This is a genomic window from Pseudomonas sp. zfem003 (assembly GCF_032621675.1).
Classification (GTDB): Bacteria; Pseudomonadota; Gammaproteobacteria; order Pseudomonadales; family Pseudomonadaceae; genus Metapseudomonas; species Metapseudomonas otitidis.
This window is the reverse complement of the sequence record NZ_JAVYJG010000009.1, coordinates 55868-111522: the sequence shown is the minus strand read 5'-3', so window position 1 is coordinate 111522 and position 55655 is coordinate 55868. Positions and strand designations below refer to the sequence as shown.

The window sequence follows — 55655 nt, the reverse complement described above, 5'->3', positions numbered from 1 at the left end:
GCCGCCGCCGTGGCCGAGCACCTGGACCGCGAGCTGCCGCCCTACGCCGCCCCGCTGTTCCTGCGGCTGCTGGACGAGATCGAGACCACCGGCACCTTCAAGTACAAGAAGACCGACCTGAAGAAGGCCGGCTTCGACCCCACCCAGGTCAACGAGCCGCTCTACGTGCGGCTACCCGGGGAACCCGCCTTCCGCCCCCTGGACACCGACCTGCATGCAGCGATCCAGAGCGGCGAGTACCGCTTCTGAGGCTGCTCCGCGGGGTGAGCCCGGCTCACCCCGTTGCCTCCTCGCCATGAGCGCCAGCCGGGCTACTGCTTGAACTCGATCTGCAGCTCGGCGCCCTCTACGGAGCGCAAGTAGTCCTCTTCCCGCTGGTTGGTGATGAGCTTGCCGTTGAGCTGGTAGGGGCTCTGCTCCGGCGGCTTCTCCACGAACATCGGCGGCAGCAGTGGCTGCTCGACGTGCTGCTCCTGCTTCACCCGCGGTTCCAGTTCGTCCACCAGGTGCTTGGGCAGGCTCAGGTCGAGCTTCGGCTCGCGCAGCTTGACCTGCTCCACCTTGGACGGCTTGGGCTTGGCGGGCGTGGGCTTCGGTTTTGGCTTGGGAGTGGCGGGTTTGGGTTTGGGCTTCGGCTTGGTGGCCTCGGCCTTGGTCGGTGCCGGCTTGGGTTTCGGCTTGGCTTGCGTAGAGGCCTCTGCGCAGGCGTTGCCGGGGCTCACGGCGGGCATGGCCACCAGGCCAGGCCAGGCGTCCGCACGGGGGGCCACCGGGGCCGGGCTGGCCAGGGTCGATGCGCAGAAGCCAAGGAACAGGGCAGGCAGCAGGATTCGGGTCATGGAGCGGCTACCGCAGGGTGAGATGTGCGCCATGCTGGCGCGCCAGGCGGACACTGGCAACCCTGCTTCATTCGCGGGCGGTTTCACGGCCGGTGAACACGGCCACCAGCAGCAGGCCGAAGCCCAGGGTATGGACCAGCCCGCCGATGGCGCTGATGCCGCTGAAGACCACGCTCACCCGCGCGGCCTCCATGTCCTCGGCCCACAGGTAGACGGTGAAGTAAAGCACCTGCTGCAGCAGGGTCCAGGCCAGCATCACACCCATGCTGGCCAGGCAGAAGCGGGCGGCCCGGGGGCGCTCGCGCCAGTAGCGGACGGACAGGGCGATGCCGGCCAGCCAGGCGATGATCAGCGGCACCAGGCCGATGTAACCGAGGACCTGCATGGTCAGGGCGTGGGAGAGGATGCTCTCGCTCATTGGGGTCTCCAGGGGTCGAGATGGGCGGTATCGAGGCGCCGCCACTGGGCAGCACGGGGGCGCTCGGAAGGTGGCAGCCAGAGGCCGTCCACGGCCTCCAGCGCCTCGGGGGCGACGCCCAGGAGGGCGTCGAGGGGCAGGTGTCGAGGCTCGCCGGCCTCTTCTGCGACGTCGTCGTGGTACGGGTGGTTCCGCCAATGCAACGCCCCACCGCTGAACCCTTCGAAGCGCGGCATCGGGCCGATGGGGTCGGGCCAGGGGTGGAGCCGGTGCGCGAAGGTATCCAGCACCAGCAGGTGCCACTCGCCGTCGTCATGGCGGGTCAGGGCCAGGTAGCGGCCGTCCGCCGACCAGGCCATGGCCGGCGCGAGATCGGCCAGGGCGCAACCGCAGGCGGTGAGCAGGTACCCACCCTGGCGCGGCAGGCGCTCATGCAGGTAGGCGCCGCCATAGGCGGTGCGGCTGCCGAACAGCCAGGCCGCATTGCCGCCGGCAGGCGCCGGCAGCACGAAGTCGCCGTAGGCGTTGGAAGCGGGCGGCTGGCTCAGCGGGCGCCAGTCGGGCAGCGGCTCGAGTGCCGCGCCCACACGCAGGCGGCGCAGGGCATAGCAGAGCTGGCTGCCCTCACGGCGCGTAAGGAAATCCGCAGCGCTCGCCACCGGGGGTGGTGGCTGGTCGATGGTCTGCAACGGGCTGGCCGTGCGCGTGTCGGCCAGGCGCCCGGTCACCACGGCCAGTTCGACGATGCCGTCCTGGAAATCCATCAGCCGTGCCAGGGGCAGGCCGAGGTCGATGCCCAGCAGGCGACGGGCCGGCACGTCCGCCACCACCAGGCGATGGGGCACGGCCGGGGCTTCGGCGAACGCCACCAGTGCGAGGTAGCGACCGCAGGCGGAAACACGGTGATCCAGGCACCACTCGCCCTCCAGCACCCACTCACCGATGCGGCAGCGGTAGGCGGCCCGCAGCCCGTCGGCGCTCTCCCGCTGCCACTCCAGCAACGGGCGGCGGCCATCGGCCAGCGGTGCCAGGCGCAGGTCGGCCCGCATCACCGGCGTGGCGCGGCCGAGGGGGTGCAGCAGCTCCAGCCGCGTGGCAGCACGCAAACCCGGCACGGCACGACCCCAGGCGTCGAAGCCGGCCAGGCGTTCGAGTTCCTCGTTGAAGATGTGGTGCACGGCGTTCCCATGCGCCATCTGGTCCAGTTCGGGGAGGTCGAAGCGGGCCTGCATGACCAGGTGGGTCGGCTCCAGTGCGAGCGGCGCTTCGAGCATCAGGCGCGGCTCATCTTCCCGGGGCTGCCAGTCGTCCAGGGTGCGCCAGCCCGGCCCGGCTTCCCAGACCCGTACGGGGCATGGCCAGGGGCGTTCCTGGGCGGTGTCGCGCAGGCGGCAGGCGAAGGCCAGGCCGTCGGCCCGCCACACGGGGCGCGCGTCGTCGGGCAGCAGCAAGCCGGTGGGCGCGTCGTCCAGCCACAGCTGGTAGCTGGGGTAGCGCAGCGGCAATAGCGGGTCGTCACGCTCGCGCAGTCGCTCCGGCAGCCAGGGTTCGCCGCGCAGGCGATGGGGGCCGGTGGGGAGCGAGAGGTCCAGCACGGCCTGCTGCTGCCTCTCGGCCCAACCGGGAGCGAGCCAGAGGTCGCCGATGGCGACGAAGTCCTCGCAGGTCGCCTCGCGCAGCACGGCTTCGAGGCTGAGGCGGTAGCCCTGGTCCGACACCAGCGGGCTGTGGCGACCGCGCAGCTCGCCGCCACTGAAGGCATCCAGCTCCCAGAAGGCGTCGTTGGCGCAGTGGTAGAGCCGGCGCAGCTGGCGATCAAACACCGCCAGCGACCAGGCGCCGCGCGAGGGGATCGGCGCGGCGAAGTAGCGGCCGTCGTCGGAGAAGCGGGCCGAGCTGCCCAGGCCCTCCAGCAACACGCCGTCAGGCATCAGGTAATCGGTGTACACCGGCCCGCCCATGGCGATCTCGCCCCAGCCCAGGGTGCGCACCGGCTCGCCTTCCGGCGTGAGCAGCTCACCGCCGCCCCAGGCGCTGGTGCCCCGGGCGCCCGTGGCCACCGGGCCGATGGGTTCGGCCGTGACCGGGGCGCTGGCCAGGCCCAGGCGACGCTCCAGGGTCGCCGCGCTGGCCAGGCCGATGAACACCCAGAGCACGCCGGCGCCGATGCCCCAGTAGCCGGGCAGCGTGGCTCCCAGGCTGAAGGCGGCGCCGATCACGGCGCTGGTGAGCAGGCTGCTGACGCCCTTGCCGATGCGCGGCCAGCGGGCGACGACGATCAGCACCAGGGCCAGCCCCACTACGCTTGCGGCCGCACCGGCCAAGGGCAGGCTGGCCACCAGCAGGATCGGAAGCACCAGCACCGCCAGTTGCCAGACGAGCCCCAGCAACAGGCGCGGCAGGCTCTCGGTCGGGGCGTCGGATTCGGGAACGGGGGGCATGTCAGGCTCCTGCGCGGGCGTCACAGGGTGACGGATCGACCGTCACCCTGGCGTGACACAGGCGGCAAGTCGCGACCATCAGGGCGCCGGGGAAGGCTCCAGGGCCTTCAGCAGGGCGTCCAGGTCCTGCCGGGGGTAGGCCTTGCGCAGGGCCTCCAGGCGCTCGTCGGCGGCCTTGGCCTGGCCTTGGCGTCGCAACTCCAGCACCTCGCGCAGGCCCTGCTGCAGGGCCGGTTCGAGGGGCGCAGCTACGGGCTTGGCCAGCTTGGCGGCGGGCGGGAAGGCCTCGTCGGCGGCCAGGCGGGCCTGCTCGGCGATCCGCGCATCGGCAGTGGCGCTGTCGGCCAGCGCGGCCACCGGGGCGGACTCGAACTGGGACGCGGCCTTTTTCATCTCCGCCGCCGGCGCGGGCGCGGAAAAGGCCTGCATCGGCGGCGCAGCCGGCTCGGCGCTGTAGCCCGCATCCGGGTCGGGAGCGCTGCGGGCCAGGGGCGCCGGGGCGGCTGGAGCCATGGCCGGTGCAGGGGCGACGGCGTACTCCGGCGGCTGCCGGTCGAGGTTCTGGAAGGTCAGGCTGACGCCCACGCCCAGGCAGGCCAGGCCGGCGAAGGCCACCGACCAGCGCTGGCGGCCACCGGGGCCGAACAGCCAGGCATGCAGGCGCTGGCCCAGGCTCGGCGCCGGCGGGCGTACGGCCTCGCGGGCGGCGGCGAGGATGCGTGCATCCAGCTCGGCGGAGGGCTCGCCCTCGCCGTGGGCACGGAAGTGGGCGAGCAATTGCCGCTCCAGCTCGTCCTCTCTGCGTGGGTCCTGGTTCATGCGGATATCTCCTCGGCGGCGGGGTCGGCCAGCAGCCGGCGCAGCTTCTGCAGGGCATAGCGCAGGCGACTCTTCACCGTCTCGGCGGGTGTGCGGGTCATCTCGGCGATCTCGTGCAGCTCGAGGTCGCCATGGGCGCGCAGCAGGAAGACTTCTCGCTGCTCGCCGGGCAGTTCGTCCAGGGCGGCCTGCAGGCGCTGGCGGTCGCGGCTGAGGCTCAGCTGGGCCTCGGGGTCGTCGGCCTCCTCGCTCGGCAGCAGGTCGGCATGGGCCTGCTCGTCGAAGGCCTCCACCTTGCCCTGCAACCGTCCGTGCTTGCGCCAATGGTCGATCAGGCGGTTGCGGGCGATCTGGTAGAGCCAGGTGCGGAAAGCCACGGCCTCGCGCTGCTCGCTGGCGCTGCGCACCAGGCTGAGCCAGGTCTCCTGGAAGATCTCTTCGGCCAGCGAGCTGTCGCCGCACAGGCCGCAGAGAAAACGGTAGAGGCCGAGGCGATGGCGTGCGTAGAGCACGCCGAAGGCCTCGGCATCGCCGCGTCGGTAACGCCGCAGCAGGGCGGCGTCGTCATCCGTGATGGTGTCGCTCAAGTCACTCGGTCCGTACCGGGTTGGAGGCCGGATTTTGCAGGCTTTGCGCGAGTTCCACCAGTTGCACGAACTCGTTGCGCAGGCCGTAGGGGTCATCGCCGCGCGCGCCGCGTGCCAGGGCCAGGGTGTCGGCGTAGCCGAACTGGCCGGTGTAGCGGGCGCCCTTGAGCTGCTGGGCGAAGGCGGCGACCGAGGCGGCGAAGCGCAGGTCGTCGCTGGCCTGGGCGATGGGACGGGCGTCGGCGGCGGCGATGGGTTGCTCCAGCAGGCGGCTGGTGTCGGTGCCCGGCGCCTTGTAGCGAATGCGCAGCCAGGCCAGCTCACCGGCCTTGCCGGCCGCCGGTGCGGCCGGCTGGTAACGCAGCGGCTCCAGCCAGCCCTTGCCGCCGGCCGGGACGATCTCGTACAGCGCGGTGACGGTATGGCCCGCGCCGATCTCGCCGGCATCGACCTTGTCGTTGCTGAAGTCTTCGCGCTTGAGGGCACGGTTCTCGTAGCCCAGCAGGCGGTATTCGCTGACCTGGGCGGGGTTGAATTCCACCTGCAGCTTCACGTCCTTGGCCACCACCTGGAGGGTGGAGCTGAGCTGGTCCACCAGCACCTTGCGGGCTTCGCGCAGGCTGTCGATGTAGGCGTAGTTGCCGTCGCCGGCATCGGCCAGCTGTTCCATCAGGTGTTCGTTGTAGTTGTCCACGCCAAAGCCGAGGGTGGTGAGGGAGATACCGGTGCGGCGCTTCTCCTCGGCCAGGGCCTTGAGGCTGTCGAAGTCGCTGATGCCGACGTTGAAGTCACCGTCGGTGGCCAGGAGGATGCGGTTGATGCCGTCCTTGATCAGGCCCTTGCGGGCCTGGGCATAGGCCAGCTGGATGCCGGACTCGCCGGCAGTGGAGCCCCCGGCGGCCAGCTGGTCGATGGCGGCGCGGATCTTCTCCTTCTCGTTGCCCGGGGTGGACTCCAGCACCACGCGGGCTTCGCCGGCGTAGGTGACGAGGGACACGCGGTCCTCGGGGCGCAGCTGGTCCACCAGCAGCTTCAGGGTGCCCTGCACCATGGGCAGGCCTTCGCGACGGTCCATGGAGCCGGAGACGTCCACCAGGAACACCAGGTTGGCCGGGGGAATGCGTGCGACCTGGGTGTCGGAGGCCTTGATGGCGATGCGCAGCAGGCGCGCCTCGGGGTTCCACGGCGAGCGGGCCAGTTCGGAGTCGATGCCGAACGGCACGTTGCCCTTGGGCAGCGGGTAGTTGTAGGGGAAGTAGTTGACCATCTCCTCGAGGCGCACCGCCTCCTTGGGCGGCAGGCTCCCACCGTTGAGGAAGCGCCGTACGTTGGCGTAGGCGCCGGTGTCGACGTCGATGCTGAAGGTGGAGACCGGCTCGGCGGCCACGGCGTGGACGCTGCTCTCTTCCACCTTGGCGTACTGCTCGCGGTAGCTGTCCTGGTAGCCGGGGAGGCTGTCGGTCAGCGGCGCGGGGGCCACCGGTGCCGGTGCCATCATCTTGCGCTCCATCACCGCGTAGCTGGCGCTGGGTTCGATGGCGACGGGCTTGGCGGCCAGGCTGTCTTTCTGCGACTCGTTGGCGGCGCCGCGGGTCTCCCCGCCATGCTGGGAGCAGGCGGCCAGGGCGAGCAGCAGGGTGGCGGCGAAACCGGCGGCGAGGGGGCGACGGGTCAGGGCTTGGAGCGGGTGCATGGCGGGTTCTCCTGGGGGGACCGGAATGTCCTTGTGCACCAGTAGACGGAGGGGGTTCGGCGAACGGGTTAAGGGGTGTGAAGTTTTTTTGCGGTTCGAGAATGCGCCCCCCTGGCGGCGGAAAAACGGCCGCCGCTTGCGGGTCGTCCGTAAAAAATCTCCCCACCCTAACCGCGACGCAGTAGCATCCCGCCTCGGACCTTCGGCCTCGCGCCGATCCCCCGGGGCGGCCGGCACGCCACGAAAGAGCCGCCTCCGACAACAACCAGGCCCCGTGGGCCACCGCCAGGGAATTCGGACATGAAGAAGTTGCTGGGCCTGCTGGCCCTGTTGATCCTCGCGCTCACCCTCTACCTTGCCTTCACCCCCTCCCCCATCGACCCGCTGGCCTGGGATGCGCCGCCGGCGCCGACCATGACCGGGGTGCTGGAACCCAACGACACGCTGATGAAGGCCGAGCTGCTGGCCAAGGGGCAGGTGCACGGGCCGGAAGACACCGCCGTGGATGCCCAGGGCCGCGTCTACGCCGGCCTGCATGACGGCCGCGTGGTGCGCATCGACACCGACGGGCGCCTGGAAACCTTCGCCGAGACCGGCGGCCGCCCGCTGGGCATGGACTTCGACGCCCAGGGCAACCTGATCGTCGGCGACGCCTACAAGGGGCTGCTGAGCATCGACCCGAAAGGCACCATCAAGGTGCTGGCCACCGAGGCCGAAGGCGGCCCGTTCCGCTTCACCGACGACCTGGACATCGCCAGCGACGGCCGCATCTATTTCACCGACGCCTCGGACAAGTTCCAGCAGCCGGACTACCTGCTGGACCTGCTGGAGGCCCGCCCCCACGGCCGCCTGATGCGCTACGACCCGGCCACCGGCAAGGTGGAGGTGCTGCTCAAGGACCTGTACTTCGCCAACGGCGTGGCGCTGTCGGCCAAGGAAGACTTCGTGCTGGTGAACGAGACCTACCGCTACCGCATCACCCGCTACTGGCTGAGCGGCGAGAAGGCCGGCACCCATGACGTGTTCATCGACAACCTGCCGGGCCTGCCGGACAACCTGCAGGGCGACCGCAAGGGCACCTTCTGGGTGGCCCTGCCCTCCCCGCGCAAGGCCGATGCGGACTTCCTCCACACCCAGCCCTGGCTGAAGGCACAGATCGCTAAGCTGCCCCGCGCGCTGTGGCCGAAGCCGGTGCCCTACGGGCTGGTGATCGCGCTGGACGAGAACGGGCAGATCATCCGCAGCCTGCACGACACCAGCGGCACGCACCTGCGCATGATCACGTCGGTGAAGCCGGTGGGCGACACGCTGTACTTCGGCAGCCTGGACAACGACCGCATCGGCAAGCTGAAGCTGCATTGAGGCAAAAGGGCTCTCCCGCCCGGGAGAGCCCTCCGGACGGGCGTTTTCAACGCCGTCGGTATTCCCGCAGCCTGCCAGGGGTCAGAGCAGGTTGGGTTCCATCTCCAGCTCGACCCCGAACCGGGCGGCGATGTCCGCCTGGATGCGCCCGGCCAGGGCGTGGATCTCCCCACCGGTGGCCTGGCCATGGTTCACCAGTACCAGCGCCTGCAGGCGATGGACGCCCGCATCCCCTTCGCGGAAACCCTTCCAGCCGGCCTTGTCGATCAGCCAGCCGGCGGCGAGCTTCGCCAGGCCTTCGCCCTGGGGATAGGCCACCAGGTCGGGGTACTGCTGGCGCAGCGCTTCGGCCTGGGCGGCCGGCACCACAGGGTTCTTGAAGAAGCTGCCGGCGTTGCCGAGCTGGGCCGGGTCCGGCAGCTTCTCGCTGCGGATGGCACAGATGGCGCGGCTGACATCACGCGGGGTGGGCGCGCTGATGCCTTCGGCTTCGAGGCGCTGGCGCAGCGGGCCGTAGTCCAGGTGCAAGGCGGCGGCGCGGCCCAGGGCGAAGCGCACGCGCAGGATCACCCAGCGGCCGGCCTCGCGCTTGAAGCGGCTCTCGCGGTAGCCGAAGGCGCAGTCGTCGAGGCCGAACTCGCGCAGCTCGCCGCTCTGGCGGTCCAGGGCAGTGAGGCCGACGAAGACGTCCTTGATTTCCACCCCGTAGGCACCGATGTTCTGCATCGGCGCGGCGCCGACCGTGCCCGGGATCAGGCTGAGGTTCTCCAGCCCGGCCAGGCCCTGGTCGAGGGTCCAGAGTACGAAGGGGTGCCAGGGTTCGCCGGCTTCGGCTTCGACGATGACGCGCCCATCGGCCTCGGCCAGCACGCGGATGCCACGGCTGGCCATGCGCAGCACCAGGGCGTCGAGGTCACGGGTCAGCAGCAGGTTGCTGCCGCCGCCGATCACCTGCAGCGGCAGGTCGCGCTCGGCGGCCAGGGCCAGCGCTTCGCGCACCTCGTCGTCGTTGCGGGCCTCGGCGAACAGGCGCGCCTGCACCGATACGCCGAAGGTGTTGTAGGGCTTGAGGGGCTGGTTGTCGTGCAGTTGCAGGCTCACAGGCGCTCCCGGATCTCGGCGATCAGGCCGTCGCAGGCCTGCTCCACCAGGTCGAGCACGGTCTCGAAGCCGTCTTCCCCGCCGTAGTAGGGATCGGGCACTTCCTCGGTGGCCAGGCCGTAGCGGCGCAGGAACAGGTCCGGGGCGTTGCCCCGGCCGGCGTGCAGGGCCTTGAGGTCGCGCAGGTTGGAGTGGTCCATGGCCAGGACCAGGTCGAAGCGCTGGAAGTCCTCGGCACTGACCTGCCGCGCACGCAGGGCGGAAAGGTCGTAGCCGCGCTTGGCGGCGGCCTGGCAGGTGCGCGGGTCCGGCGCCTTGCCGATGTGCCAGCCGGCGGTGCCGGCGGAATCCACTTCCACCCGCTCAGCCAGGCCGGCCTGTTCCAGCTTGCCGCGCAGGACGCCTTCGGCGGTGGGCGAGCGGCAGATGTTGCCGAGGCAGACGAAGAGAACGCGCATCAGGCCCCCAGCAGGCGGCGGACCCGCTCCAGGTCTTCGGCGGTGTCGACACCGGCAGCCGGGGCTTCCAGGGCATCGGCGACGTGGATGCGCACGCCGTGCCAGAGGGCTCGCAGCTGCTCCAGGCACTCGGTGTCTTCCAGCCAGCACGGGCCCCAGGCGACGAAGTCGTGCAGGAAGCCGGCGCGGTAGGCATAGATGCCGATGTGGCGGCGGTAGGGCACGCCAGCCGGCAGGCTGTCGCGGTCCCGGGCGAAGGCGTCCCGCGCCCAGGGCAGCGGTGCGCGGCTGAAGGTCAGGGCCAGGCCGTTGAGGTCGGTCACCACCTTCACCACGTTGGGGTTGAACAGGGCCTGCACCTCGCCGATGGGCTCGGCCAGGGTGGCGATGCCGGCTTCCGGGTGGGCGGCCAGGTTGGCGGCCACCTGGTCGACGATCGCCGGGGGGATCAGCGGCTCGTCGCCCTGGACGTTGACCACGATGGCGTCGCCGGCCAGGCCCAACTGGGTGGCCACTTCGGCCAGGCGGTCGGTGCCGGAGTTGTGGTCGACGCGGGTCAGCACCACCTCGGCGCCGAAGCCCTGGCAGGCCTCGACGATGCGCGCATCATCGGTGGCCACCACCACGCGCTCGGCGGCGCTGCGGCGGGCCTGCTCCCAGACGTGCTGGATCATCGGCTTGCCGCCGATGTCCTGCAGGGGCTTGCCGGGCAGGCGGGTGGAGGCGTAGCGGGCGGGGATGACGACGGTGAAGGCCTGGCCCATCACTTGTCCAGCCGTTCGTCGACGTTGAGGGTGCGGGCTTCACCTTCGAGCATCACCGGGATGCCTTCACGCACGGGGAAGGCCAGGGCGTCGTTCTTGCAGATCAGCTCGCTCTTGTCGTCGGCGAGCTTGAGCGGGCCCTTGCACAGCGGGCAGGCGAGGATGTCGAGCAGTTTCGGGTCCATGGGGGAATCCTTGGTGACCGCCTCGGGGGCGGGTTTCAGGGGCGGGCCGGCGCCAGTGCGGCGAGGCGCGCATCGAGCCAGCGGACGAAGCCGGCGGATGGTGCGGCGTCCACCGCCAGGTACCACCAGTCGGCGCCGGCGAAGGCCCGGCACTTGACCGCGTCCTTCTCCGTCATCACCAGGGGCAGCGGCGGGCTGAACTGCAGCTCGGCGGGCCCGAAGCGGGCGTGATCGGCGAAGGCATGCGGAATCGGGCGCCAGTTTAGCGCCTCGAGCGTGGTGAAGAAACGCTGCGGGTTGCCGATGCCGGCCACCGCGTGCAGGGCCTGGCCGGGCGGGAAATGTTCGAGCCCGACGCGCTCGCCGCTGCGCAGGTTGACCAGCGCCGAGGGGCGCAGGCGGAAGCCGTGGGCACCGTCTGGGCCCTCGTCTGCGCCGTTGTAGAGCACGGCATCGACGCTGGCCAGGCGCTCGGCGGGCTCGCGCAGGGGGCCGGCCGGCAGGCAGCGGCGATTGCCGAGGCCACGGGCGGCGTCGATCAGCACCAGTTCGATGTCCCGCGCCAGGCGGTAATGCTGCAGGCCGTCGTCGCTGAGGATGAGGTCGAAGGGCCCCTCCTCCAGCAGCGCGCGGACGGCGCGGGAGCGGTCGGGGTCGATCACCAGCGGCACGCCGCTGCGCTGGACGATCAGCAGGGGTTCATCACCGGCGACGGCGGCGCTCTGGTCGGCCTCGACCCGCCAGGGCAGGTGCGGCGGCTCGGCGCCGTAGCCCCGGCTGACCACCCCGACGCGCAGGCCGCGCTGCCGGCAGTGCTCGATCAGCCAGAGGATCATCGGGGTCTTGCCGGTGCCGCCGACGGTGATGTTGCCCACCACCATCACCGGGACCGGGGCGCGGTAGATCTCGCCCTCGCCGGCCAGGAAGGCGGCGCGGCGGCGGGCGGCGATGCGGCGGTAGAGGGCCTCGAGCGGGCGCAGCAGGCCCAGTGCGGGATGGCCCCGGTACCAGGCCTCCAGCAGGCGGTCGGAGAAGGCCATCAGGGCTTCTCCGGCTGGGCCTCGACGGTGGTGATGCGCAGCTTGCTGAAGCCCAGCTTGCCGGCGGCATCCATGGCGGTGATCACCGACTGGTGAGTGGTCTTGGCGTCGGCGCTGATGATCATCGGCAGGCTGTTGTCACCACCGGATTCCTTGCCCAGGGCGTTCATCAGGGTGGTGAGGTCGTTCTTCACCAGCACCTGGCCGTTGAGGGCGTACTGCCCGTCGGCGCTGATGCTCAGCTCCAGGGTCTTCTCGGTGGTGGCCTCGGTGGGCGTGCCGCTGACCGCCTCGGGCAGTTCGATCTTCATCTCGCTGGGGCGGCTGAAGGTGGTGGTGACCACGAAGAACAGCAGCAGCACGAAGATGACGTCGATGAACGAGGTCAGGTTGAGGAAGACTTCCTCGCGGGCCACGTTGCCCGCCCGACGGCGGAACTTCACGCTTTGCCTTCCTCTGCGAAGTCCACTTCACGGTCGCCCTGGGTCACTTCCACCAGCTTGATGGCGTCCTGCTCCATGGCCACCACCAGCTCGTCGACACGACGCAGCAGGAAGCGGTGGAAGAACACGGCGGGGATGGCGACCATCAGGCCGGCGGCGGTGGTGATCAGCGCCTTGCCGATACCGCCGGCCAGGGCCGGGGCGTTGGCCATGCCGTTGTCCATGAAGCCGCCGAAGATCTCGATCATGCCGAACACGGTGCCCAGCAGGCCGAGCAGCGGGCCCATGGCGGCGATGGTGCCGAGGGTGTTGAGGTAGCGCTCCAGCTCGTGGATGACGCGGGACGCGGCCTCCTCGATGCACTCCTTCATGATCTCGCGACCGTGCTTGGAGTTGGCCAGGCCTGCGGCGAGCACCTCACCCAGCGGCGAGGAGGCGCGCAGCTCCTTGAGCTTCTGGCTGTTGAGCTGCTTGTCCTTGACCATGCGCCAGACCTGACCCAGCAGTTGCGGCGGTGCGACACGGTTCTTGCGCAGCGTCCAGAGACGCTCGGCGATGATGGCGGTGGCGACCACGGAACTCAGAATGATCGGCAGCATCATCCAGCCGCCTGCTTTGACCAGCTCCCACACGGTGGTAAATCCCCTCGAAAAAAGTCGCGCAACTCTAGCACAGGGCACCCGGCCCGCCGACCGTCGCTGTTCTCATTTTTCCCGCCAGAAACGTGCCTGGCTCCGCAGTCCCGACACCTCGCCGTGGGTGCCCAGGCGAATCAGCAGCGCGCCGGACTCGGCGGTGTCGTAAAGAGCCGCCGGCAGCGCACGGTAACGCGCCAGCACCTGGGGATGGGGATGACCGAAGGCGTTGCGCGCGCCCCGGGAGATCAGCGCCCCGCGCGGCCGCACCGCCTGCAGCAGGCGCGCCGAGGAGGAGCTGCGGCTGCCATGGTGGGGCGCCAGCAGCCAGTCCGCAGCGAGGCGCTCGCCGCTCTCCGCCCAGGCGGCTTCGGCGGCCTGGCCGAGGTCGCCGGTCAGGTGCAGGCGCTCGCCGTTGGCCTCGAGGGTGAGCACGCAGGAGCGATCATTGCTGTCGCGGGCCTCGGGCCAGCGCCAGGTGCGCAGGTGCACGCCATCCCACTCCCACTGGCGGGCTTCGCAGGGCTGGGCGTTGAGGCCGGGCGACAGGCGCTCCACCTCGCCGCTGATCACCCGTGCCACGGACAGGGCACGCACCACCGCCTCGGCCCCGCCGGAATGATCGTTGTCGGCGTGGCTCAGCAGCAGTTCGTCCAGATGCCGTACACCCAGCCCGCGCAGGGCCGGCACCACCACCCGCTCGCCCAGGTCGAAGCCGCCCTGGCGCGGGCCGGCGTCATACAGCAAGGCGTGGTGCTCGGTGAGCACCAGCACCGCCAGGCCCTGCCCCACGTCCAGCACGCGGACATCCGCCGTACCGGGCGCGGGCCGCTGCAGGGGCGGCCAAACCAGCAGCACCAGCAACAGCAGGCCCGGCAGGCGAAACGGCAGCGCCGGCGGCAGGATCAGCAGCAGGCAGCCCAGCAGCACCAGGCCCCAGCTCCAGACCGCCAGTGCAGGCGCCTGCCAGGCCGGCATCGCCTCGGCGACCCAACCCAATAAAAGGAAGAGCCCCTCCAGGGAAAGCCCCGCCAGCCACAGCAGGCCCTCACCCAGGCCGGGCACGGCGTGCAGGGCCGTGCCGGCCAGGGACAGCGGCACCGAGACGAAGCTGACCCAGGGCACCGCCACCAGGTTGGCCACGGGGCCGCTGAGGCTGATGGGCAGGGCAAGGGCCATCAGCGCCGGGGTCAGCGCCAGGCTCAGGGCCCACTGTGCCCGCCACGCGCTGCGCCAGGCCGGCGGGCTGCCCAGGCGCCCGGCGAACACCAGCACCAGCAGCGCCACGGCCGCGAAGGAGAGCCAGAAGCCCGCCTGCAGGGAGGCCAGCGGGTCCACCAGCAGCACGGCGCAGAGCACCGCCAACAACGGCGTGACCACCCCGAGCCGGCGGAAACGCAGGCGCCAGAGCAGCACCAGGGCGGTCATCAGGCAGGCGCGCTGCACCGGTACGTCGAACCCGGCCAGCGCCCCATAGCCGAGGGCGCCGGCCAGAGCCAGCACGCAGGCACAGGGCAGCCAGGGCAGGCGCGTTGGCCAGAGCCCGAGCCGGGCCAGGGCGGCCACGACACCGTAGAGCAGCAGTGCCAGCAGGGAGATGTGCTGCCCGGAGATGACCATCAGGTGGACCGTGCCGGTGTCCTGCAGGTGCCGCCAGTCGCGGCTGCTGAGGCCGGAGCCGTCGCCCAGGACCAACGCGGCGATGGTGCCGTTGCGCCCCCGCGCCTCGGCCCGTTGGATGGCCTGGCGCAGGTCGTCACGCCAGGCACCGGGCCCTTCGGCCGCGTTGATCCGTTCGCCCGCCTTCACCGTGCCGGTGGCGCCGATATGCCGGGCCAGCAGCCAAGCCTCGTAGTCGAAGGTGTGGGGGTTCACCAGGCCACGCGGGCGGCGAAGGGTGACGGCCAGTCGCCAGGTCTCGCCGCTGCGCACCTCCGGCCCGCCGTACCAGGACACCCGCATCCGCCCGGGCAGGCGCAGCCCTTCGATGACGGCGGGCACCAGTTCGAAGCGCACCACGCCGCCCTCCTGCTGCGGCAGGCCGACCACCTGCCCCTGCAGCCAGCGGGTGGTGCCGTCCAGCGCCGGGTCGAGCCGGTCATCGAGGGCGACCTGGGCGCAGTGACAGGCCCAGGCGAAGCCGATCAGGGCAACGCCCAGCGCCCGCGTCCGCCAGGGCAGCAGCACCACGCCGATGCCCGCCAGCCCCAGCAGCAGCCAACCGGGCGGCAGCGCCGGCAGGAAGCGCAGCACCAGCAGCCCGCTGGCCAGGGCCAGCCAGAAACCTCGCATCCCCTGCCCTCCCTGGAGACGATGCGAACCCGAGGCCCGTGGTTGAGCGGGGGCCTCGGGTTCGTTCATTTATCGACACAAACTGTCCCGGCGGTGTCATGAATCGCTATGCATAATGACCGGCGCTTCCGCCCGCCGAGACCGCCGATGCCGCGCCACCTCTTCAAACGCTACATGCCCAACCCGGACACGATCAGGGAGCACAAATCCCTGCGTTTCCTCGGCACGCTGCTGCACGATCCCAACCTCTGGCACCTCAATCGCCATTCCGTCTCGCGGGCGATGGCCATGGGGCTGTTCGCGGCTTTCGTGCCGATCCCGATGCAGATGCTGCTGGCCGCCGGCCTGGCGGTAATGGTGCGGGCCAACATGCCCATCTCGGTGGGGCTGGTGTGGCTGACGAACCCTATCACCATGCCGCCGGTGTTCTATTGCACCTACAAGATGGGGGCCTGGCTGATGGGCGTGGCACCGCGCACGCTGCCGGACTCGCTCACCTGGGAGTGGATCACCCAGGAGCTGTCCACCCTGTGGCAACCCTTCCTGCTGGGCTCGCTGGTCTGCGGTGTGCTGGTGGGGGCGCTGGGCTACGTGCTCACCATGCTTTATTGGCGCTGGTGGGTCGCCCACAGCTGGCGCAAGCGGCAACGTCGCCGCCGCGAGCGCACGGGGGCCTGACACCGGGAAACGAAAACGCCGCATCACTGCGGCGTTTTTTCGTCTGCGGCATCCGGGCGGGGATCACTCGTAGCGCAGGGCCTCGGCCGGGTGGGTCTGGGCGGCACGCCAGGCCGGGTAGAGGGTGGCGAGGAAGCTCATCAGCAAGGCCGCACCACAGACCATCACCACATCGCCCACCTGCAGGTCGGACGGCAGGTAGGCCACGAAGTACACGTCGGAACTGAAGATGTGCAGGCCGGTGGCGCGCTCCAGGGCGGCGATCCAGGTGCTGACGTTGAGCGCCGTGACCACGCCGAGCAGGGTGCCGATCAGGGTGCCGACGCTGCCGATGACGCTGCCCTGGACCATGAACACGGCCATGATCTGCCGGGGCGTGGCGCCCAGGGTGCGGAGGATGGCAATGTCGGCGCGCTTGTCGGAGACCACCATGATCAGCGTGGCGATGATGTTGAAGGCGGCGACGGCGACGATCAGCATCAGCAGCAGGCCGATCATGGTCTTCTCCATCTTCATCGCGCTGAACAGGCTGCCCTGGGTGTGGGTCCAGTCGTCGGCCCGGTAGCCCGCGCCCAGTTGCCGGGCGATCTCGGCGGACACCTGGGGCGCCTGGTACAGGTCCTTGAGGGCGATGCGCACCCGCTGCACGGTGCCTTCCGGCAGGCGCAACACATCGGAGGCGTCGGCGACGTTGACCAGCGCCAGGGTGCTGTCCAGTTCGGCGCCGACCTTGAACACGCCCACCACGTTGAAGCGCTGCATGCGCGGGGTGATGCCGCCCGGGGCGCTGCTCAGCTCGGGGACGATCAGGGTCAGCTTGTCACCCACCGAGAGGCGGAAGCGCCGCGCGGTGATCTCGCCGATGACGATGCCGGACTCGCCGGGGCGCAGGTCCTGCAGCGAGCCCTGCACCATGTGCTGGCCGATGATAGAGACCTTGGGTTCTTCCGCCGGGTCGATGCCGTTGATCTGTACCGGCTGCATCAGCCCCTTGAAGGAGAGCATGCCCTCCAGCTCGGCGAACGGCGCCACGCCGGTGACGCTGCGGTTGCGCGAGGCGGCCTCGGCCACCTGGCGCCAGTCGGCCAGCGGCTCGGGCCCGGACAGGGTGGCGTGGGGCACCATGCCGAGGATGCGCGAGCTCATTTCCTTCTGGAACCCGTTCATCACCGAGAGCACCACGATCATCGCCAGCACGCCCAGCGCCAGCCCGATCATCGAGGTCAGGGAGATGAAGGAGATGAAGTGGTTGCGTCGCTTGGCGCGCACGTAGCGCGCCCCGACGAAGACGGCGAGCGGTCTGAACATGTCAGGCAGCCACCAGCCGGCCGTCTTCCAGGCGCAGCACGCGGTCCATCTGCCGGGCCAGTTGCGGGTCGTGGGTGACCACCAGGAAGGCGGTGCGCGACGACTGGCTCAGCTCCAGCATCAGTTCCTGGATGCCCTGGGCGGTGTGCTGGTCGAGGTTGCCGGTGGGTTCGTCGAGCAGCACCAGCGCCGGGTTGTTGACCAGGGCGCGGGCGATCGCGACGCGCTGGCGCTCGCCACCGGACAGCTCCGCCGGCTTGTGCGACAGGCGATGGCCGAGGCCGACGCGCTCCAGCAGCGCGGTGGCGCGCTGGCGGGCCTCGGTGATCGGTGTGCGGCCGATCAGCAGCGGCATGCAGACGTTCTCCAGGGCGGTGAACTCCGGCAGCAGGTGGTGGAACTGGTAGACGAAGCCGAGGGCACGGTTGCGCAGCAGGCCACGGGCGCGTTCGTTGAGGGCGGACAGCTCTTCGCCGGCCAGCCAGACGCTGCCGGTGGTGGGCACGTCGAGGCCGCCGAGCATGTTCAGCAGGGTGCTCTTGCCGGAGCCGGAGCTGCCGACGATGGCCACGCGCTCGCCGGGGTTCAGCTCCAGTTCGACGCCGCTAAGCACCTGCACGGACTGCGGGCCTTCCTCGTAGCTCTTGGCGATGTTGCGGCAGCTCAGCACCGCGCGGTCTTTCACGTCACTCATAACGAAGCGCCTCAGCAGGCTGGGTGCGGGAGGCACGCCAGGCCGGGTAAAGGGTGGCGAAGAAACTCAGGATCAGGGCAGCGCCGCAGACCAGGACCACGTCCTCCAGCTTGAGCTGGGAGGGCAGGTAGTCGATGAAGTACACCTCGGCGCTTAGGAATTTGTGGCCGATCAGCTGCTCCAGGCCGTCGATGGCGGCGCTGATGTTGAGGGCGGCGAGCACGCCCAGCACACAGCCGATGGCGGTGCCGACCACGCCGATCACCGTGCCCTGGACCATGAAGATGCCCATGATCTGCCCCGGCGTGGCGCCGAGGGTGCGGAGGATGGCGATGTCGCCCTTCTTGTCGGTCACCACCATCACCAGGGTGGAGATGATGTTGAAGGCGGCCACGGCGACGATCAGCAGCAGCAACAGGCCGATCATGGTCTTCTCCATGCCGATGGCCTGGTAGAGGTTGCCGTGGGTGCGGGTCCAGTCGCGGGCGTAGAAGTCCTCGCCCTTGAGCTGGCCGGCGATCTGCCAGGCGATCTGCGGTGCCTGGAACAGGTCGTCCAGCTTGAGCCGCAGGCCCTGCACCTGCTCGGGTTTCCAGCGGTGCAGGCGGGCGGTGTCCTGCAGGTTGGTCAGCGCCAGGAAGCCGTCCAGTTCACCGGCGCCGACATGGAACAGGCCGACCACGGTGAAGCGCTTCATGCGCGGGAAGACCCCGGCCGGCGTCACCGAGACCTCGGGCAGCACGATGGTGACCTTGTCGCCCATCTTCACGCCCAGCTTGGCGGCGGCACGGTCGCCGATGACGATGCCGAACTCGCCCGGGCGCAGGTCCTGGATACTGCCCTGCTGCATGAAGTTGCCAATGATCGACACGGCGCCTTCGAGGTCCGGGTCCACCGCATTCACCAGCACCTTCTGCACCTGGCCATTGCTGGTCAGCAGGCCCTGCATCTGGATGTAGGGCGCCACGGCGGCGACGCCCGGCTGCTGCCGGACCTGCTCGGCGAGGGCCTGCCAGTCATTGATCGGCACGGCGGATTCGATGGTGGCGTGGGGCACCATGCCCAGCACGCGTTCGCGCATCTCCCGGTCGAAGCCGTTCATCACGGACAGCACGAGGATCATCACCAGCACGCCGAGGGCGAGGCCGATCATGGAAGTCAGGGAGATGAACGAGACGAAGTAACTGCGACGCTTGGCGCGCGTGTAACGGGCGCCGATGAACAGGGGCAGCGGTCTGAACATAGAAAAAAGGTTCGCTTGCGAAGAAAGGAACGTCCTTGTGGCGGGGCCCGGCGAGCAGCTTTACACTCTGACCACCCCTGCAGCCATGGGTTCGCCATGTCGATACAAGACGCAGATGACCGCCGCGAATACTACCGTATCGAAGATACGATCGCACTGGAATTCATGCCGCTTTCCAGTGCCCAGGCGCAGGCTGGCGAAGCCCTCCAAGACCCGTCCCCGCTGTTCAACCTGCTCAGCGACCTGCACCTGATGGACTTCGAGTCCCAGCACCTGTTGCGCCACATCGCCGAGCGCGACCGTACCCTGGCCAGCTACCTGAAGGTGATAAACAAGCGCATCGACCTGCTGGGCCAGGCGGTGGCCCAGAGCCTGATGCGCGACATCGGCCCGCCCCGGCAGGTGACGCTGTCCGAGGGTGGCGTGGGCTTCGTCACCGCACAGCCGTTGGATCAGGGCACCCACCTGGCGATCAAGATGGTACTGATGCCCCAGGCGCTCGGCCTGCTGTTGCGTGCGGTGGTGATCCACTGCAAGCCGCGCGAGGACGGCCAGTACGAACTGGGTACCGAATTCGAAGCGCTGACTGACGCACAGCGCCAGTTGCTGGCCCGGCATATCCTGCAGAAACAGGCCCAGGCCCGTCGCCTGGCCCGCCAACGCCCGCCTTCAGGATGAATCCATGTCGCGTCTGCTGCTCCTGCTCTGCCTCGCCCTGCCCCTCCCCGTCCTCGCTGACACCCTGGAAATCCCGCTGGGCCAGCAAGGCGACAGCGGCACCCCGCTGCCTGCGCGCGGTGAGTCGCAGCGCGCCGTGTTGGAGCGTTTCGGCCTCCCGGACGAGGAGCACCCGGCGGTGGGCAAGCCGCCGATCGCCCGCTGGGACTACCGTGAGTTCTCCGTCTATTTCGAGAGCGGCCGCGTGATCGACAGCGTCCGCCACCACCAACCCCGCAACCCCGAGGTTTCCCAGTGACCCTGATCTACGGCCATCGCGGCGCCAAGGGCGAATGCCCGGAAAACACCATGGCCAGCTTCCAGCAGTGCCTGTCCCACGGCGTCAAGCGTTGCGAGCTGGACCTGCACCTGTCCCGCGACGGCGAGCTGATGGTGATCCACGACCCGACCCTCAAGCGCACCACCGGCCGCCGCGGCAAGGTGGTGGAGCATGACGCCGAGGAGCTGGTGAAGTACGACGCGCGCCTGGGCGGCCCGGGCTGGGTCAGCCCCTGCCCCATCCCGCGCCTGTCCGAGCTGTTCGAGCGCTGCGACTTCGAGCACTGGCAACTGGAGGTGAAGAGCGCCTCCCGCGTGCGCGCCGCGCGTACCGTGCTGGCGATCCAGGAACTGGCCGAGCGCTACGGGCTGATGGACAAGGTGACGGTCACCTCCAGCTCCCGCGAGGTGCTGCGCGCGCTGAACCGGCTGACGCCGAAACTCTCCCGTGGGCTGGTGGCGGAATATGCCTGGCTCGACCCGCTCAAGGTCGCCGCCCACCACGGCTGCGACCTGCTGGCGCTGAACTGGACCCTGTGCACCCCGGAGCGCCTGCTGCGCGCCCAGAAGCAGGGGCTGCACGTATCGGTGTGGACGGTGAACGAGCCGGCCCTGATGCGCCGCCTGGCGGACTTCGGTGTCGACAGCATCATCACCGACTTCCCCGGCGTGGCGGTGAGTACGCTGCCGCGTTGAATACCCTGGCCCCGTGCTGAACGTAAGGCCTGGGCAGGCGGTGGGCTGAAGCCCACCCTACGGCGAACGGCAGAAACGAAAAAACCGGCCACCTGGGCCGGTTTTTTCATGGGCGCTGCCTGATCAGAAGCTCTCGCGATTAGGCCAATGCCAGTTGGCCGGATCCCCGAGAGGGTCCTCCCCGGCCGGTTCAGGCGCCCGGCCGGTGCCGCTCAAAAAAGCCGGTTGAGGCCGTCGAACGCCGCCACCCGATAGGCTTCCGCCATGGTCGGGTAGTTGAAGGTGGTGTTGATGAAGTACTTGATGGTATTCGCCTCACCCTTCTGGTTCATGATCGCCTGGCCGATGTGGACGATCTCCGAGGCCTGGTAGCCGAAGCAGTGCACGCCGAGCACTTCCAGGGTCTCGCGGTGGAACAGGATCTTCAGCATGCCCACGGGCTCAACGGCGATCTGCGCGCGGGCCATGCCCTTGAAGAAGGCCTTGCCGACTTCGTAGGGGATCTTGGCCTGGGTCAGCTCCTTCTCGTTCTTACCGATGGAGCTGATCTCGGGGATGGTGTAGATGCCGGTGGGCACGTCGTCGACGAAGCGCCAGCTGTCGTTCTCCACGGCGCTGCCAGCGGCGGAGCGGCCCTGGTCGGCGGCGGCACTGGCCAGGCTCGGCCAGCCGATCACGTCACCGGCGGCGTAGACGTTGCTGACTTCGGTGCGGTAGTGCTCGTCAACGCTGATCTGGCCACGACTGTTGACCTTGATGCCGATGTTCTCCAGGCCCAGGCGGTCGGTGTTGCCGGTACGGCCGTTGCACCACAGCAGGCAGTCGGCCTTGATCTTCTTGCCGGACTTCAGGTGCAGGACCACGCCGTTGTCCACCCCTTCGATGCGCTCGTACTCCTCGTTGTGGCGGATGAGCACATTGTTGTTGCGCAGGTGGTAGCTGAGGGCGTCGGAGATCTCGTCGTCGAGGAAGCTGAGCAGCTGGTCGCGGTTGTCGATCAGGTCCACCAGTACGCCCAGGCCGCTGAAGATGGAGGCGTATTCGCTGCCGATCACCCCGGCTCCGTAGATGATGATCCGGCGCGGGGTGTGGGTCAGGCTGAGGATGGTGTCGCTGTCGTAGATGCGCGGGTGGGTGAAGTCGACGTCCGCCGGGCGGTAAGGGCGCGAACCGGTGGCGACGATGATCTGCTTGGCCACCAGGCGCTCCACCACGCCGTTCAGGCACACCACTTCGATGGTCTGCTCGTCATGGAAGCTGCCGGTGCCGAAGAAGGTGTCGATGCGGTTGCGGGCGTAGTAGCCGGTGCGCGAGGCCACCTGCTTGGCGATGACCTTCTCAGCGCTCTTGAGCACGTCGGGGAAGGAGAACCAACGCGGCTCGCCGATCTGGCGGAACATCGGGTTGGTGTTGAACTGCATGATCTGTCGGACGGAGTGACGCAGGGCCTTGGAAGGGATGGTGCCCAGGTGGGTGCAGTTGCCGCCGACTTCGCGGCGGCTGTCCACCACGGCGACCTTGCGGCCCGCCTTGGCGGCGTTCATTGCCGCACCCTCACCCGCCGGGCCGGAACCCAGCACCACGATGTCGTAGTTGTAGACAGCCATGCTTACTCCTCATACACGGACCGGGGATCGTCAGCGCCCCCGGCAGGGCCACGGCACCAGCGGCCGTGGCAATTCGAATTCGGCGCGCAGCTTAGTCACACTGCATGGCGCTGCACATTAGCGCTTGGTCGCGTCGTAGGCGAGTTCCGCGTCCACTACATCGCCAGCGCGATTCACCTCTTCGCACTTTTCGCGATTGCCGCCACAGATCGAGCATTCCTTCTCGATCCCCAGGTTGGCGATGCCGCCGCAGGAACCGGCGATGGGCTTGCGCCCCATGATCACGCCGATGGCCATGCCCAGCACCACCAGCAGCATGATCAGGAAGACCAGTAGCCAGGTCATGTTCAGTGCGCCTCCGTGGGGAACAGTTGCTCGAAGCGGCGGCTGCCGCGGGTGGCGAAGCCCGTGCCTTCACGGGTGACGAAGAACGCCGCGATGTCGTGGCGGTCGGCAAACGCCAGGCCGGCCTCGGGACCGAGCACCATCAACAGCGTAGACAGTCCATCGGCACGCAGGGCCGACGGGTCGATGACCGTGACCGCTGCCAGGTGATGGGTGATGGGTGCGCCGCTGGTGGGATCGAGGGTGTGAGAATACCGCTGTCCACCCCGTTCGAAGTAGTTGCGATAGTCGCCTGAGGTGGAAATGCCCATGTCCTGCAATGCAACAATCTTCTGCGCCACCTGGCGGTCGTCGCGCGGTGCCTCGATGGCCACGCGCCAGGGGCTGCCGTCGGGCTTGTGGCCGACGGCCTTCATTTCCCCGGTGATTTCCACCAAGGAACTGGTCACGCCCAGCTCGCCCAGCCGCGCGCTGACGCGATCCACGGCATAGCCGGCGGCGATGGCGTTGAAGTCCAGTTGAACGGCGGCGTCCTTGCACAGTTGGTCGCCCTGGCGCTTGAGGTGCTGGTGGCCGACATCGGCCCGGGCCGCGGCGATGGCCTCGGCGCTGGGCACCTGGTCCCCGCGCGACTGCGGGCCGAAGCCCCAGAGGTTGAGCAGCGGCTCCAGGGTCATGTCGAAGGCGCCGTCGCTCTGTGCGGACAGGCTGTCGCCAAAGGCCACCAGCTCCAGCATGGGCGCCGGCAGGGCCATGCAGCTGCCCGCCGGCAGGGCGTTGAAACGCTCCACGTCGGAGTCGGCGCGGTAGGTGGACATCTGCCGGTCGATCTCGGCGAGGATGCCCTCCACTTCGCCCCGCGCCTGCTCCACGGAGGGCCCGGACGCGCTGCGCACGTACCTCACCGAGTAGCTGCTGCCCATGGTCGGGCCGCCGAACTGCTCCAGGGAGTCGCCGCATCCGGCCAAGAGAACGCTGGCCGAAAGCAGCAGGGCGAAGGGTCTAACCACCGAAATCATCCAGCAGGATGTTCTCGCGCTCGACGCCCAGGTCCAGCAGCATCTTGATCACGGCGGCGTTCATCATCGGCGGGCCGCACATGTAGAACTCGCAGTCCTCGGGGGCCGGGTGGTCCTTGAGGTAGTTCTCGAACAGCACGTTGTGGATGAAGCCGGTGTAGCCGGTCCAGTTGTCCTCGGGCTGCGGGTCGGACAGCGCCAGGTGCCACTGGAAGTTGGGGTTCTCGGCGGCCAGCTGGTCGTACTCCTCGGTGTAGAAGGCTTCACGCAGGGAGCGCGCGCCGTACCAGAAGCTGATCTTGCGCTGGGAGCCCAGGCGCTTGAGCTGGTCGAAGATGTGCGAGCGCATGGGCGCCATGCCCGCGCCGCCACCGATGAAGACCATCTCGGCCTGGGTCTCCTTGGCGAAGAACTCGCCGAAGGGGCCATACACGGTGACCTTGTCGCCCGGCTTGAGGTTGAACACCCAGGAGGACATCTTGCCCGGCGGGATCTCGTCCTTGCCCGGCGGCGGCGAGGCCACGCGGATGTTGAACTTCACGATGCCCTTCTCATCCGGGTAGTTGGCCATGGAGTAGGCGCGGATGACGGTCTCGTCGACCCTGGAAACGTACTTCCAGAGGTTGAACTTGTCCCAGTCGGCCCGGTACTCGGGCTGGATGTCGAAGTCCTTGTAGTGCACCTCGTGGGGCGGGCACTCCAGCTGGACGTAGCCACCGGCGCGGAAATCGACGCTCTCCCCTTCCGGCAGGCGCAGGGTCAGCTCCTTGATGAAGGTGGCGACGTTGGGGTTGGACTCCACCGTGCATTCCCACTTCTTCACCCCGAAGACCTCTTCGGGCACCTCAATGTGCATGTCCTGCTTCACCGGGGTCTGGCAGGACAGGCGCCAGCCTTCCTTCGCCTGGCGGCGGGTGAAGTGGGACTCCTCGGTGGGCAGCATCTCGCCGCCGCCGCTCTCCACCACGCACTTGCACTGGGCGCAGGTACCGCCGCCGCCGCAGGCCGAGGAGAGGAAGATGTTCTGCGCCGCCAGGGTCTGCAGCAGCTTGCCGCCGGCCGGGACGGTGATGGTGCGCTCGCGGTTGATCACGATGTTCACGTCGCCGCTGGACACCAGCTTGGCGCGGGCGGCGAGGATGATCACCACCAGCGCGAGGACGATGGCGGTGAACATGCCAATGGCGAGGAAGATTTCGAAACTCGGCATGTCGTCTCCTTACAGCTGGACGCCCGAAAAGGACATGAAGCCCAGCGACATCAGGCCGATGGTGATGAAGGTGATGCCCAGGCCCTGCAGGCCCTCGGGTACATCGCTGTACTTGAGCTTCTCGCGGATGCCGGCGAGCAGCGCGATGGCCAGGGCCCAGGAGAAGCCGGAACCGACGCCGTAGACCACGCTCTCACCCAGGTTGTAGTCGCGCTCCACCATGAACAGCGAGCCGGCCATGATGGCGCAGTTCACCGTGATCAGCGGCAGGAACACGCCGAGGGCGTTGTAGAGCGAGGGCACGTACTTGTCGAGCAGCATCTCGAGGATCTGCACGATGGCGGCGATCACCCCGATGTAGCTGAGCAGGCCGAGGAACGACAGGTCCACGTCCGGCAGGCCGGCCCAGGCCAGTGCGCCGTCCTTGAGCAGGAGGGTGTAGAGCAGGTTGTTGGCCGGCACGGTGATGGCCTGCACCACGATCACGGCGATGCCGAGGCCGATGGCGGTTTCCACCTTCTTGGAAATGGCGATGAAGGTGCACATGCCGAGAAAGAAGGCCAGGGCCATGTTCTCGACGAACACCGCCTTCACGAACAGGCTGATGTAGTGCTCCATCAGTAGGCCTCCTTGTTGGATACCTGGGGCGCGATCTTGAAGGACGGCGCTTCCTTCTGCTCGGTCTTCCAGCTGCGCAGGGCCCAGATGATCAGGCCGATGAGGAAGAAGGCCGAGGGCGGCAGCAGCAACAGGCCGTTGGGCTGGTACCAGCCGCCGTCGTTGATCACCGGGAGGATCTCGTAGCCCAGCAGCTTGCCGGAGCCGAACAGCTCGCGGATCACGCCGAGGACGATGAGCATGGCGCTGTAGCCCAGGCCGTTGCCGATGCCGTCGAAGAACGACAGCACGGGCGGATTGGCCATGGCGAAGGCTTCGGCGCGGCCCATCACGATGCAGTTGGTGATGATCAGGCCGACGAATACCGAGAGCTGCTTGGACAGGCTGAAGGCATAGGCCTTGAGCACCTGGTCGACCACGATGACCAGCGAGGCGATGATCACCATCTGCACGATCATGCGGATCGAGCTGGGGATCTGGCTGCGGATCATCGAGATGAACAGGTTGGAGAAGCCGGTCACCAGCGTCAGGGCGATGGACATCACCAGCGCGGTCTTCAGGTTGGAGGTGACCGCCAGGGCCGAGCAGATGCCGAGGATCTGCAGGCCGATGGGGTTGTTGTGCAGGATCGGGTCCAGCAGGACCGAGCGGATCGTGGGTTGCGCCATGTTCATGCCTCCCCGTTGTTCAGCTTGGCCAGGAAGGGGCCGAAGCCGTTCTTGCCGAGCCAGAAATGCAGCAGGTTGTTGACGCCCTTGCTGGTCAGCGTGGCGCCGGCCAGGCCGTCGACCTGGTGGCTGGCGTTGGGCGAGCCGGGCTCGACACTGCCCTTGATGATCTGGATGGCCAGCTGGCCCTGCTCATCGAACAGGCTCTTGCCGTTCCACAGCGCCTTCCATTTCGGGTTGTCCACCTCGCCGCCGAGGCCGGGCGTCTCGCCATGCTGGTAGAAGCCCAGGCCGACCACGGTATTGAGGTCGCCCTTGAGGGCGAGGAAGCCGTACAGGGTCGACCACAGGCCGTAGCCGCGCACCGGCAGGATCAGGGTGTCCAGCTTGCCGTCCTTCTCCACCAGGTAGACGGTGGTGAAGCGCTCGCGGCGCTTGATGGAGGCAATGTCCTGGTCACCCGGCAGGGCGTCGGAGAGCTTCGGGTCCTTGGCGGCCTTCAGCGGGTCGAAGCCGGCGGCCTGGATGGCGTCGCTGTACTCGCCGCTGGAGAGGTCCACCACCTTGGCGGTGATGCGCTCGGCATAGAGCGCCTTCACGTCGCTGGCGGACATGCCCGGCTGGCCGAGGCCGGCGATGGAGAGGATGCTGCGCTGCTTGTCCAGCTCGCGGTTCTCCACCTGCACCGGCTTGAGGGCCACCGCCCCGCCAGCAACGAAGATGGAGCACACCAGGCAGACCACCAGGGCCACCAGCAGGGTGCGGATCGTGGATTCCTTCTGGTTAGCCATGGCGTGCCAGCCTCCGCTTGATGTTGGCCTGGACGACGAAGTGGTCGATCAGCGGTGCACAGAGGTTGGCGAAGAGGATCGCCAGCATCATGCCCTCCGGGAAGGCGGGGTTGACCACGCGGATCAGCACCACCATCAGGCCGATCAGCGCGCCGAACAGCCACTTGCCGGTGTTGGTCATGGAGGCGGACACCGGGTCGGTGGCCATGAACATCATGCCGAAGGCGAAGCCGCCGAGGACCAGGTGCCAGTACCAGGGCATGGCGAACATCGGGTTGGTGTCGGAACCGATGGCGTTGAACAGCGTGCTGGTGACGATCATGCCCAGCATCACGCCGGCGACGATGCGCCAGGCGGCGATGCGGGTCAGCAGCAGCACGCCGCCGCCGATGAAGATGGCCAGGGTGCTGGTCTCGCCGATGGAGCCGTGAATGGTGCCGAGGAAGGCGTCCATCCAGGTGATGCCATGACCGACGATGTTCTCCACGCCACCGGCAGCGCCCAGGCTCAGGGAAGTGGCGCCGGCGAAGCCGTCCACCGCCGTCCACACGGCGTCACCGGAAATCTGCGCCGGATAGGCGAAGAACAGGAAGGCACGGCCCACCAGGGCGGGGTTGAGGAAGTTCTTGCCGGTGCCGCCGAACACTTCCTTGCCCAACACCACGCCGAAGCTGATGCCCAGGGCCACCTGCCACAGCGGGATGCTCGGCGGCAGGGTGAGGGCGAAGAGCACGGAGGTGACGAAGAAGCCTTCGTTCACTTCATGGCGGCGGATGGCGGCGAACAGCACTTCCCAGAAGCCGCCGACGATGAAGGTCACGGCGTAGATGGGCAGGAACCAGGCGGCGCCCTGGATGACGTTGTCCCACAGGCTGTTGGGGTCGAAACCCGCCAGGCTGCCGATCAGCGCGAAGCGCCAGCCGTCCTGGGCGGCCAGCAGGTCCGGGCTCTGGGCGAACACCAAGTTGGCCTGGTAGCCGACGTTCCACATGCCGAAGAACATTGCCGGGAAGGTGCAGAGCCACACGGTGATCATCATGCGCTTGAGGTCGATGCCATCGCGCACGTGGGCCGTGGTACGGGTGACGTTGGCCGGCCGGTAGAAGAAGGTGTCGATCGCTTCGTACAGGGCGTACCACTTCTCGAAGCGGCCACCCTGTTCGAAGTTGTGCTCGATCCGGTCGAGGAATTTGCGCAGGCCCATGTCAGCCCTCCTTCTCGATGCGGTTGAGGTTGTCCCGCAGGATGGGGCCGTACTCGTACTTGCCGGCGCAGACGTAGCTGCACAGCGCCAGGTCTTCCTCGTCCAGCTCCAGGCAGCCCAGCTTCTGGGCCATCTCGGTGTCGCCGACGATCAGGTAGCGCAGCAACTGGGTGGGCAGGATGTCCAGCGGCATCACCGCCTCGTAGTTGCCCACCGGCACCATGGCGCGCGGGCTGCCGTTGGTGCTGGTGCTGAAGGCGAACCGGCGGGCCGCCATCAGCTTGGACACGAAGATGTTCAGCACCGAATGCTTGTTCACCCCGGCGCGCAGGTAGTGCAGTAGCTCGCGGTCATTGCCTTCGGCGAGGCAGGACACCTGCAGGTGGTAGCGCCCCAGGTAGGCGCAGGCGCCACGGGAGGTGCGCCCGCCCAGCAGGGAGCCGGACACCACGCGGTTGACGCCGGGCTTGAGCTCGCCGGCGGTCAGTTCGTCGAGGCTCGCCCCCAGGCGGGTGGCCAGCAGGCGCGGCTTCTCCACCACCGGGCCGGCCAGGGACACGACACGCTCGACCCACAGGCGGCCGGTGGCGAACAGCTTGCCGATGGCGATCACGTCCTGGTAGCCGATGTGCCAGACGCTCTTGGTGGCGCTGACCGGGTCAAGGAAGTGGATGTGGGTGCCCGGAAGACCCGCCGGATGCGGACCGGAGAAGGCCTCGGCGCGCACGCCGGCCAACTGCTCACCCGGCAGGCTGGCCCCGTCGGCCTTGCACAGGAACACCCGGCCCAGGCGCGCCAGCACCTTGAGGCCGCGTTCGAAGTCGGCGGCGTGGGCAGCGATGATCGGCTGCGGGTCGGCGGCCAGCGGGTGAGTATCGAGGGCGGTCACGAAGATCGAACTGGGTACGGCATCGACGGCCGGCACCCGGCTGAACGGGCGCGTGCGCAGTGCGGCCCAGAGGCCCGAACGCTGCAGGTTGTCCCGCACGGCCTGGGGATCAAGGGCATCCAGGGCGTTGTCCGGGCAGGTGTCGAAGACGACTTCGTCGTCGCCGTCCACATCGATCACCACCGACTGCAGCACACGCTGCTCGCCGCGGTGGATGGCCGAGACCACGCCCGCCGCCGGGGCGGTGAAAAGCACGCCGGGGTTCTTCTTGTCGGCGAACAGGGCCTGGCCCAGCTTCACCCGGTCCCCGACCTGCACCTGCATGGTGGGCTTCATGCCGTGGTAGTCGAAGCCGATAACGGCCACGCTACGCACGGCGCGTGCAGCCTCGATGCGCTGCTCAGGCTGGCCTGCGATGGGCAGGTCCAACCCCCGTCTGATTCTTGTCATGTCTCTCGCCTGAACCTTGAGAAGGGTTTCGTCCCGGTGTCGAACAGTAGCCGCCAAACGCCAGGCAGGCACCGGCACATATGCCGGCACGCGGCAGAGCCTCGGGACGAAAACCGCGCATTATAAAGAGGCGACTTCCCAAGCGGCCACTGAAAGTCCTGAAATTTCCGACTGTTAGAGCGACTCGGGCAACTGGAAGTCAGCGTGCGGACGAATGGTCACCGCCCGCCACGCCATGAAAAACGGGGGCCTAGGCCCCCGTTTCAGGTTTTACCGGCGCGCCCCGGTGGAGCGCCTGATCCAGTAACAAACCGCAATAAATGCGAGCCAGAACGGAATGGCGTAGACCGACACGTTGATGCCTGGGATCAGCAGCATCACGCCCAGGATGAGCGCCACGAAGGCCAGGCACAGGTAGTTGCTGAAGGGGTACCAGAGCGACTTGAAGAACGGCTCGATGCCCTGGCGCTGCAGCGACTTGCGGAACATCAGGTGCGACAGGCTGATCATCGCCCAGTTGATCACCAGGGCCGCCACCACCAGCGCCATCAGCAGCTCCAGCGCCTGCTTGGGCGCCAGGTAGTTCACCAACACGCAGAGCAGGGTGATCAGCGCGGACACGCCGATGGCCAGCACCGGCACGCCACGGCGGTTGACCTTGAGCAGCGCCTTCGGCGCATCGCCCTGCTCGGCCAGGCCGTAGAGCATGCGGCTGTTGCAGTACACGCCACTGTTGTAGACCGACAGCGCGGCGGTCAGCACCACGAAGTTCAGCAGGTGGGCGGCGGTGTCACTGCCGATCAGCGAGAAGATCTGCACGAAGGGGCTGCCGCTGTAGGGGTCGCCGGCGGCGTTCAGGGTTTCCAGCAGCTTGTCCCAGGGATACAGCATCAGCAGCACGCTGAGGGCGCCGATGTAGAAGATCAGGATGCGGTAGATGACCTGGTTGATCGCCTTGGGGATCACCTTCTTCGGCTCGCTGGCCTCGGCGGCGGTGATGCCCACCAGCTCCAGGCCCCCGAAGGAGAACATGATGATCGCCAGGACCATCACCAGCCCTTCCAGGCCATTGGGGAAGAACCCGCCATGGCTCCAGAGGTTGCTCACCGCGGCCTGCTCGCCGCCGGTGCCGGAGACCAGCAGGTAGAGGCCGAGGATGATCATGCCGATGATCGCCACCACCTTGATCAGGGCGAACCAGAACTCCGTCTCCCCAAAGACCCGCACGTTGGCCAGGTTGATCACGTTGATCAGCACGAAGAACACCGCTGCCGTCACCCAGGTGGGCACGTCGGGCCACCAGAACTGGATGTACTTGCCCACGGCGGTCAGCTCGGCCATGCCCACCAGGACGTAGAGTACCCAGTAGTTCCAGCCGGCCAGGAAGCCCGCGTAGCCGCCCCAGTACTTGTGGGCGAAGTGGCTGAAGGAGCCCGCCACGGGCTCCTCGACGATCATCTCGCCCAGTTGGCGCATGATCAGGAAGGCGATGAAGCCGGCGATGGCGTAGCCGAGGATCATCGACGGCCCGGCGGACTTGAGCACCCCGGCGGAGCCGAGGAACAGGCCGGTGCCGATGGCGCCACCCAGGGCGATCAACTGGATATGGCGGTTTTCCAGCCCGCGCTTGAGCGAGCCGGCGTGCTGCTGTTGTCCGTCCATCAGGAGTTCCGAAAAGAAGGGAGGGGTCTAGCGATTACAGCCGGAAAAATGAAAAACGGGAGCCCGAGAGCTCCCGTTTTCACGGACCAGCGACTTAGCGCGGGAAGGCCGGCGGGTTGACCCCAGCCATGTCTTCCATCACGCGGACCACCTGGCAGCTGTAGCCGAACTCGTTGTCGTACCAGACATAGAGGACGACACGGTTGTCGTTGCAGATGGTGGCTTCGGCATCCACCACGCCAGCATGGCGGGAGCCGACGAAGTCGGTGGAAACCACTTCCTGGGAGGAGACGTAGTCGATCTGCTTGTGCAGGTCGGAGTGCATGGCCATCTGGCGCAGGTACTCGTTGATCTCGTCGCGGGTGGTGGCCTTCTCCAGGTTCAGGTTGAGGATGGCCATGGAGACGTTCGGGGTCGGCACGCGGATGGCGTTGCCGGTCAGCTTGCCTTTCAGCACCGGCAGGGCCTTGGCGGCTGCGGTGGCGGCACCGGTCTCGGTGATCACCATGTTCAGCGCGGCGCTGCGGCCACGGCGGCTGCCCTTGTGGAAGTTGTCGATCAGGTTCTGGTCGTTGGTGTACGAGTGAACGGTCTCGACGTGGCCGTTGGCGATGCCGAACTTGTCATTCACGGCCTTGAGCACCGGCACGATGGCGTTGGTGGTGCAGGAGGCAGCGGAGATGATCTTGTCGTCGGCGGTGATTTCGCCGTGGTTGATGCCGTGGACGATGTTCTTCAGCGCGCCCTTGCCGGGAGCGGTGAGGACCACGCGGTCGATACCCGGGCACTTCAGGTGCTGGCTCAGGCCCTCGGCGTCACGCCATTTGCCGGTGTTGTCCACCAGCAGGGCGTTCTTGATGCCGTAGGCGGTGTAGTCGACCGAGGCGGGATCGTTGGAGTAGATCACCTGAATCAGGTTGCCGTTGGCGGTGAGGGTGTTGTTCTCCTCGTCGATGACGATGGTGCCGTCGAACGGACCGTGCACGGAGTCGCGACGCAGCAGGCTGGCGCGCTTGACCAGGTCGTTCTCGGCGCCCTTGCGGACGACGATGGCGCGCAGGCGCAGGCCGTCGCCGCCACCGGTCTTCTCGATGAGGATGCGCGCCAGCAGGCGGCCGATGCGGCCGAAGCCGTAGAGGACGACGTCGGTGCCTTCACGGGCAGCGCCGTTCTGCTTGCCGACCAGCTCGGCCAGCTCGTCCTTGGTGAACTGCTCGAGGCTGCGACCGGCACCCTCGGCCTTGAACTTGGCGACCATCTTGCCCAGGTCGACGGAAGCGGCGCCCAGCTTGAGCTCGCTCATGGCCTTCAGGATCGGGAAGGTGTCGTGGACCGACAGCTCGGCTTCGTCGGCCTGGCGGTGGCGGGCGAAACGGTGGGCTTTCAGGATGTCGATCACGGAACGGTTGATCAGGCCGCGACCATAGATCGAGGTGACCACGTTGTTGTTGCGATAGAGCTGGCCGATCAGCGGAATCATCGCTTCCGCGAGGGCTTCACGATCGATCCATTCACCGAGACACTGGTCGGGCTTCTGAGTCACGGGCAGTACCTTCCACATGTAGGGGATGAAAAAAGGGGCTACATTATGACGACGCGCGCAAGCGCCGGCAATCTGCAGCCGTCGCAAGACTGACATCCAACGGTCGGGATAGTTACAATCGCCCGGTTCGAATTCCGACCGGAGCCCCCTTTTGCCCGCCTCCGTCCTGCGTCTCCCGACCCTCCCCACCGCCAGCGGCAAGCAGCAGTGGGGCAACCTCAACGGTGCGGCCCTCGGCCTGGCCATCGCCGAAGCGGCGAGCGCTGCCCGACGCTTCACCCTGTTGCTGACCGCCGACAGCCAGAGCGCCGAACGCCTGGAGCAGGAACTGGGCTTCTTCGCCCCGGACCTGCCGGTGCTGCACTTCCCGGACTGGGAAACGCTGCCCTACGACCTGTTCTCCCCCCACCAGGACATCATTTCCCAGCGGGTGGCCAGCCTCTATCGCCTGCCGGAACTGGACCATGGCGTGCTGGTGGTGCCGATCACCACCGCCCTGCACCGCCTGCCGCCCCGGCGCTTCCTGCTGGGCTCGAGCCTGGTGCTGGACGTGGGCCAGAAGCTGGACGTGGAGCAGATGCGCCTGCGCCTGGAAGGGGCCGGCTATCGCTGCGTGGAAACGGTCTACGAGCACGGCGAGTTCGCCGTGCGCGGCGCGCTGATCGACCTGTTCCCCATGGGCAGCGACCTGCCCTACCGCATCGACCTGTTCGATGACGAGATCGAGACCCTGCGCACCTTCGACCCGGAAACCCAGCGCTCGGTGGACAAGGTGGAGTCGATCCGCCTGCTGCCGGCCCGCGAGTTCCCGCTGGACAAGAAGGCGGTCACCGACTTCCGCGGCCGCTTCCGCGAGCGCTTCGACGTCGACTTCCGCCGCTGCCCGATCTACCAGGACCTGGCCAGCGGCATCACCCCGGCCGGCATCGAGTACTACCTGCCGCTGTTCTTCGAGGAGACCGAGACGCTCTTCGACTACCTGCCCGGCAACACACAGGTGTTCTCCCTGCCCGGCATCGAACAGGCCGCCGAGCAGTTCTGGAGCGACGTGCGCAGCCGCTATGAGGAGCGCCGCGTCGACCCCGAGCGCCCGCTGGTGCCGCCGGCCGAACTCTTCCTGCCGGTGGAGGACTGCTTCGCCCGGCTGAAGACCTCACCCCGCGTGGTGGCCGACCCCAGCGACCTGGCGCCCGGCGTGGGCCGCGAGCGCTTCCCCACCCGCGCCCTGCCCGACCTCGCCATCGAAGGCAAGGCCAGTGAGCCGCTGGCCGCCCTGCGCCGCTTCCTGGAGGAGTTTCCCGGCCGCGTGCTGTTCAGCGCCGAATCGGCCGGCCGCCGCGAAGTGCTGCTGGAACTGCTCGCCCGGCTCAAGCTGCGCCCGCAGGAAGTCGCCGGCTGGCCGGAGTTCGTCGCCAGCAGCGAGCGCCTGGCCATCACCATCGCCCCGCTGGACGAGGGCCTGCTGCTGGACGAGCCGGCCCTGGCGCTGGTCGCCGAAAGCCCGCTGTTCGGCCAGCGCGTCATGCAGCGTCGTCGCCGCGAACGCCGCAGCGACGGTGGCGACAACGTCATCAAGAACCTCGCCGAGCTGCGCGAAGGCGCGCCGGTGGTGCACATCGACCACGGCGTGGGCCGCTACCTCGGCCTGATCACCCTGGAGATCGAAGGCCAGGCCGCCGAATTCCTCGCCCTGCAGTACGCCGAGGAAGCCAAGCTCTACGTACCGGTCGCCAGCCTACACCTGATCGCCCGCTACACCGGCACCGATGACGCCCTGGCACCGCTGCACCGCCTGGGCTCGGAAACCTGGCAGAAGGCCAAGCGCAAGGCTGCCGAACAGGTGCGCGACGTCGCCGCCGAGCTGCTGGACATCTACGCCCGCCGCGCCGCGCGAAAAGGCTATGCCTTCAAGGACCCGCTGGCCGACTACGCCACCTTCTCCGCCGGCTTCCCCTTCGAGGAAACCCCGGACCAGCAGGCCGCCATCGAGGCCGTGGTCGCCGACATGCTGGCGCCCAAGCCGATGGACCGCCTGGTCTGCGGCGACGTGGGCTTCGGCAAGACCGAGGTGGCCATGCGCGCGGCCTTCGTCGCCGTGCACAGCGGCAAGCAGGTGGCGGTGCTGGTGCCCACCACCCTCCTCGCCCAGCAGCACTACAACAGCTTCCGCGACCGCTTTGCCGACTGGCCGGTGCGCGTGGAGGTGATGAGCCGCTTCAAGACCGCCAAGGAAGTGGAAGGCGCCGCCAACGAGCTGGCCGAAGGCAAGGTGGACATCGTCATCGGCACCCACCGCCTGCTGCAGGGCGACATCCGCTTCAAGCAGCTGGGCCTGGTGATCATCGACGAAGAACACCGCTTCGGCGTGCGCCAGAAGGAGCAGCTCAAGGCCCTGCGCAGCGAGGTGGACATCCTCACCCTCACCGCCACGCCGATCCCGCGCACCCTGAACATGGCCGTGGCCGGCATGCGCGACCTGTCGATCATCGCCACCCCGCCGGCGCGCCGCCTGTCGGTGCGCACCTTCGTGATGGAACAGCAGAACACGGTGATCAAGGAGGCCCTGCTGCGCGAGCTGCTACGGGGCGGGCAGGTCTACTACCTGCACAACGAGGTCAAGACCATCGAGAAGTGCGCCGCCGACCTCGCCGAACTGGTGCCCGAGGCCCGTATCGGCATCGGCCACGGGCAGATGCACGAGCGCGAGCTCGAACAGGTGATGAGCGACTTCTACCACAAGCGCTTCAACGTGCTGGTGGCCTCCACCATCATCGAGACCGGCATCGACGTGCCCAGCGCCAACACCATCATCATCGAGCGCGCCGACAAGTTCGGCCTGGCCCAGCTGCACCAGCTGCGTGGCCGCGTCGGCCGCAGCCACCACCAGGCCTACGCCTACCTGCTGACTCCACCGCGCAAGCAGATGACCGAGGACGCCCAGAAGCGCCTGGAAGCCATCGCCAACGCCCAGGACCTGGGGGCCGGCTTCGTGCTGGCCACCCATGACCTGGAGATCCGCGGCGCCGGCGAACTGCTGGGCGAGGGCCAGAGCGGGCAGATCCAGGCCGTGGGCTTCACCCTGTACATGGAAATGCTCGAACGCGCGGTCAAATCCATCCAGAAGGGTGAGCAGCCCAACCTTGAGCAACCCCTGGGTGGAGGGCCGGAAATCAACCTGCGGGTGCCGGCACTGATTCCCGAGGACTACCTGCCCGACGTGCACGCACGGCTGATCCTCTACAAGCGCATCGCCTCGGCCGCCGACGAGGACGGCCTGAAGGAGCTGCAGGTGGAAATGATCGACCGCTTCGGCCTGCTCCCCGAGCCCACCAAGAACCTGGTGCGCCTCACCCTGCTCAAGCTGCAGGCGGAGAAGCTCGGCATCAAGAAAGTCGACGCCGGCCCCCAAGGTGGTCGGATAGAATTCGCCGCCGACACCTGCGTCGACCCGCTGGTGCTGATCAAGCTGATCCAGGGCCAGCCCAAGCGCTACAAGTTCGAAGGCGCCACCCAGTTCCGCTTCCTGGTCCCGATGGAGCGACCGGAAGAACGCTTCAACACACTGGAGGCGCTGTTCGAGCGCCTCGTTCCGCAATCCGCTTAAAGGACTGATCCATGCGTGCGTTCCGTTTCATCACCCTGCTGCTCGCCCTGGTGGCCCCCAGCGCCTTCGCCGACGGGCTCTACCAGGTGGAGATGATCCTCTTCCGCCAGGCCGGCGAGCCGGTCCCGGCCAGCCAGAACGCCCCGGATGACTGGGCCAACGGCAGCCAGACCCTGTCCAGCGTCGGCGAGCGCGCCACCAACCTGAACAACGAAGCCGCCCGCCTCAACCCGGGCGCCGGCTACCAGGTGCTGCTGCACAAGGCCTGGTCCCAGAGCATTGGTGCCACCCCGAGCAAGGTGGCGGTCACCACCGGCGACGGCCAGCTCGGCCACTTCCCGGTAGAAGGCACCGTGGCGCTGAGCCAGGGGCGCTTCACCGACGTGTCCGTCGACTTCTGGGTCAACCGCTTCGACGCCAGCGGCCTGCTCAGCGGCAGTGAGCGCATCAAGCAGGGCACCCGCCTGAAGAGCGGCGAGCTGACTTACCTCGACCACTCCAGCCTGGGCATCCTGATTCGCGTCAACCCGCTCTGACCCATGCCCACCCTGCTCGAACACCTGCGCCAGGAAGACTGGCGCCAGGACTTCGACCAGGGCGCGCTCGACCGCGGCGCCCGCTACGCCCAACAGCGGAAAGCGCGCCTGCGGGCCATGGACGAGACGCAGCTGCTGGCCAGCTGCGCAGGCTCCGCCGAGACGCCCTACCTGCAGACGATCCGCCTCGCGCCCCATGGGCTCGGGGTGATCGGTCGTTGCACCTGCCCGGTCGGCCTGAACTGCAAGCACTGCGTCGCCGCCATCCTCCAGCTGCTGTCCGACGGTCCGCCGGCCGCACGGCCGGAGCCCGTCACCCCGGCACCGGCGCGCGCACCCCGGCTGCTGAAAGACATCCCGCCACGTCCGCACCTGGCCCTGGGCAGCCTGGCCCAGAGCCTCTATGACCTGCGCAGCGGCCGGATGGTGGGCAACCAGCAGCACCGCGCCGGGCTGGCCTTCGACTATGCTGGGGCGCTGGTCCACGGCAAGAACACCCGTGCCAACCCGGTCAGGCGTCGGCAGGATGGCGAGCTGGTGGCCATGCAGCGCAACCCCCAGGCCGAAGAAACGCTGCGCGAGCGCCTGCGGCAACTGGGCTTCAAGGAATCCCTGCGGCAGAGCCAGGCCCTGCCGGGGGATCTGCTGGAACTGTTCGAGCTGCCCGACGACGAGGCCTGGCAGCGCTTCGTCCAGCTGCAGCTGCCGCAGTTGCGCGACGAGGGCTGGCTGATCGAGATCCGCCCCGGTTTCCACTTCGACCTCACCCCGGTGGATGGCTGGTATGCCGAGGTGGACGAGCAACCGGGCCAGCAGTGGTTCGACCTGGAGCTGGGCATCCTCGTGGAAGGGCAGCGCATCAGCCTGCTGCCGGTGTTGCTCAAGCTGATCCGGGACAATCCCAAGCTGCTCAGCGCCAAGGTCCTGCAGCGACGCAAGGACGACGACCAGTTGCGCCTCCAGCTCGATACGCTGAGCAGCGAGACCGGGCGCCCCCTACAGGTCGCCCTCCCCTACGGCCGCCTCAAGCCCCTGCTCGGCACGCTTGGCGAGCTGTTCCTGCGGGACCGCGGCGAGGGCCGCAGCCTGCGGCTCGGACTGCCGGATGCTGCACGGCTCGACCAACTGGAGTCCCTCGGCCTAGCCTGGCGAGGCGGCGAACGCCTGCGCACCTTCGCCGAACGCCTGCGGGACAGCCGTCATGGCAGCCACCCCACACCCAAGGGGCTGAAGGCCGAGCTACGCGCCTATCAGCTCCAGGGTCTGGCCTGGCTGCAGACCCTGCGCGAGCTGGACGCCGGCGGCGTGCTGGGCGACGACATGGGCCTGGGCAAGACCCTGCAGACCCTGGCGCACATCCTCACCGAGAAGGAGGCCGGCCGGCTGGACCGTCCCGCCCTGGTGGTGATGCCCACCAGCCTGGTGCCGAACTGGCAGGACGAGGCCGCGCGCTTCGCCCCGGACCTGAAGGTCCTGGCGCTGCACGGCCCCAACCGGCACAAGGACTTCGAGCACCTGGCCGACCACGATCTGCTGCTCACCACCTACGCCCTGCTGCCCCGCGACCTGCCGCAATGGAAGGAGCAGCCACTGCACCTGCTGGTGCTGGACGAGGCGCAGAACATCAAGACCGCCACCAGCAAGGCCGCCCAGGCCGTGCGCCAGCTGCAGGCCCGCCAGCGCCTGTGCCTGTCGGGCACGCCGCTGGAAAACCACCTGGGCGAGCTGTGGTCGCTGTTCCACTTCCTGATGCCCGGCTGGCTGGGCGATGCCAAGCAGTTCGCCCGCGACTACCGCACCCCCATCGAGAAGCACGCCGACAACGAACGCCTGGCCCACCTGAACGGCCGCATCCGCCCCTTCATGCTGCGGCGCACCAAGGAGTCGGTGGCCACCGAGCTGCCGGCCAAGACCGAGATGATCCACTGGGTGGAACTGAGCGAGGCCCAGCGCGACCTCTACGAGACCGTGCGCCTGGCGATGGACCAGAAGGTGCGTTCGGAAATCGAGCACAAGGGCATGGCCCGCAGCCAGATGGTGATCCTCGAAGCCCTGCTCAAGCTGCGCCAGACCTGCTGCGACCTGCGCCTGGTGGAACCGGAGCGTGAGGTACGCGGCAGCACCTCGGGCAAGCTGGACAGCCTGATGGAGATGCTCGAGGAGCTGTTCATGGAAGGCCGGCGGGTGCTGCTGTTCTCCCAGTTCACCAGCATGCTGGAACTGATCGAGGGCGAATTGCAGACGCGCCAGATCGACTACCTGCTGCTGACCGGCGAGACCCGCGACCGGCGCACGCCGGTGGAGCGTTTCCAGGCCGGCGAGGTGCCGCTGTTCCTCATCAGCCTCAAGGCCGGTGGCACCGGGCTGAACCTGACCCAGGCCGACACCGTGATCCACTTCGACCCCTGGTGGAATCCGGCGGCTGAACGCCAGGCCACCGACCGCGCCTACCGCATCGGCCAGGATAAGCCGGTGTTCGTCTACAAGCTGATCGCCCGGGGCACGGTGGAAGAGAAGATCCAGCAGCTGCAGCAGCGCAAGGCCGACCTGGCGCAAAGCGTGCTGAGCGCGCCGGCCGGCAGCGACTGGCACCTGCGCGAGGAAGACATCGACGCGCTGTTCGCGCCCCTCCCCCACGCCTGACCCGGGCTACCGCCCGGGCCAGGCACCGGTCACGCCTTCAGCAGGATGGACAGGGTTTCGCGCACCTTGCCGATACCCGCCGCGAGCGCGGCCTCGATCTCGGCCATGGTAATGATGCTGGTGGACTTGCCGGCTGCCGGATTGACCACCAGGGAGAGGGCGGCATAGGGCAGGTTCAGCTCGCGCGCGAGGGCGGCCTCGGGCATGCCGGTCATGCCGACGATGTCGCAGCCATCGCGCTCCATGCGGGCAATCTCGGCGACCGTCTCCAGCCGCGGGCCCTGGGTGCAGCCATAGACGCCGTAATCGCTGTGGGCGTGGCCGGCGCGACGCAGGGCATCGAGCAGCTTCTGCCGCAGCGGTTCGTCGTAGGGGTGGCTGAAGTCGATGTGGGTGACGTGGTCCAATTCGCCCTCGAAGAAGGTGCCGATGCGCCCCTGGGTGTAGTCGATCACCTGATGCGGTACCACCAGTTGCCCGGTGCCCATCCCGGCGGTGATGCCGCCAACCGCGTTGACGGCGATGACCGCCTCGGCCCCGGCATGCTTCAGCGCCCAGAGGTTAGCGCGGTAGTTGACCTGGTGCGGCGGAATGCGGTGCGGGTGGCCGTGACGGGCGAGGAAGAGCACCTCGCGACCGGCGTACTCGCCCTGCACGATCCCTGCGGACGGTGCGCCGTAGGGTGTCTCGGGGTTGAGCAGGGCCTTCATGCTGAGGCCGTCCAGTTGGGTCAGGCCGGTACCACCGATAATCGCGTAAACGGTCATGTCGCTTCCTTCAGTCGATCAGCTGGGCTTCGCGCAGGGCACCCACAGCGGCCTGCCAGCGCGGGTCTTGACGGTATTCGGTGCCCGGGAAGGCACGACGGCGCATGCGGGCCAGTTGCGGGGACGGGGTCACGCCCAGGCGCTGCAGACGCGACAGGGCCAGCTCGGCGGCAGCGCGGTCGTTGCACACCAGGCCCATGTCGCAGCCTGCGTTCAGCGCGGCCTCGATGCGCTCGGCGGCATCACCCACCACATGGGCACCGGCCATGGAGAGGTCGTCGCTGAAGATCACCCCGGTGAACTTCAGCTCGCCGCGCAGGATGTCCTGCAGCCAGCGACGCGAGAAGCCGGCGGGCTGGGCATCGACCTGGGGGTAGATGACGTGGGCGGGCATCATGCCGTCCAGATCGGACGCCAGGCGGGTGAAGGGCACCAGGTCGGCCGCACGGATCTGCTCCAGGCTGCGCTCATCCGTGGGGATGGCGACGTGGGAGTCGGCTTCCGCCCAGCCGTGACCAGGGAAGTGCTTGCCAGTGGCCGTCATGCCGGCAATACGCAGGCCCTTGATGAAGGCTCCGGCCAAGTCAGTGGCGCGCTGAGGATCGCCCTCGAAGGCACGGCTGCCCACCACGGCGCTGCGCTGGTGATCCAGGTCCAGCACCGGGGCGAAGCTGAGGTCCAGGCCGGCGGCCAGCACTTCGGTCGCCATCAGCCAACCGCATTGCTCGGCCAGGGCCTCGGCGTTGGGCGTATCGGCCAGGGCGCGCATCGCCGGCAGGCGCACGAAGCCGCGACGCAGGCGCTGCACCCGGCCGCCTTCCTGGTCGACGGCGAGGATGAGGTCGGGACGTACGGCGCGGATCGCAGCACACAGGTCACGCACCTGGCGCGGGTCCTCGATATTGCGGGCGAACAGGATCAGGCCGGCCACTTCGGGCTGGCGCAGGATGTGGCGGTCTTCGGCAGTCAGCCAGGTGCCGCCGATGTCCAGCATCAGGGAGCCTTGCATGGGGTTCCTTGTCAGGGGTTGGGCGCCGCCCACTCGGGCTTGGGCGCTTCATCGATGCGCACCGCACAGTGGACGGGTACGCGGGGAAAGAGTTCCAGCAGGTCGGCGTTGCGCATGCGCACGCAGCCGTGGGAACGCGGGACGCCCATGGGCTCGGTATCCGGCGTGCCGTGGATATAGATGTAGCGACGCATGCTGTCGACCTTGCCCAGGCGGTTGAAGCCGGGCTCCCGTCCACTCAGCCAGAGGATGCGAGAGAGGATCCAGTCACGCCCGGGGAACTGCGCATGCAGGGCCTCGGACCAGATCTCACCGGTCCAGCGACGCCCGCGCAAAACGGCATTCAACGGAAGATCGGCACCAATCCTGGCCCGCACTTCGTGGAGACCACGGGGTGTGCAGTTGGAACCACTGAGTTCACCGGGGCCATTGAGGGCGGTCGACACGGGATAACTGACCAGCAGGCGTCCAGCAGCGAAGCCGTAGAGGCGCTGATCAGCAATGGAGATATGGAGTAGATCAAGGTCGGACATGGGCGGCTAGCTTAGCTGATCCCGCCGCCCTCGCCCACCGGCGTCAGGCCTTGCCGGCTGCAGGAGCGGGCTTTGCCCTGGGCTTCAGTACGGCCTTGGACAGGGCCTCGTCGGCCAGGCCCGTTTCTGCGCGCATGCCTGCCGCGAGGAACGGGACCATCAGGCGCATGACCTGTTCGATGGAGGTGTTCACACCGAAATCGGTCTCGGCCATGGCCCGCAGCGCCTTGATGCCGGACATGCTGAACGCCGCAGCCCCCAGCATGAAGTGGACACGCCAGAAGATCTCAAGAGGCGGCAACCGGGGCGCCGCCTCGTTGACCAGCAGCATGTAGCGACGGAACACCTTGCCATACACCTCTTCGAGGTACTTGCGCAGGTGACCCTGGCTCTGACTGAAGGCAAGCCCGAGCAAGCGCATAAATATGGAAAGGTCGTTGCCACTGCGAGGCTTTACCGCCAGCGCCTGCTCCACGAGCATCACCAGCAGCTCCTCCAGAGAGGGCGGCGTTTCAGACTTGCCTTGCCGTTTGTCGAGCTCACGCTCCAGGCTCTGGCAGAACGGCCCGAGGAAGCGCGAGAAGACCGCCTGGATCAGGGCCTTCTTCGAACCAAAGTGGTAATTCACCGCAGCCAGGTTGACCCCGGCCTTGCTGGTGATCAGGCGCAAGGAGGTTTCGGCGAAGCCTTTCTCCGCGAACAACTGTTCCGCTGCATCGAGGATGCGTTCGACGGTTTCCGACTGAGCCATGGTTCCCCCACCTGACAAACACTTGTTTGAAACATACGTTTCAGACCCTGCCTTTGTCAAGTCGCACTCACCACCTTCTGACGCATGGGTCACGCCGGAGGACATCTTACGCAGCCGAGGCGAAACCTCATCCGGCACACCGCCGAATGGCAGGCCGGGTCTTCAGAAAATACTTGTAGGCCCACTCGAGGAACTGTATAAAACACCAGTCACTGTATAAAAAGACAGAGCCCGACATGCTGAAACTGACGCCCCGCCAAGCCGAGATCCTCGCGTTCATCAAGCGCTGCCTGGAAGACAACGGTTATCCGCCGACCCGGGCGGAAATTGCTCAGGAGCTCGGCTTCAAGTCGCCCAACGCCGCCGAGGAACACCTCAAGGCCCTGGCACGCAAGGGCGCCATCGAAATGACACCGGGCGCTTCCCGCGGCATCCGCATCCCCGGATTCGAGCCGGCAGCCGAGGAAGGTGGACTGCCCGTGATCGGCCGAGTCGCTGCAGGTGCACCTATCCTTGCCCAGCAGAACATCGAGGAATCCTGCCGCATCAACCCCGACTTCTTCCACCCCAAGGCCGACTATTTGCTGCGCGTACGCGGCATGAGCATGAAGGACATCGGAATCTTCGATGGCGACCTCCTGGCCGTCCACTCCACTCGCGAGGCCCGCAACGGCCAGGTGGTGGTAGCACGACTGGGCGACGAAGTGACGGTCAAGCGCTTCAAACGCGAAGGCGACAAAGTCTGGCTGATCGCCGAAAACCCCGAATTCTCTCCGATCGAAGTCGACCTGCACGAGCAGGAACTGGTGATCGAAGGCTTGAGCGTCGGCGTCATTCGCCGCTAACAGGAGGCGTCATGCAGTTCTCGCAACCGATCGGCCGCATCCAACTGCCCCTCTTCCACGACGCCATCGTCGCAACACCACTTCACGACCTGCTGGAGCCCGAGGCTCCCCTGGAAGCGGAGAGCGAGGCCTTCAGCGAACTCTCATTGCGAGGCAGCCCACTCCATTGCCGCCACCTGCTGGCCCCGATGCTGAGGGAGCTGAGCGAAGAACAGGACGCCCGCTGGCTCACCCTCATCGGAGCACCCGCCACCCTTAATCAGGCCTGGCTGCGGGATGCGGGGCTCAACCGTGAGCGTATCCTCCTGCTCGAACCCCGAGGCGGCAAGGACGCTCTAGAATTGGCATGCGAAGCCCTCCGACTGGGGCGCAGCCACACTGTCGTGAGCTGGCTTTCACTCAGCGCTCGGGACAAGGACGCCCTCATCAGGGCCGCACGGGAAGGCAATGCACAGAGCCTGAACATCCATCTCGGATAGTCAGAGCCCTGCTTAATCAAATGGCAATGATCGGCGAGGAGACTATTCGTTGATTCAGTGCAAGACGCGGGGCTGGTCATCATGGTCCATCTCGCCTTCGGCGAGCCGGCCGGCCATCTGCACACCCACGTTGAGCATGGCCTTGGCCACTTCCAGGTGATGCCCCTGGAGGAATGCCTTGGCATCAGCGGAGAAGTCCAGCGTCACCAGCGCTTCCTCGTCCTCTGCACGGCGCAGAATAATGCGCCCGTCGGGCAATTCGACTATTTCCAGGAAGGACGTTGTCATCGCTTCATCTCTCCACTAAAGACCGCGCATTGTAACAGCCGCTCGGCTTGGCGCCCTACCCCTTCCGTCACTCAGCACTCCGAGAGACTTTCCCGATAACGGAGCACCAGCGCCTTCAGCTGCTGACGCCAGGACTCCAACTCCTCACGGGACAGGGGTGCTTCCTCCTCATCCAGTACAACCGCCTCGATCAAGGGAAGCGTCGGGTCCACCTTGGCCTTGGCGGGTGCCTGAGGCGGCAGGAAAAGCGCCTGATAGGCCCGCTCGAGAGAGCCCAGCCAGCTCTCGGGCTGCTGGAACAGCTCCACCAGCTCGGCCAGCTCCGGGCTCGGCGAGGCAGACAGCACCTCTGAGCTCAGGATCGCTTCCACATCCGGAGCCCCCGGGTTAGGCATGCGGTAGTAATGGGTGATCTCGTGGCATAGCCCCAGCAAGGCACCGTGAAGGTGGAAAAGCGCAGCCTCCCGCTCCGCCTGGACCTGGGCTTGCGCATTCATCGCACGCCCCTCTTCCGCCTTGCGCCAGTTCTCAAGGCAAAGCCCGGCGAAAAAGAGTTTCTGGTTGGTGCGGGTGTAGGGCTCATGGGCCATGGCACGGACTCCGGATATGCAATCGGCACAGGGCCGAAACGAAGAAGGCCGGACCTGTGGTCCGGCCTTGCCAGTATGCGCGCATGGGAGCCATGCGCGCAGCGGGACTCAACGCTTGTCTTCGACCTTCCACTTGCCGCCGTCGAAGAATGCACGCCAGCCGGTCGGCTTGCCATCCACCTCCGACTGCACGTACTGCTCCTTGGTCTTGCGGCTGAAACGGATGACAGCCGGGCGGCCATCCGGATCTTTTACCGGTGCACTGAGCAGGAAGTGATACTTCGGATCAAGCTCATCCTTGTGCGGAATCAGCTCCAGCACCAGCGGCGCACGGGTTTCGCGATTCTTCGGGAACTGGCTGGCAGCCAGGAAGAGACCCGAGGCACCATCCCGCAGCACATAGCTGTCGTCCACCTTCTCGCACTTGAGTTCCGGCATCTTGATCGGGTCGATCTTCGGCGGCGCGGCCTCACCGTTCTTGAGCAGCTTGCGGGTGTTCTTGCAGCTGGAATTGGTGCAACCGAAGAACTTGCCGAAACGGCCGGTCTTCAGCTGCATCTCGCTGCCGCACTTGTCGCACTCAAGGCTCGGGCCTTCGTAGCCCTTGATGCGGTACTGGCCCTGCTCGATCTCGTAGCCCGCGCAATCGGGGTTGTTGCCGCAGATGTGCAGCTTGCGGCTTTCGTCCAGCAAGTAGGCATCCATCGCCGTGGAGCAGATCGGGCAGCGGTGCTTGCCACGCAGCACACGGGATTCGGACTCACCCTCGTCATCCGCGGCGATCTCGTCGCCCGGTACGAGATTGATGGTGGCCTTGCAGCGCTCCTTCGGCGGCAGCGCATAGCCCGAGCACCCCAGGAAGACGCCCGTGGAGGCTGTACGGATCATCATCGGGCGGCCGCACTCACGGCACGGAATGTCGGTCAGGGTCGGCTGGTTGGCACGCATGCCACTGTCGCTGCCCTCGGCCAGCTCCAGCTTCTTGCGGAAATCACCGTAGAACTCGTCCAGCAGGTTCTTCCAGTCGCGCTCGCCCTGGGCAACGTCGTCCAGGTTCTCTTCCATGCCGGCGGTGAAGCCGTAGTCCATCAGGTTGGCGAAGCTTTCGTTGAGGCGCTCGGTGACGATGTCGCCCATCTTCTCGGAGTAGAAGCGACGGTTGTGCACCGTCACGTAGCCACGCTCCTGGATGGTGGAGATGATCGCCGCGTAGGTGGACGGACGGCCAATGCCACGCTTTTCCAGCTCCTTGACCAGGCTGGCCTCGGAGAAGCGCGCCGGCGGCTTGGTGAAGTGCTGGCTGGGGTCGAGCTTGATCAGCTTGAGCGCCTCGCCTTCCTTCATGTCGGGCAGTACGTCGTCCTCGCCCGGCTTGCTCTGCTGCGGCAGCACACGGGTATAGCCGTCGAACTTGAGGATGCGGCCCTTGGCACGCAGCTCGAAGTTGCCCGCCGCCACGCTGACGCTGGTGGACAGGTACTCGGCAGGCGGCATCTGGCAGGCCACGAACTGGCGCCAAATCAGGTCGTACAGGCGCTCGGCATCACGCTCCATGCCCGACAGCTGGGTCGGCTTGAGGTTGACGTCGGACGGGCGGATGGCTTCGTGAGCCTCCTGGGCGCCTTCCTTGCTCGAATAGAAGTTTGGCTTGGCCGGCAGGTACTTCTCACCGAACTCGCCCTCGATGAAGCCACGCACCATGGTGATGGCGTCGGCAGAAAGGTTGGTCGAGTCGGTACGCATATAGGTGATGTAGCCCGCCTCATAGAGACGCTGGGCCATCATCATGGTCTTCTTCACCCCGAAGCCCAGGCGGTTGCTCGCGGCCTGCTGCAGGGTGGAGGTGATGAACGGCGCGGAGGGACGGCTGGAAGTGGGCTTGTCCTCGCGTTTCTGCACGCTGTAGCTGGAGGCCTTGAGCTTCTCCAGCGCGGCCATGGCCTGGGCTTCGTTCAGCGGCTTGAAAGCCGCGCCGCTCTCCTTGGCCACCTCGAAGCGCACATTGGCGCCCTTGGCGGTACCCAGGTCGGCATGGACCTCCCAGTATTCCTCGGGGACGAAGGCGCGGATCTCGCGCTCGCGCTCCACCACCAGCTTCACGGCCACCGACTGCACGCGACCGGCGGACAGGCCACGGGCGATCTTCTGCCACAGCAGCGGCGAGACCATGTAGCCCACCACGCGGTCGAGGAAGCGACGCGCCTGCTGGGCGTTGACGCGGTTGATGTCCAGCTCGCCGGGCTGGGAGAAGGCCTCCTGGATAGCCTTCTTGGTGATCTCGTTGAACACCACGCGCTTGTAGCGACTGTCGTCACCGCCGATGGATTCCCGCAGGTGCCAGGCGATGGCCTCCCCTTCGCGGTCCAAGTCGGTTGCGAGGTAGATGGTGTCGGCATCCTTGGCCAGGCGGCGCAGTTCGTCGATCACCTTTTCCTTGCCGGGCAGGATCTCGTACTTGGCCTTCCAGCCGTGCTCGGGGTCCACCCCCATGCGCGCGAACAGCTGGCGCTTGGCCTTCTCCTTCGGCGAGAGGGCCGGTGCTTCGGCTGCTGCGGCCTTGCCGCGCTTGACCGGCTCCTTGGTGGCACTTGCCGAACCGCTGGTGGGCAGGTCACGGATGTGGCCGATGCTCGACTTCACCACGTACTGGTTGCCCAGGTACTTGTTGATGGTCTTGGCCTTGGCCGGGGATTCCACGATGACCAGCGATTTGCCCATGGATCGGAAAGTTCCTGAATTCGAGAGATAGATAAACAAAGGCGGGAGCCGCCCCAGGCGGCACCGCTATATATAGTGGCGAAGGAGACAAGGTCAAGTTCGCCGGGGCCGGCGAGTCGACTCAGCGGCGTGGATAGGGATCCGACTCGGCAGTCACGAGGGAGAAGCGCGCGATCTGTTCGCCTTCCACCGTCACCGTGCCGGTGAACATATCCAGCGGACGCACCCAGAGCCCATGTTCGCCGTAGAGCGCCTGGTACACCACCAGCTCCTCTTCGCTCTCCGAGTGCCGAGCGGTTCCGATCACGCGGTACTGCTGCCCCTTGTAGTGGCGATAGAGTCCCGGTTGTACGCTCATGTTCCCCTCAGTGCTCGGTCGACGGCTTGCCAAGGTGCGCATGGTGCCCACTCCGACGGGATATGGCCAGCCTTGGTGAGAAATTGGCGGAAACGAAAACCGGGGCACGAGGCCCCGGTCTTGTCCAGCTTCAGGCTCAGACGCGCTCGAAGATGGTGGTAATGCCCTGGCCGAGGCCCACGCACATGGTGGCCACGCCCAGCTTGCCGTCGTTCTGCTTCATCACGTTCAGCAGGGTGCCGGAGATACGCGCACCGGAGCAGCCGAACGGGTGACCCAGGGCGATGGCGCCGCCGTGCAGGTTGACCTTCTCTTCCATCTTGTCGAGCACTTTCAGGTCCTTCAGCACGGGCAGGGCCTGGGCAGCGAAGGCTTCGTTGAGCTCGATGAAGTCGATGTCAGCCATGGTCAGGCCGGCACGCTTGAGTGCTTTCTGGGTAGACGGCACCGGGCCGTAGCCCATGATCGCCGGGTCGACGCCCGCGACCGCCATGGCACGAACCACGGCCATGGGCTCGATGCCCAGGTCCTTGGCGCGCTGGGCGCTCATCACGATCATGCAGGACGCACCGTCGGTGATCTGCGACGACGTACCGGCAGTCACGGTACCGCCCTTCGGGTTGAACGCCGGCTTCAGGGACGCCAGGCCTTCGAGGGTGGTTTCCGGACGGATGGTTTCGTCGAAGTCGAACACCTTCAGGAAGCCATTCTCGTCATAGCCTTCCATCGGGATGATCTCGTCCTTGAACTTGCCTTCCACAGTGGCCTTGTGGGCCAGCTGGTGGGAGCGCACGCCGAACTGGTCCTGGGCCTCGCGGGTGATGCCGTGCATCTTGCCCAGCATCTCGGCGGTCAGGCCCATCATCCCGGATGCCTTGGCGGCGTACAGGGACAGGTGCGGGTTCGGGTCGACGCCGTGCATCATGCCGACGTGGCCCATGTGCTCCACGCCGCCGATGACGAACACATCGCCGTTGCCGGTCTGGATGGCCTGCACGGCAGTGTGCAGGGCACTCATGGAGGAACCGCACAGGCGGCTGACGGTCTGGCCAGCGCTGGTGTGGGGGATCTGGGTCATCAGCGACGCCATGCGCGCAATGTTCCAGCCCTGTTCCAGGGTCTGGTTCACGCAGCCCCAGATCACGTCTTCAACTTCAGCCGGGTCAACCTTGGGGTTGCGCTCCAGCAGCTTGCTGATCAGGTGGGCCGACATGGTCTCGGCACGGGTGTTGCGGTGCATGCCACCCTTGGAACGACCCATCGGGGTGCGGCCGAAGTCGACAATGACCGCGTCTCTCGGATTCAGGCTCATATTTCTTCTCTCGCTCTGTTCGCTGCGCGATTAACCGAAAAACTTCTGGCCCTTGGCGGCCATCTCACGAAGCTTGGCGGTCGGGTGGTACAGGGCGCCCAGGTCGGCATACTTGTCGGCCAGGGCGACGAACTCGGCTACACCGATGGAATCGATGTAACGCAGCGCACCACCACGGAAGGGGGGGAAGCCGATGCCGTAGATCAGGCCCATGTCGGCCTCGGCTGCGGTTTCGACGATGCCGTCTTCCAGGCAGCGAACGGTTTCCAGGCACAGCGGGATCATCATGAAGTTGATGATGTCCTCATCGGTCAGCTCGCGCTGTTCCTTGATGATCGGCTTGAGGATCTCGTAGGCCTCGGGGTCCTGGACCTTCTTCGGCTTGCCGCGCTTGTCCATTTCGTAGGCGTAGAAGCCCTTGCCGTTCTTCTGGCCCAGGCGGTTGGCTTCGTACATCACGTCGACGGCGGTCTTGCCCTCGACCGCCATGCGGTCCGGGAAGCCTTCTGCCATCACGTCACGGCCGTGGTGGCCGGTGTCGATGCCGACCACGTCGGACAGGTAGGCCGGGCCCATGGGCCAGCCGAACTTCTCCATGATCTTGTCGATGCGGACGAAGTCCACGCCGAACTCCAGCAGCTTGGCGAAGCCACCGAAGTACGGGAACAGCACGCGGTTCACCAGGAAGCCGGGGCAGTCATTCACCACGATGGGGTTCTTGCCCATCTTCTTGGCGTAGGCAACGGTGGTGGCCACGGCCACTTCGCTGGACTTCTCGCCACGGATGACCTCGACCAGCGGCATCATGTGCACCGGGTTGAAGAAGTGCATGCCGACGAAGTTCTCGGGGCGCTTCAGGGCCTGGGCCAGGTAGCTGATGGAGATGGTGGAGGTGTTGGACGCGATGATCGCGTTGTCCTTCACATGATCTTCCACCTCGGCCAGCACGGCGTGCTTGACCTTCGGGTTCTCGACCACGGCCTCGACCACGATGTCGACATGTGCGAAGTCACCGTAGGACATGGTCGGACGGATGGCGTTCAGCGCCTCGGCCATCTTGGCCGGGGTCATGCGGCCTTTCTCGACGCGCTTGCCGAGCAGCTTGGACGCCTCGTTCAGGCCCATCTGGATACCCTCTTCGCGGATATCCTTCATCAGGATCGGAGTGCCCTTGGAAGCGGACTGGTAGGCGATACCGCCACCCATGATGCCGGCGCCGAGTACGGCGGCCAATTTCACGTCCTGGGCGATCTCGTCGTGCTTCTTGGCCTTCTTCTTCAGTTCCTGGTCGTTCAGGAACAGACCGATCAGGCTCTCGGCAACCGAGGTCTTGGCCAGCTTGACGAAGCCGGCGGCCTCGACTTCCAGCGCCTTGTCACGGCCGAAGTTGGCGGCTTTCTGGATGGTCTTGATCGCTTCGACCGGCGCCGGGTAGTTCGGGCCGGCCTGGCCAGCCACGAAGCCCTTGGCGGTCTCGAAGGCCATCATCTGCTCGATGGCGTTCAGCTTGATCTTTTCTAGCTTGGGCTGGCGCTTGGCCTTGTAGTCCAGCTCGCCAGCGATGGCGCGCTTGACCAGGTCCAGGGCGCCTTCCTTCAGCTTGGCCGGAGCGACCACGGCGTCGACGGCACCCACTTTCAGGGCGTCGGCGGCCTTGTTCTCCTTGCCGGAGGCGATCCACTCGATGGCGTTGTCCACGCCGATCAGGCGCGGCAGGCGCACGGTGCCGCCGAAGCCCGGGTAGATGCCCAGCTTGACTTCAGGCAGGCCGATCTTGGCGGTTTCGCTCATCACGCGGTAGTCGGCGGAGAGGCACATCTCCAGGCCGCCGCCCAGGGCGATGCCGTTGATGGCGACGACGGTGGGTACGGCCAGGTCTTCGAAATCGCTGAAGATCTTGTTGGCTTCGAGGTTGCCGGCCACCAGTTCTTCGTCGGGCAGCTTGAAGTTGTCGACGAACTCGGTGATGTCAGCGCCGACGATGAACACGTCCTTGCCGCTGGTGACGATGACGCCCTTGACCGAAGCGTCTGCCTTGATGGCGTCGACGGCCTGGCGCAGTTCGTTCAGGGTAAGACGGTTGAACTTGTTGACGGACTCACCCTTGAGATCGAACTGCAGTTCGACGATGCCGCCCTCAAGAGCCTTAACCGTGATGGCTTTACCTTCGTAAATCATCAACTGATCTCCACGGTATGGAAGCTGAACAGTACACATCGGAGCCAACCGGCGAACCGGCCCTGGGCTGGGCCCTGGGTCAAGTCCGATTCGGTCCGGCACACCCACCGACGCGATATCGGGTCGTGGTCATTGGAGCGCGCCCACCAGGCAAACGCTCAATTCATACGCCCGTTTGATTTGGGTGCGCACACATTCACGGAAAAGTCCTCCGTTGTCAATTGCGCTTCGTGACCGCCCAGCCACGCCCAAACCGCTCTGTAACCGGCGCTTCAAGCGATGCGGCAGACTGCCGAAACCACTATGCACGGAGCTTATGTCATTGCATCAGAAAGTCGATGGAAGGCCACTCCAGCAGCTGCCGGAGCACGCTAGCCAAAGGCCAGCCATGAAGAGTAGAGTCCCGTGGCACGGCCGGGACAGGCCGAATAAAAACAACAAACACGCCCCCAGGGGCACACGGAGTAGCACCATGACGAGCCGCACGCTTGCCGTACTGCTAGGCACCCTCCTTTCCTTCTTCTGCCTGGTTTCCCCGAGCCAGGCGGCCGACCCCGGCACCACCCTCCTCAAGCTTCACCAGATGCGCCTGGCCGCCCTGAAAAGCCTGGGCGACTTCTACATGTACAACGGCATGGAAGGCGACCAGCGCTACGCCCGGATGATCGACGAGTCCGTGCAGGAAGCCGATGCGCGCATGAAGGAACTCAAGGACATCCAAGGCGACGCCTCGAAGGCCCTGCACACCCAGCTGCAACAGCAGTGGAAGGACTATTCCAGTGAACTCGGCGGCCTGGTCACCGCCCTGCGCACCAAGGGCTTCACCGACCTGCAGCCCGTCGCCGACATGACGGCGCGCAACCAGAAGCTGATCGCACTGGCCGGCGAGCTCTATGACCGCATCCAGCAGGAGAGCAACTTCGTCGTTCCTCCGCTCACCCAGCAAAGCCGCCAGCAGAGCCTGCTGATGCAGACCATCGCCGTCGACTACGCCTCGCGCAGTGCGTCCGTAGGGGCTTCATTCTTCGGCGGTGGAGAGGGCAAGGCCATCGACGAACTGGCCAGGGACTTTGCCGGTCAGCTCACCGCACTGGCACAGCAGCCCAGGAACACCCCGCAGATCAGCCAGGCGCTGACCAGCATCGGCACCAAGTGGCGCTACATCGAGCGCTCGCTGCAGAACTACAACGAGAACAGCGTGCCGTTCCTCATCAACAAGTACTCGGACAGCATCATCGAAGGCCTCGAAGGCGTGTCCGCCCAGTACGCCACGGCCCAGCTCTGAGCCGCCCTGCTCGCTGCGCGTCAGGCGATGGCGCGCAGCACCTCGGCGATGCGCTGGAGGTCCTCCGCCGTACCCCGCTCACCCCAGTACAGCGCCACCATCTGCGGCGTGGTCTCGATCTTGTAGACATCGGCAGGCAACCCCGCGAAACACCCGAGCAATACAGGGTCTTCCAACGGCTCGCGCCACTGGTTGACCCACTGCCCGGGTGCCACCTGCCAATAGGTCCATGCACCCTCGGCCCCACGGCGGCGGGCACGGTGGAACTGTGCACAGGAGGCCGGCGGCTCGACCGGCAGCCAGTGCGGCCATTCCTGCCGCGCCAACTGCATCGCCAGCCCCATGCGCCGGGCCTGCATACGCAGGTCCATGCGCCCGCGCTGCCCCTTGGAAGGCAACAGCCAGACCAGCGGACTGAGCACAGCGAGCAGGAGAAACACCACCAACCACAGGGTCATAACTGCATTCCCATGATGAAAATCATGCCGGCACGCCCCCATGGCGGCCATACTTCATGCCAGGTGCAACCTTAAGGAGGAGTCACCCCATGCCCTACCAGCACATCCTGGTCGCCATCGACCTCACCGACGAATGCCACCCCGTCGTGCGCCGCGCGCAGGCCCTGGCTCAAGCCTCCCAGGCCCGACTGTCCCTGGTGCACATCGTCGAGCCCATGGCCATGGCCTTCGGCGGCGATGTCCCCATGGACCTCTCCATGCTGCAGCAGCAGCAGTTCGAACAGGCCCGCGAGCGCCTCGACGGCTTCGCCGGCCTCTACCCCGAGATCAGCGCCGAGCAACGCCACCTGACCTACGGCCAGCCCCGCCAGGAGATCCACCGGCTGGCCGAAGAGCAGGGCTGCGACCTGATCGTGGTCGGCAGCCATGGCCGCCACGGCCTGGCCCTGCTGCTGGGCTCCACCGCCAACGACGTCCTCCACGGCGCGCCTTGCGACGTGCTCGCGGTGCGTCTCAACAAATCAGAGAAATAACGCGGCTGCCGACGAAGGCCTACATGAAGCCTTCGTCGGCACTCATCACCAGAGGACGGATCTTCTGCAGCTGCGTTTCCAGCGAGTAGGTCATGCTGGACGCCATGGAGAAAAAGGTCAGGAAGGCCTTGAGGTTCGAATCCCCTTCGCACACGTCATGGATGCGCTGCCAGAACGCCTGGTTCACCAGCTGCAATTGCTGGAACAGCCTCACCAGCCCCTTCAGCTCCCAGTCGGCATGTCGCCCTTCACGCATGTTGAAGTACTGCCGCGCCAGGTAGAGCGACACCGCCCTCAGGATGAACTCCTGGTTGCTGGCGAACGGCAGGTGCTGCTGGGCCATCGGCTTGAGACGCCCCAGGACCGGGCAGGCACTGGAGGCCATGATCACTCCCAGCAGCGCCCGCAAGCCCTCTTCCAGGCCGACGTGCTTGGTGTACTCGCGCTCCGGCGTGCGCACCATGAACACCGCCTTCTTGAAGGCCGGCAGGCCGTGGAAGTCCTCGATCACCCGGTGCAGGTCGACGGCTGCCGGGCAATGGCTGAAGCGATCACGTGAGAGCGGGCAATTGCTGCACTGGTTGAAATCCAGGCGCGTCCACTTCGGCGCCGTCGCCGCGCGCTCCTGGTCATATTCCCGGTCCAGCTCGATGCGATAGCTGAACTCGTGTTCATCGTCCAGCGTGATGCGGTACTCGACAGCCATGGGCTCTCCGACTCAAACAGACATCAATCTTCCAGTTCGGCCCAGCGCTCCAGCAGGCGGTCCAGTTCCTGCTGCTGCTGCTCGAAACGCTCCAGTACCGCGCGGGTCTGCTCTGCGGGGCGCTGGTAGAACGCCGGGTCGGAAATCTCCTGCTGGACGGCCTCCATCTCGGCCTCCAGGGCCTCGATCTGCCCGGGAAGGGCTTCGAGCTCACGCTGCAATTTGTAGCTGAGTTTCTTCTTCGGCGCCTCGCCGGCCGGCTTCTCGGCCGCCTGCGCAGGTGCCTCGGCGACGGCCGGCGATTCGGCACGGGGCTCAGCCTTGGCACTGCGCCCCTCGCCCACGCCCAGCAGGCGTGGCGAACCACCCTGGCGCAGCCAGTCCTGGTAGCCGCCGACGTACTCGCGCACCCGGCCTTCACCCTCGAACACCAGGGTGCTGGTCACCACGTTGTCGAGGAAGGCCCGGTCGTGGCTGACCATCAGCACGGTGCCCGGGAACTCCAGCAGCACCTCTTCCAGCAGCTCCAGGGTTTCCACGTCGAGGTCGTTGGTCGGTTCGTCCAGCACCAGCAGGTTGGCCGGCTTGCTGAACAGCTTGGCCAGCAACAGGCGCGCACGCTCGCCGCCGGACAGTGCCTTGACCGGCGTACGCGCGCGCTGCGGGCTGAAGAGGAAATCGCCGAGGTAGCTGAGGACATGGCGGTTCTGTCCGCCCACGGTAATGAACTCGCGCCCTTCGGCGAGGTTGTCGATCACCGTTTTCTCCGGCTCCAGCGCATGGCGCAGCTGGTCGAAGTAGGCCACCTCCAGCTTGGTACCGACCTCGATGCTGCCCTGGGTCGGCTGCAGGTCACCCAGCAGCAGCTTGAGCAGCGTGGTCTTGCCGGTGCCGTTGGCGCCCAGCAGGCCGATACGGTCGCCACGCTGCAGCACCATGGAGAAGTCGCGGATCAGCAGTTCGCCGCCCGGGTGGGCGAAACCCACGTTCTCCACCACGATCACCTGCTTGCCGGACTTGTCCGCCGTCTCCAGCTGGAAGGTCGCGCGCCCCTGCCGCTCACGGCGTTCGGCACGCTCCATGCGCATCGCCTTGAGCGCACGCACACGGCCCTCGTTACGGGTCCGCCGGGCCTTGATGCCCTGGCGGATCCACACCTCTTCCTGGGCCAGGCGCTTGTCGAACAGCGCATTGGCGGTCTCTTCCGCCGCCAGCTGCTGCTCCTTGTGCACCAGGAAGCTGGCGTAGTCGCCGTTCCAGTCGATCAGGTTGCCGCGGTCCAGTTCGAGGATGCGGGTCGCCAGGTTCTGCAGGAAGGAACGGTCGTGGGTGATGAACAGCACCGCGCCACCGAAGCCCGACAG

At 67.0% G+C, this 55655-nt stretch carries 54 protein-coding genes (2 of these 54 running past the window's edge); 13 read left to right on the top strand and 41 right to left on the bottom strand.

Translation table 11 applies throughout. The annotated features are described in order from the left end of the window. Positions 1-249: the 3' portion of a long-chain-acyl-CoA synthetase gene (locus tag RTK35_RS21765; RefSeq protein WP_044404910.1), read on the top strand. The gene continues 1581 nt to the left of window position 1, outside the view; only the last 249 of its 1830 coding nucleotides appear in the window; the start codon falls outside the window, past its left edge; its stop codon occupies positions 247-249. A 62-nt stretch (positions 250-311) separates the two neighbouring features. Here RTK35_RS21765 and RTK35_RS21760 read toward each other — a convergent pair whose 3' ends face one another. From RTK35_RS21760 to RTK35_RS21735, 6 genes are all read right to left on the bottom strand, one after another. Then, positions 312-839 (bottom strand): hypothetical protein, encoded by a 528-nt coding sequence (locus RTK35_RS21760; RefSeq protein WP_316908971.1) that lies wholly within the window; start codon positions 837-839, stop codon positions 312-314. A 67-nt stretch (positions 840-906) separates the two neighbouring features. After that, entirely contained in the window at positions 907-1257 is a 351-nt protein-coding gene (locus RTK35_RS21755; RefSeq protein WP_316908970.1) for a hypothetical protein, read from the bottom strand. Beyond that, on the bottom strand, positions 1254-3698 hold the full coding sequence (locus RTK35_RS21750) for a hypothetical protein (protein ID WP_316908969.1): 2445 nt from the start codon (positions 3696-3698) through the stop codon (positions 1254-1256). The genes RTK35_RS21755 and RTK35_RS21750 overlap by 4 nt, the downstream gene beginning before the upstream one ends. A gap of 78 nt (positions 3699-3776) precedes the next feature. After that, positions 3777-4517 (bottom strand): hypothetical protein, encoded by a 741-nt coding sequence (locus RTK35_RS21745; protein ID WP_316908968.1) that lies wholly within the window; start codon positions 4515-4517, stop codon positions 3777-3779. After that, the gene (locus RTK35_RS21740; RefSeq protein WP_074968659.1) at positions 4514-5104 is read right to left on the bottom strand and encodes an RNA polymerase sigma factor; all 591 of its coding nucleotides are present in this window, start codon (positions 5102-5104) and stop codon (positions 4514-4516) included. The genes RTK35_RS21745 and RTK35_RS21740 overlap by 4 nt, the downstream gene beginning before the upstream one ends. Position 5105: 1 nt before the next feature. Next, positions 5106-6797 (bottom strand): VWA domain-containing protein, encoded by a 1692-nt coding sequence (locus tag RTK35_RS21735; RefSeq protein ID WP_316908967.1) that lies wholly within the window; start codon positions 6795-6797, stop codon positions 5106-5108. Positions 6798-7097: 300 nt separating this feature from the next. On the opposite strand from RTK35_RS21735, the gene RTK35_RS21730 reads away from it, so the two are divergent. After that, positions 7098-8159 carry an SMP-30/gluconolactonase/LRE family protein gene (locus RTK35_RS21730; RefSeq protein WP_074968655.1) on the top strand — a complete coding sequence of 354 codons (1062 nt, stop codon included), beginning with the start codon at positions 7098-7100 and terminating at the stop codon, positions 8157-8159. Between the two features lie 81 nt (positions 8160-8240). On the opposite strand, the gene murB is transcribed toward RTK35_RS21730, so the two are convergent. The 8 genes from murB to RTK35_RS21690 form a co-directional block, all read right to left on the bottom strand. Further along, positions 8241-9260 (bottom strand): UDP-N-acetylmuramate dehydrogenase, encoded by a 1020-nt coding sequence (gene murB, locus RTK35_RS21725; protein ID WP_316908966.1) that lies wholly within the window; start codon positions 9258-9260, stop codon positions 8241-8243. Further along, positions 9257-9718 (bottom strand): low molecular weight protein-tyrosine-phosphatase, encoded by a 462-nt coding sequence (locus RTK35_RS21720; RefSeq protein WP_044404933.1) that lies wholly within the window; start codon positions 9716-9718, stop codon positions 9257-9259. The genes murB and RTK35_RS21720 overlap by 4 nt, the downstream gene beginning before the upstream one ends. Then, the gene (gene kdsB / locus RTK35_RS21715) at positions 9718-10482 is read right to left on the bottom strand and encodes a 3-deoxy-manno-octulosonate cytidylyltransferase (protein ID WP_316908965.1); all 765 of its coding nucleotides are present in this window, start codon (positions 10480-10482) and stop codon (positions 9718-9720) included. Before kdsB ends, RTK35_RS21720 begins: the two co-directional genes overlap by 1 nt. Continuing rightward, positions 10482-10667 (bottom strand): Trm112 family protein, encoded by a 186-nt coding sequence (locus RTK35_RS21710; RefSeq protein WP_069561688.1) that lies wholly within the window; start codon positions 10665-10667, stop codon positions 10482-10484. The genes kdsB and RTK35_RS21710 overlap by 1 nt, the downstream gene beginning before the upstream one ends. 35 nt (positions 10668-10702) lie before the next feature. Then, positions 10703-11707, bottom strand: coding sequence for a tetraacyldisaccharide 4'-kinase (gene lpxK, locus RTK35_RS21705; RefSeq protein WP_074968647.1), 1005 nt, complete (start codon positions 11705-11707; stop codon positions 10703-10705). Further along, on the bottom strand, positions 11707-12150 hold the full coding sequence (locus RTK35_RS21700; RefSeq protein WP_044404945.1) for an ExbD/TolR family protein: 444 nt from the start codon (positions 12148-12150) through the stop codon (positions 11707-11709). The genes lpxK and RTK35_RS21700 overlap by 1 nt, the downstream gene beginning before the upstream one ends. Further along, positions 12147-12782 carry a MotA/TolQ/ExbB proton channel family protein gene (locus RTK35_RS21695; RefSeq protein WP_044404948.1) on the bottom strand — a complete coding sequence of 212 codons (636 nt, stop codon included), beginning with the start codon at positions 12780-12782 and terminating at the stop codon, positions 12147-12149. Before RTK35_RS21695 ends, RTK35_RS21700 begins: the two co-directional genes overlap by 4 nt. Positions 12783-12854: 72 nt before the next feature. Next, the gene (locus RTK35_RS21690) at positions 12855-15077 is read right to left on the bottom strand and encodes a DNA internalization-related competence protein ComEC/Rec2 (RefSeq protein WP_316908964.1); all 2223 of its coding nucleotides are present in this window, start codon (positions 15075-15077) and stop codon (positions 12855-12857) included. Positions 15078-15224: 147 nt separating this feature from the next. On the opposite strand from RTK35_RS21690, the gene RTK35_RS21685 reads away from it, so the two are divergent. After that, a complete protein-coding gene (locus RTK35_RS21685; protein WP_044404954.1) occupies positions 15225-15755 on the top strand; it encodes a DUF2062 domain-containing protein in 531 nt (176 codons plus the stop codon). A gap of 63 nt (positions 15756-15818) precedes the next feature. On the opposite strand, the gene RTK35_RS21680 is transcribed toward RTK35_RS21685, so the two are convergent. From RTK35_RS21680 to RTK35_RS21670, 3 genes are read right to left on the bottom strand one after another with little or no spacing between them, the layout of a single operon-like run. After that, entirely contained in the window at positions 15819-17063 is a 1245-nt protein-coding gene (locus tag RTK35_RS21680) for a lipoprotein-releasing ABC transporter permease subunit (RefSeq protein WP_316908963.1), read from the bottom strand. 1 nt (position 17064) lies between these two features. After that, the gene (gene lolD, locus RTK35_RS21675) at positions 17065-17748 is read right to left on the bottom strand and encodes a lipoprotein-releasing ABC transporter ATP-binding protein LolD (protein WP_305834966.1); all 684 of its coding nucleotides are present in this window, start codon (positions 17746-17748) and stop codon (positions 17065-17067) included. 1 nt (position 17749) lies between these two features. Then, positions 17750-19000 carry a lipoprotein-releasing ABC transporter permease subunit gene (locus tag RTK35_RS21670; protein ID WP_316908962.1) on the bottom strand — a complete coding sequence of 417 codons (1251 nt, stop codon included), beginning with the start codon at positions 18998-19000 and terminating at the stop codon, positions 17750-17752. A 96-nt stretch (positions 19001-19096) separates the two neighbouring features. Between RTK35_RS21670 and RTK35_RS21665 the strand changes: the two genes are divergently transcribed. Genes RTK35_RS21665 through RTK35_RS21655 form a run of 3 tightly spaced genes read left to right on the top strand, consistent with a single transcriptional unit; the run spans position 19097 to position 20692 of the window. Next, complete coding sequence (locus RTK35_RS21665) at positions 19097-19678, top strand: PilZ domain-containing protein (protein WP_236214169.1); 582 nt, start codon at positions 19097-19099, stop codon at positions 19676-19678. Positions 19679-19682: 4 nt separating this feature from the next. Further along, positions 19683-19976 (top strand): phosphodiesterase, encoded by a 294-nt coding sequence (locus RTK35_RS21660; RefSeq protein WP_107328902.1) that lies wholly within the window; start codon positions 19683-19685, stop codon positions 19974-19976. Further along, on the top strand, positions 19973-20692 hold the full coding sequence (locus tag RTK35_RS21655) for a glycerophosphodiester phosphodiesterase (RefSeq protein WP_316908961.1): 720 nt from the start codon (positions 19973-19975) through the stop codon (positions 20690-20692). The genes RTK35_RS21660 and RTK35_RS21655 overlap by 4 nt, the downstream gene beginning before the upstream one ends. Before the next feature lie 212 nt (positions 20693-20904). Here RTK35_RS21655 and sthA read toward each other — a convergent pair whose 3' ends face one another. From sthA to RTK35_RS21600, 11 genes are all read right to left on the bottom strand, one after another. After that, positions 20905-22299 carry a Si-specific NAD(P)(+) transhydrogenase gene (gene sthA, locus RTK35_RS21650; RefSeq protein ID WP_044404974.1) on the bottom strand — a complete coding sequence of 465 codons (1395 nt, stop codon included), beginning with the start codon at positions 22297-22299 and terminating at the stop codon, positions 20905-20907. Between the two features lie 117 nt (positions 22300-22416). Further along, positions 22417-22644 carry a (Na+)-NQR maturation NqrM gene (gene nqrM / locus RTK35_RS21645; protein ID WP_044404977.1) on the bottom strand — a complete coding sequence of 76 codons (228 nt, stop codon included), beginning with the start codon at positions 22642-22644 and terminating at the stop codon, positions 22417-22419. 2 nt (positions 22645-22646) lie between these two features. Further along, the gene (locus RTK35_RS21640) at positions 22647-23663 is read right to left on the bottom strand and encodes an FAD:protein FMN transferase (RefSeq protein ID WP_316908960.1); all 1017 of its coding nucleotides are present in this window, start codon (positions 23661-23663) and stop codon (positions 22647-22649) included. After that, positions 23647-24873: an NADH:ubiquinone reductase (Na(+)-transporting) subunit F gene (gene nqrF, locus RTK35_RS21635; protein ID WP_074968631.1), complete on the bottom strand. Its 1227-nt coding sequence runs from the start codon at positions 24871-24873 to the stop codon at positions 23647-23649. The genes RTK35_RS21640 and nqrF overlap by 17 nt, the downstream gene beginning before the upstream one ends. A 9-nt stretch (positions 24874-24882) precedes the next feature. Continuing rightward, on the bottom strand, positions 24883-25491 hold the full coding sequence (gene nqrE / locus RTK35_RS21630) for an NADH:ubiquinone reductase (Na(+)-transporting) subunit E (protein ID WP_021219522.1): 609 nt from the start codon (positions 25489-25491) through the stop codon (positions 24883-24885). After that, entirely contained in the window at positions 25491-26165 is a 675-nt protein-coding gene (locus tag RTK35_RS21625; protein WP_172433032.1) for an NADH:ubiquinone reductase (Na(+)-transporting) subunit D, read from the bottom strand. Before RTK35_RS21625 ends, nqrE begins: the two co-directional genes overlap by 1 nt. Further along, positions 26162-26950: a Na(+)-translocating NADH-quinone reductase subunit C gene (locus RTK35_RS21620; protein WP_316908959.1), complete on the bottom strand. Its 789-nt coding sequence runs from the start codon at positions 26948-26950 to the stop codon at positions 26162-26164. The genes RTK35_RS21625 and RTK35_RS21620 overlap by 4 nt, the downstream gene beginning before the upstream one ends. After that, positions 26943-28154, bottom strand: coding sequence for an NADH:ubiquinone reductase (Na(+)-transporting) subunit B (locus RTK35_RS21615; RefSeq protein WP_316908958.1), 1212 nt, complete (start codon positions 28152-28154; stop codon positions 26943-26945). The genes RTK35_RS21620 and RTK35_RS21615 overlap by 8 nt, the downstream gene beginning before the upstream one ends. A 1-nt stretch (position 28155) precedes the next feature. Further along, a complete protein-coding gene (locus RTK35_RS21610; RefSeq protein WP_284548575.1) occupies positions 28156-29493 on the bottom strand; it encodes a Na(+)-translocating NADH-quinone reductase subunit A in 1338 nt (445 codons plus the stop codon). A gap of 270 nt (positions 29494-29763) precedes the next feature. Then, positions 29764-31155 (bottom strand): amino acid permease, encoded by a 1392-nt coding sequence (locus RTK35_RS21605; protein WP_142011095.1) that lies wholly within the window; start codon positions 31153-31155, stop codon positions 29764-29766. 94 nt (positions 31156-31249) lie between these two features. Next, positions 31250-32716, bottom strand: a complete 1467-nt coding sequence (locus RTK35_RS21600; RefSeq protein ID WP_074968622.1) for a glyceraldehyde-3-phosphate dehydrogenase — start codon at positions 32714-32716, stop codon at positions 31250-31252. A 133-nt stretch (positions 32717-32849) separates the two neighbouring features. On the opposite strand from RTK35_RS21600, the gene mfd reads away from it, so the two are divergent. From mfd to RTK35_RS21585, 3 genes are all read left to right on the top strand, one after another. Further along, positions 32850-36302, top strand: a complete 3453-nt coding sequence (mfd, locus tag RTK35_RS21595; protein WP_316908957.1) for a transcription-repair coupling factor — start codon at positions 32850-32852, stop codon at positions 36300-36302. 11 nt (positions 36303-36313) lie between these two features. Further along, positions 36314-36838, top strand: a complete 525-nt coding sequence (locus RTK35_RS21590; RefSeq protein WP_316908956.1) for a CsiV family protein — start codon at positions 36314-36316, stop codon at positions 36836-36838. 117 nt (positions 36839-36955) lie between these two features. Then, entirely contained in the window at positions 36956-39481 is a 2526-nt protein-coding gene (locus tag RTK35_RS21585) for a DEAD/DEAH box helicase (RefSeq protein ID WP_409563815.1), read from the top strand. 29 nt (positions 39482-39510) lie between these two features. On the opposite strand, the gene RTK35_RS21580 is transcribed toward RTK35_RS21585, so the two are convergent. Genes RTK35_RS21580 through RTK35_RS21565 form a run of 4 tightly spaced genes read right to left on the bottom strand, consistent with a single transcriptional unit; the run spans position 39511 to position 42541 of the window. Continuing rightward, complete coding sequence (locus RTK35_RS21580; RefSeq protein ID WP_074968613.1) at positions 39511-40248, bottom strand: S-methyl-5'-thioinosine phosphorylase; 738 nt, start codon at positions 40246-40248, stop codon at positions 39511-39513. Positions 40249-40258: 10 nt separating this feature from the next. After that, the gene (nagZ, locus tag RTK35_RS21575) at positions 40259-41257 is read right to left on the bottom strand and encodes a beta-N-acetylhexosaminidase (RefSeq protein ID WP_316908955.1); all 999 of its coding nucleotides are present in this window, start codon (positions 41255-41257) and stop codon (positions 40259-40261) included. An 11-nt stretch (positions 41258-41268) separates the two neighbouring features. After that, positions 41269-41790, bottom strand: a complete 522-nt coding sequence (locus RTK35_RS21570) for a L,D-transpeptidase (RefSeq protein WP_268194543.1) — start codon at positions 41788-41790, stop codon at positions 41269-41271. 43 nt (positions 41791-41833) lie between these two features. Further along, positions 41834-42541, bottom strand: a complete 708-nt coding sequence (locus RTK35_RS21565) for a TetR/AcrR family transcriptional regulator (protein ID WP_044405042.1) — start codon at positions 42539-42541, stop codon at positions 41834-41836. A gap of 236 nt (positions 42542-42777) precedes the next feature. Here RTK35_RS21565 and lexA point away from each other — a divergent pair, with 236 nt between their 5' ends. Beyond that, positions 42778-43386, top strand: coding sequence for a transcriptional repressor LexA (lexA, locus tag RTK35_RS21560; protein ID WP_044405045.1), 609 nt, complete (start codon positions 42778-42780; stop codon positions 43384-43386). Between the two features lie 11 nt (positions 43387-43397). Beyond that, positions 43398-43865 carry an SOS-induced cell division inhibitor SulA gene (sulA, locus tag RTK35_RS21555; protein ID WP_044405049.1) on the top strand — a complete coding sequence of 156 codons (468 nt, stop codon included), beginning with the start codon at positions 43398-43400 and terminating at the stop codon, positions 43863-43865. A gap of 54 nt (positions 43866-43919) precedes the next feature. Here sulA and RTK35_RS21550 read toward each other — a convergent pair whose 3' ends face one another. From RTK35_RS21550 to fadB, 6 genes are all read right to left on the bottom strand, one after another. Then, positions 43920-44153, bottom strand: a complete 234-nt coding sequence (locus RTK35_RS21550) for a hypothetical protein (protein WP_044405053.1) — start codon at positions 44151-44153, stop codon at positions 43920-43922. A gap of 71 nt (positions 44154-44224) precedes the next feature. Further along, a complete protein-coding gene (locus RTK35_RS21545) occupies positions 44225-44743 on the bottom strand; it encodes a DUF6586 family protein (RefSeq protein WP_160481171.1) in 519 nt (172 codons plus the stop codon). Positions 44744-44851: 108 nt separating this feature from the next. After that, a complete protein-coding gene (topA, locus tag RTK35_RS21540; protein ID WP_316908954.1) occupies positions 44852-47461 on the bottom strand; it encodes a type I DNA topoisomerase in 2610 nt (869 codons plus the stop codon). Positions 47462-47582: 121 nt separating this feature from the next. Further along, positions 47583-47819, bottom strand: a complete 237-nt coding sequence (locus RTK35_RS21535) for a DUF1653 domain-containing protein (RefSeq protein WP_316908953.1) — start codon at positions 47817-47819, stop codon at positions 47583-47585. A 136-nt stretch (positions 47820-47955) separates the two neighbouring features. Beyond that, positions 47956-49131 (bottom strand): acetyl-CoA C-acyltransferase FadA, encoded by a 1176-nt coding sequence (gene fadA / locus RTK35_RS21530; protein WP_044405065.1) that lies wholly within the window; start codon positions 49129-49131, stop codon positions 47956-47958. Between the two features lie 30 nt (positions 49132-49161). Beyond that, positions 49162-51309, bottom strand: a complete 2148-nt coding sequence (gene fadB, locus RTK35_RS21525; RefSeq protein WP_316908952.1) for a fatty acid oxidation complex subunit alpha FadB — start codon at positions 51307-51309, stop codon at positions 49162-49164. A 472-nt stretch (positions 51310-51781) separates the two neighbouring features. On the opposite strand from fadB, the gene RTK35_RS21520 reads away from it, so the two are divergent. Next, complete coding sequence (locus tag RTK35_RS21520; protein ID WP_074968597.1) at positions 51782-52594, top strand: hypothetical protein; 813 nt, start codon at positions 51782-51784, stop codon at positions 52592-52594. A gap of 20 nt (positions 52595-52614) precedes the next feature. Here RTK35_RS21520 and RTK35_RS21515 read toward each other — a convergent pair whose 3' ends face one another. Continuing rightward, positions 52615-53052: a hypothetical protein gene (locus tag RTK35_RS21515; RefSeq protein WP_160481173.1), complete on the bottom strand. Its 438-nt coding sequence runs from the start codon at positions 53050-53052 to the stop codon at positions 52615-52617. Between the two features lie 89 nt (positions 53053-53141). On the opposite strand from RTK35_RS21515, the gene RTK35_RS21510 reads away from it, so the two are divergent. Next, the gene (locus RTK35_RS21510) at positions 53142-53585 is read left to right on the top strand and encodes a universal stress protein (protein ID WP_044405078.1); all 444 of its coding nucleotides are present in this window, start codon (positions 53142-53144) and stop codon (positions 53583-53585) included. Between the two features lie 19 nt (positions 53586-53604). Here the strand turns inward: RTK35_RS21510 and RTK35_RS21505 are convergent, their stop codons facing one another. Continuing rightward, positions 53605-54291: a DUF6901 family protein gene (locus RTK35_RS21505; RefSeq protein WP_044405081.1), complete on the bottom strand. Its 687-nt coding sequence runs from the start codon at positions 54289-54291 to the stop codon at positions 53605-53607. A gap of 23 nt (positions 54292-54314) precedes the next feature. Next, positions 54315-55655, bottom strand: partial view of an ATP-binding cassette domain-containing protein gene (locus RTK35_RS21500; protein ID WP_107328884.1) — the 3' portion only. The gene runs 585 nt beyond the window's last position; 1341 of the gene's 1926 nt are visible here — the last part of the coding sequence; its start codon lies beyond the right edge, outside the window; the stop codon is at positions 54315-54317.

What these genes read in the sequence shown, in the direction of transcription:
- RTK35_RS21710 (WP_069561688.1), bottom strand. Translation starts at nt 10,667, where the DNA reads ATGGACCCGAAACTGCTCGACATCCTCGCCTGCCCGCTGTGCAAGGGC.
- RTK35_RS21605 (WP_142011095.1), bottom strand. Translation starts at nt 31,155, where the DNA reads ATGGACGGACAACAGCAGCACGCCGGCTCGCTCAAGCGCGGGCTGGAA.
- RTK35_RS21755 (WP_316908970.1), bottom strand. Translation starts at nt 1,257, where the DNA reads ATGAGCGAGAGCATCCTCTCCCACGCCCTGACCATGCAGGTCCTCGGT.
- RTK35_RS21680 (WP_316908963.1), bottom strand. Translation starts at nt 17,063, where the DNA reads ATGTTCAGACCGCTCGCCGTCTTCGTCGGGGCGCGCTACGTGCGCGCC.
- RTK35_RS21580 (WP_074968613.1), bottom strand. Translation starts at nt 40,248, where the DNA reads ATGACCGTTTACGCGATTATCGGTGGTACCGGCCTGACCCAACTGGAC.
- nqrF (WP_074968631.1), bottom strand. Translation starts at nt 24,873, where the DNA reads ATGCCGAGTTTCGAAATCTTCCTCGCCATTGGCATGTTCACCGCCATC.
- sthA (WP_044404974.1), bottom strand. Translation starts at nt 22,299, where the DNA reads ATGGCTGTCTACAACTACGACATCGTGGTGCTGGGTTCCGGCCCGGCG.
- RTK35_RS21610 (WP_284548575.1), bottom strand. Translation starts at nt 29,493, where the DNA reads ATGACAAGAATCAGACGGGGGTTGGACCTGCCCATCGCAGGCCAGCCT.
- RTK35_RS21720 (WP_044404933.1), bottom strand. Translation starts at nt 9,718, where the DNA reads ATGCGCGTTCTCTTCGTCTGCCTCGGCAACATCTGCCGCTCGCCCACC.
- RTK35_RS21570 (WP_268194543.1), bottom strand. Translation starts at nt 41,790, where the DNA reads ATGTCCGACCTTGATCTACTCCATATCTCCATTGCTGATCAGCGCCTC.
- RTK35_RS21670 (WP_316908962.1), bottom strand. Translation starts at nt 19,000, where the DNA reads ATGTTCAGACCGCTGCCCCTGTTCATCGGCGCCCGTTACACGCGCGCC.
- RTK35_RS21750 (WP_316908969.1), bottom strand. Translation starts at nt 3,698, where the DNA reads ATGCCCCCCGTTCCCGAATCCGACGCCCCGACCGAGAGCCTGCCGCGC.
- RTK35_RS21505 (WP_044405081.1), bottom strand. Translation starts at nt 54,291, where the DNA reads ATGGCTGTCGAGTACCGCATCACGCTGGACGATGAACACGAGTTCAGC.
- RTK35_RS21760 (WP_316908971.1), bottom strand. Translation starts at nt 839, where the DNA reads ATGACCCGAATCCTGCTGCCTGCCCTGTTCCTTGGCTTCTGCGCATCG.
- topA (WP_316908954.1), bottom strand. Translation starts at nt 47,461, where the DNA reads ATGGGCAAATCGCTGGTCATCGTGGAATCCCCGGCCAAGGCCAAGACC.
- RTK35_RS21510 (WP_044405078.1), top strand. Translation starts at nt 53,142, where the DNA reads ATGCCCTACCAGCACATCCTGGTCGCCATCGACCTCACCGACGAATGC.
- nqrM (WP_044404977.1), bottom strand. Translation starts at nt 22,644, where the DNA reads ATGACCTGGCTACTGGTCTTCCTGATCATGCTGCTGGTGGTGCTGGGC.
- RTK35_RS21565 (WP_044405042.1), bottom strand. Translation starts at nt 42,541, where the DNA reads ATGGCTCAGTCGGAAACCGTCGAACGCATCCTCGATGCAGCGGAACAG.
- RTK35_RS21590 (WP_316908956.1), top strand. Translation starts at nt 36,314, where the DNA reads ATGCGTGCGTTCCGTTTCATCACCCTGCTGCTCGCCCTGGTGGCCCCC.
- RTK35_RS21690 (WP_316908964.1), bottom strand. Translation starts at nt 15,077, where the DNA reads ATGCGAGGTTTCTGGCTGGCCCTGGCCAGCGGGCTGCTGGTGCTGCGC.
- RTK35_RS21730 (WP_074968655.1), top strand. Translation starts at nt 7,098, where the DNA reads ATGAAGAAGTTGCTGGGCCTGCTGGCCCTGTTGATCCTCGCGCTCACC.
- RTK35_RS21535 (WP_316908953.1), bottom strand. Translation starts at nt 47,819, where the DNA reads ATGAGCGTACAACCGGGACTCTATCGCCACTACAAGGGGCAGCAGTAC.
- lexA (WP_044405045.1), top strand. Translation starts at nt 42,778, where the DNA reads ATGCTGAAACTGACGCCCCGCCAAGCCGAGATCCTCGCGTTCATCAAG.
- RTK35_RS21685 (WP_044404954.1), top strand. Translation starts at nt 15,225, where the DNA reads ATGCCGCGCCACCTCTTCAAACGCTACATGCCCAACCCGGACACGATC.
- RTK35_RS21665 (WP_236214169.1), top strand. Translation starts at nt 19,097, where the DNA reads ATGTCGATACAAGACGCAGATGACCGCCGCGAATACTACCGTATCGAA.
- RTK35_RS21620 (WP_316908959.1), bottom strand. Translation starts at nt 26,950, where the DNA reads ATGGCTAACCAGAAGGAATCCACGATCCGCACCCTGCTGGTGGCCCTG.
- RTK35_RS21625 (WP_172433032.1), bottom strand. Translation starts at nt 26,165, where the DNA reads ATGAACATGGCGCAACCCACGATCCGCTCGGTCCTGCTGGACCCGATC.
- fadB (WP_316908952.1), bottom strand. Translation starts at nt 51,309, where the DNA reads ATGATTTACGAAGGTAAAGCCATCACGGTTAAGGCTCTTGAGGGCGGC.
- RTK35_RS21660 (WP_107328902.1), top strand. Translation starts at nt 19,683, where the DNA reads ATGTCGCGTCTGCTGCTCCTGCTCTGCCTCGCCCTGCCCCTCCCCGTC.
- nagZ (WP_316908955.1), bottom strand. Translation starts at nt 41,257, where the DNA reads ATGCAAGGCTCCCTGATGCTGGACATCGGCGGCACCTGGCTGACTGCC.
- RTK35_RS21545 (WP_160481171.1), bottom strand. Translation starts at nt 44,743, where the DNA reads ATGGCCCATGAGCCCTACACCCGCACCAACCAGAAACTCTTTTTCGCC.
- RTK35_RS21615 (WP_316908958.1), bottom strand. Translation starts at nt 28,154, where the DNA reads ATGGGCCTGCGCAAATTCCTCGACCGGATCGAGCACAACTTCGAACAG.
- RTK35_RS21585 (WP_409563815.1), top strand. Translation starts at nt 36,956, where the DNA reads ATGGACGAGACGCAGCTGCTGGCCAGCTGCGCAGGCTCCGCCGAGACG.
- sulA (WP_044405049.1), top strand. Translation starts at nt 43,398, where the DNA reads ATGCAGTTCTCGCAACCGATCGGCCGCATCCAACTGCCCCTCTTCCAC.
- RTK35_RS21520 (WP_074968597.1), top strand. Translation starts at nt 51,782, where the DNA reads ATGACGAGCCGCACGCTTGCCGTACTGCTAGGCACCCTCCTTTCCTTC.
- RTK35_RS21550 (WP_044405053.1), bottom strand. Translation starts at nt 44,153, where the DNA reads ATGACAACGTCCTTCCTGGAAATAGTCGAATTGCCCGACGGGCGCATT.
- lpxK (WP_074968647.1), bottom strand. Translation starts at nt 11,707, where the DNA reads ATGGCCTTCTCCGACCGCCTGCTGGAGGCCTGGTACCGGGGCCATCCC.
- RTK35_RS21640 (WP_316908960.1), bottom strand. Translation starts at nt 23,663, where the DNA reads ATGATTTCGGTGGTTAGACCCTTCGCCCTGCTGCTTTCGGCCAGCGTT.
- nqrE (WP_021219522.1), bottom strand. Translation starts at nt 25,491, where the DNA reads ATGGAGCACTACATCAGCCTGTTCGTGAAGGCGGTGTTCGTCGAGAAC.
- RTK35_RS21745 (WP_316908968.1), bottom strand. Translation starts at nt 4,517, where the DNA reads ATGAACCAGGACCCACGCAGAGAGGACGAGCTGGAGCGGCAATTGCTC.
- fadA (WP_044405065.1), bottom strand. Translation starts at nt 49,131, where the DNA reads ATGAGCCTGAATCCGAGAGACGCGGTCATTGTCGACTTCGGCCGCACC.
- kdsB (WP_316908965.1), bottom strand. Translation starts at nt 10,482, where the DNA reads ATGGGCCAGGCCTTCACCGTCGTCATCCCCGCCCGCTACGCCTCCACC.
- RTK35_RS21600 (WP_074968622.1), bottom strand. Translation starts at nt 32,716, where the DNA reads ATGTGGAAGGTACTGCCCGTGACTCAGAAGCCCGACCAGTGTCTCGGT.
- RTK35_RS21735 (WP_316908967.1), bottom strand. Translation starts at nt 6,797, where the DNA reads ATGCACCCGCTCCAAGCCCTGACCCGTCGCCCCCTCGCCGCCGGTTTC.
- RTK35_RS21515 (WP_160481173.1), bottom strand. Translation starts at nt 53,052, where the DNA reads ATGACCCTGTGGTTGGTGGTGTTTCTCCTGCTCGCTGTGCTCAGTCCG.